59 protein-coding genes, 3 tRNA genes, 3 rRNA genes and 1 other RNA gene (2 of these 66 cut by a window edge) are annotated in these 57,671 nt (G+C 42.9%); 6 read left to right on the forward strand and 60 right to left on the reverse strand.

Features of this window, described 5'->3' with window-relative positions; all coding sequences use genetic code 11:
* The 30 genes from PU629_RS22065 to metG form a co-directional block, all read right to left on the reverse strand.
* Positions 1-56, reverse strand: partial view of a serine/threonine protein kinase gene (locus PU629_RS22065; protein ID WP_275282147.1) — the beginning only. It extends 997 nt beyond the left edge of the window; 56 of the gene's 1,053 nt are visible here — the first part of the coding sequence; its start codon is at positions 54-56; the stop codon falls past the left edge of the window.
* The gene (locus PU629_RS22070; RefSeq protein ID WP_275282148.1) at positions 22-756 is read right to left on the reverse strand and encodes a VWA domain-containing protein; all 735 of its coding nucleotides are present in this window, start codon (positions 754-756) and stop codon (positions 22-24) included. Before PU629_RS22070 ends, PU629_RS22065 begins: the two co-directional genes overlap by 35 nt.
* Before the next feature lie 60 nt (positions 757-816).
* Positions 817-3,312 (reverse strand): stage II sporulation protein E, encoded by a 2,496-nt coding sequence (spoIIE, locus tag PU629_RS22075; protein WP_275282149.1) that lies wholly within the window; start codon positions 3,310-3,312, stop codon positions 817-819.
* 385 nt (positions 3,313-3,697) lie between these two features.
* Positions 3,698-4,123 carry a S1 domain-containing RNA-binding protein gene (locus PU629_RS22080; protein ID WP_275282150.1) on the reverse strand — a complete coding sequence of 142 codons (426 nt, stop codon included), beginning with the start codon at positions 4,121-4,123 and terminating at the stop codon, positions 3,698-3,700.
* A gap of 69 nt (positions 4,124-4,192) precedes the next feature.
* Complete coding sequence (locus PU629_RS22085; RefSeq protein WP_275282151.1) at positions 4,193-4,570, reverse strand: FtsB family cell division protein; 378 nt, start codon at positions 4,568-4,570, stop codon at positions 4,193-4,195.
* Positions 4,571-4,576: 6 nt separating this feature from the next.
* On the reverse strand, positions 4,577-5,146 hold the full coding sequence (yabQ, locus tag PU629_RS22090; protein WP_275282152.1) for a spore cortex biosynthesis protein YabQ: 570 nt from the start codon (positions 5,144-5,146) through the stop codon (positions 4,577-4,579).
* The gene (gene yabP / locus PU629_RS22095; RefSeq protein WP_275282153.1) at positions 5,143-5,451 is read right to left on the reverse strand and encodes a sporulation protein YabP; all 309 of its coding nucleotides are present in this window, start codon (positions 5,449-5,451) and stop codon (positions 5,143-5,145) included. Before yabP ends, yabQ begins: the two co-directional genes overlap by 4 nt.
* A 61-nt stretch (positions 5,452-5,512) precedes the next feature.
* On the reverse strand, positions 5,513-5,713 hold the full coding sequence (locus PU629_RS22100) for a hypothetical protein (protein ID WP_275282154.1): 201 nt from the start codon (positions 5,711-5,713) through the stop codon (positions 5,513-5,515).
* Between the two features lie 732 nt (positions 5,714-6,445).
* Positions 6,446-6,715: an RNA-binding S4 domain-containing protein gene (locus PU629_RS22105; RefSeq protein ID WP_275282155.1), complete on the reverse strand. Its 270-nt coding sequence runs from the start codon at positions 6,713-6,715 to the stop codon at positions 6,446-6,448.
* A gap of 2 nt (positions 6,716-6,717) precedes the next feature.
* On the reverse strand, positions 6,718-6,990 hold the full coding sequence (locus PU629_RS22110; protein ID WP_275282156.1) for an HU family DNA-binding protein: 273 nt from the start codon (positions 6,988-6,990) through the stop codon (positions 6,718-6,720).
* A 99-nt stretch (positions 6,991-7,089) separates the two neighbouring features.
* Entirely contained in the window at positions 7,090-8,556 is a 1,467-nt protein-coding gene (yabN, locus tag PU629_RS22115) for a bifunctional methyltransferase/pyrophosphohydrolase YabN (RefSeq protein WP_275282157.1), read from the reverse strand.
* 149 nt (positions 8,557-8,705) lie between these two features.
* Entirely contained in the window at positions 8,706-9,242 is a 537-nt protein-coding gene (gene spoVT / locus PU629_RS22120; RefSeq protein WP_275282158.1) for a stage V sporulation protein T, read from the reverse strand.
* A 161-nt stretch (positions 9,243-9,403) separates the two neighbouring features.
* On the reverse strand, positions 9,404-12,943 hold the full coding sequence (mfd, locus tag PU629_RS22125; protein WP_275282159.1) for a transcription-repair coupling factor: 3,540 nt from the start codon (positions 12,941-12,943) through the stop codon (positions 9,404-9,406).
* Positions 12,944-12,991: 48 nt separating this feature from the next.
* Entirely contained in the window at positions 12,992-13,225 is a 234-nt protein-coding gene (gene fin / locus PU629_RS22130; RefSeq protein ID WP_275282160.1) for an anti-sigma-F factor Fin, read from the reverse strand.
* A 58-nt stretch (positions 13,226-13,283) separates the two neighbouring features.
* Positions 13,284-13,844, reverse strand: coding sequence for an aminoacyl-tRNA hydrolase (gene pth / locus PU629_RS22135; RefSeq protein ID WP_275282161.1), 561 nt, complete (start codon positions 13,842-13,844; stop codon positions 13,284-13,286).
* A gap of 266 nt (positions 13,845-14,110) precedes the next feature.
* Positions 14,111-14,758 carry a 50S ribosomal protein L25/general stress protein Ctc gene (locus tag PU629_RS22140; RefSeq protein ID WP_275282162.1) on the reverse strand — a complete coding sequence of 216 codons (648 nt, stop codon included), beginning with the start codon at positions 14,756-14,758 and terminating at the stop codon, positions 14,111-14,113.
* A 119-nt stretch (positions 14,759-14,877) separates the two neighbouring features.
* Positions 14,878-15,828 carry a ribose-phosphate diphosphokinase gene (locus tag PU629_RS22145; RefSeq protein WP_275282163.1) on the reverse strand — a complete coding sequence of 317 codons (951 nt, stop codon included), beginning with the start codon at positions 15,826-15,828 and terminating at the stop codon, positions 14,878-14,880.
* A gap of 15 nt (positions 15,829-15,843) precedes the next feature.
* A complete protein-coding gene (glmU, locus tag PU629_RS22150; RefSeq protein ID WP_275282164.1) occupies positions 15,844-17,220 on the reverse strand; it encodes a bifunctional UDP-N-acetylglucosamine diphosphorylase/glucosamine-1-phosphate N-acetyltransferase GlmU in 1,377 nt (458 codons plus the stop codon).
* Between the two features lie 201 nt (positions 17,221-17,421).
* On the reverse strand, positions 17,422-17,712 hold the full coding sequence (spoVG, locus tag PU629_RS22155) for a septation regulator SpoVG (protein ID WP_275282166.1): 291 nt from the start codon (positions 17,710-17,712) through the stop codon (positions 17,422-17,424).
* A gap of 205 nt (positions 17,713-17,917) precedes the next feature.
* Positions 17,918-18,295, reverse strand: a complete 378-nt coding sequence (locus PU629_RS22160) for a RidA family protein (RefSeq protein ID WP_275282167.1) — start codon at positions 18,293-18,295, stop codon at positions 17,918-17,920.
* On the reverse strand, positions 18,296-19,126 hold the full coding sequence (purR, locus tag PU629_RS22165) for a pur operon repressor (RefSeq protein ID WP_275282168.1): 831 nt from the start codon (positions 19,124-19,126) through the stop codon (positions 18,296-18,298). It abuts the gene before it with no gap.
* Between the two features lie 55 nt (positions 19,127-19,181).
* Positions 19,182-20,054: a 4-(cytidine 5'-diphospho)-2-C-methyl-D-erythritol kinase gene (ispE, locus tag PU629_RS22170; protein ID WP_275282169.1), complete on the reverse strand. Its 873-nt coding sequence runs from the start codon at positions 20,052-20,054 to the stop codon at positions 19,182-19,184.
* Positions 20,055-20,244: 190 nt separating this feature from the next.
* The gene (locus tag PU629_RS22175) at positions 20,245-20,427 is read right to left on the reverse strand and encodes a small, acid-soluble spore protein, alpha/beta type (RefSeq protein ID WP_275282170.1); all 183 of its coding nucleotides are present in this window, start codon (positions 20,425-20,427) and stop codon (positions 20,245-20,247) included.
* Between the two features lie 160 nt (positions 20,428-20,587).
* A complete protein-coding gene (gene veg, locus PU629_RS22180; protein WP_275282171.1) occupies positions 20,588-20,845 on the reverse strand; it encodes a biofilm formation stimulator Veg in 258 nt (85 codons plus the stop codon).
* A gap of 175 nt (positions 20,846-21,020) precedes the next feature.
* On the reverse strand, positions 21,021-21,887 hold the full coding sequence (gene yabG, locus PU629_RS22185; RefSeq protein ID WP_275282172.1) for a sporulation peptidase YabG: 867 nt from the start codon (positions 21,885-21,887) through the stop codon (positions 21,021-21,023).
* 102 nt (positions 21,888-21,989) lie between these two features.
* Complete coding sequence (rsmA, locus tag PU629_RS22190) at positions 21,990-22,856, reverse strand: 16S rRNA (adenine(1518)-N(6)/adenine(1519)-N(6))-dimethyltransferase RsmA (protein WP_275282173.1); 867 nt, start codon at positions 22,854-22,856, stop codon at positions 21,990-21,992.
* On the reverse strand, positions 22,849-23,409 hold the full coding sequence (gene rnmV / locus PU629_RS22195) for a ribonuclease M5 (protein WP_275282174.1): 561 nt from the start codon (positions 23,407-23,409) through the stop codon (positions 22,849-22,851). The genes rsmA and rnmV overlap by 8 nt, the downstream gene beginning before the upstream one ends.
* A gap of 195 nt (positions 23,410-23,604) precedes the next feature.
* Positions 23,605-24,789 (reverse strand): resuscitation-promoting factor, encoded by a 1,185-nt coding sequence (locus PU629_RS22200; RefSeq protein WP_275282175.1) that lies wholly within the window; start codon positions 24,787-24,789, stop codon positions 23,605-23,607.
* Between the two features lie 61 nt (positions 24,790-24,850).
* The gene (locus tag PU629_RS22205; protein WP_275282176.1) at positions 24,851-25,615 is read right to left on the reverse strand and encodes a TatD family hydrolase; all 765 of its coding nucleotides are present in this window, start codon (positions 25,613-25,615) and stop codon (positions 24,851-24,853) included.
* A 350-nt stretch (positions 25,616-25,965) separates the two neighbouring features.
* Entirely contained in the window at positions 25,966-27,933 is a 1,968-nt protein-coding gene (metG, locus tag PU629_RS22210) for a methionine--tRNA ligase (RefSeq protein ID WP_275282177.1), read from the reverse strand.
* A 378-nt stretch (positions 27,934-28,311) separates the two neighbouring features.
* Between metG and PU629_RS22215 the strand changes: the two genes are divergently transcribed.
* Complete coding sequence (locus tag PU629_RS22215) at positions 28,312-28,593, forward strand: transition state genes transcriptional regulator AbrB (RefSeq protein WP_275282178.1); 282 nt, start codon at positions 28,312-28,314, stop codon at positions 28,591-28,593.
* 79 nt (positions 28,594-28,672) lie between these two features.
* Here PU629_RS22215 and rsmI read toward each other — a convergent pair whose 3' ends face one another.
* The 26 genes from rsmI to sspK form a co-directional block, all read right to left on the reverse strand.
* Complete coding sequence (gene rsmI / locus PU629_RS22220; protein WP_275282179.1) at positions 28,673-29,542, reverse strand: 16S rRNA (cytidine(1402)-2'-O)-methyltransferase; 870 nt, start codon at positions 29,540-29,542, stop codon at positions 28,673-28,675.
* The gene (locus PU629_RS22225; RefSeq protein WP_275282180.1) at positions 29,517-29,798 is read right to left on the reverse strand and encodes a GIY-YIG nuclease family protein; all 282 of its coding nucleotides are present in this window, start codon (positions 29,796-29,798) and stop codon (positions 29,517-29,519) included. Before PU629_RS22225 ends, rsmI begins: the two co-directional genes overlap by 26 nt.
* Positions 29,795-30,529 carry a tRNA1(Val) (adenine(37)-N6)-methyltransferase gene (locus PU629_RS22230; protein ID WP_275282181.1) on the reverse strand — a complete coding sequence of 245 codons (735 nt, stop codon included), beginning with the start codon at positions 30,527-30,529 and terminating at the stop codon, positions 29,795-29,797. The genes PU629_RS22225 and PU629_RS22230 overlap by 4 nt, the downstream gene beginning before the upstream one ends.
* 84 nt (positions 30,530-30,613) lie before the next feature.
* Positions 30,614-30,973, reverse strand: coding sequence for a DNA replication initiation control protein YabA (gene yabA, locus PU629_RS22235; RefSeq protein ID WP_275282182.1), 360 nt, complete (start codon positions 30,971-30,973; stop codon positions 30,614-30,616).
* Positions 30,974-30,989: 16 nt separating this feature from the next.
* Positions 30,990-31,814, reverse strand: a complete 825-nt coding sequence (locus PU629_RS22240) for a PSP1 domain-containing protein (RefSeq protein ID WP_275282183.1) — start codon at positions 31,812-31,814, stop codon at positions 30,990-30,992.
* A gap of 5 nt (positions 31,815-31,819) precedes the next feature.
* Entirely contained in the window at positions 31,820-32,896 is a 1,077-nt protein-coding gene (gene holB, locus PU629_RS22245) for a DNA polymerase III subunit delta' (RefSeq protein ID WP_275282185.1), read from the reverse strand.
* Between the two features lie 92 nt (positions 32,897-32,988).
* Positions 32,989-33,318 (reverse strand): cyclic-di-AMP receptor, encoded by a 330-nt coding sequence (locus PU629_RS22250; RefSeq protein WP_275282186.1) that lies wholly within the window; start codon positions 33,316-33,318, stop codon positions 32,989-32,991.
* Between the two features lie 26 nt (positions 33,319-33,344).
* Positions 33,345-33,998, reverse strand: a complete 654-nt coding sequence (gene tmk, locus PU629_RS22255; RefSeq protein WP_275282187.1) for a dTMP kinase — start codon at positions 33,996-33,998, stop codon at positions 33,345-33,347.
* Between the two features lie 101 nt (positions 33,999-34,099).
* On the reverse strand, positions 34,100-35,515 hold the full coding sequence (locus PU629_RS22260) for an aminotransferase class I/II-fold pyridoxal phosphate-dependent enzyme (RefSeq protein WP_275282188.1): 1,416 nt from the start codon (positions 35,513-35,515) through the stop codon (positions 34,100-34,102).
* A gap of 133 nt (positions 35,516-35,648) precedes the next feature.
* Positions 35,649-35,873, reverse strand: a complete 225-nt coding sequence (locus tag PU629_RS22265; RefSeq protein WP_275282189.1) for a sigma factor G inhibitor Gin — start codon at positions 35,871-35,873, stop codon at positions 35,649-35,651.
* A gap of 650 nt (positions 35,874-36,523) precedes the next feature.
* Positions 36,524-36,639 (reverse strand): 5S ribosomal RNA (rrf, locus tag PU629_RS22270).
* Between the two features lie 64 nt (positions 36,640-36,703).
* Positions 36,704-39,620: ribosomal RNA gene (locus tag PU629_RS22275) — 23S ribosomal RNA — on the reverse strand.
* 124 nt (positions 39,621-39,744) lie between these two features.
* Positions 39,745-41,305 (reverse strand): 16S ribosomal RNA (locus PU629_RS22280).
* Together the 16S, 23S and 5S rRNA genes form the textbook arrangement of a ribosomal RNA operon.
* A gap of 408 nt (positions 41,306-41,713) precedes the next feature.
* Positions 41,714-41,980 carry a pro-sigmaK processing inhibitor BofA family protein gene (locus tag PU629_RS22285; RefSeq protein WP_275282190.1) on the reverse strand — a complete coding sequence of 89 codons (267 nt, stop codon included), beginning with the start codon at positions 41,978-41,980 and terminating at the stop codon, positions 41,714-41,716.
* Positions 41,981-42,119: 139 nt separating this feature from the next.
* On the reverse strand, positions 42,120-42,335 hold the full coding sequence (locus PU629_RS22290) for a YaaL family protein (protein ID WP_275282191.1): 216 nt from the start codon (positions 42,333-42,335) through the stop codon (positions 42,120-42,122).
* A gap of 21 nt (positions 42,336-42,356) precedes the next feature.
* Complete coding sequence (gene recR, locus PU629_RS22295) at positions 42,357-42,953, reverse strand: recombination mediator RecR (RefSeq protein ID WP_275282192.1); 597 nt, start codon at positions 42,951-42,953, stop codon at positions 42,357-42,359.
* 21 nt (positions 42,954-42,974) lie between these two features.
* A complete protein-coding gene (locus tag PU629_RS22300) occupies positions 42,975-43,286 on the reverse strand; it encodes a YbaB/EbfC family nucleoid-associated protein (RefSeq protein WP_275282193.1) in 312 nt (103 codons plus the stop codon).
* A gap of 18 nt (positions 43,287-43,304) precedes the next feature.
* Positions 43,305-45,038 carry a DNA polymerase III subunit gamma/tau gene (gene dnaX / locus PU629_RS22305; protein WP_275282194.1) on the reverse strand — a complete coding sequence of 578 codons (1,734 nt, stop codon included), beginning with the start codon at positions 45,036-45,038 and terminating at the stop codon, positions 43,305-43,307.
* Positions 45,039-45,297: 259 nt separating this feature from the next.
* Positions 45,298-45,563: signal recognition particle sRNA large type (gene ffs, locus PU629_RS22310), an RNA gene on the reverse strand.
* 40 nt (positions 45,564-45,603) lie between these two features.
* Positions 45,604-45,696: transfer RNA gene (locus tag PU629_RS22315), tRNA-Ser, on the reverse strand.
* 101 nt (positions 45,697-45,797) lie between these two features.
* Positions 45,798-46,298 carry a tRNA adenosine(34) deaminase TadA gene (tadA, locus tag PU629_RS22320; protein WP_275284517.1) on the reverse strand — a complete coding sequence of 167 codons (501 nt, stop codon included), beginning with the start codon at positions 46,296-46,298 and terminating at the stop codon, positions 45,798-45,800.
* A 587-nt stretch (positions 46,299-46,885) separates the two neighbouring features.
* Positions 46,886-48,301 (reverse strand): amino acid permease, encoded by a 1,416-nt coding sequence (locus tag PU629_RS22325; protein ID WP_275282195.1) that lies wholly within the window; start codon positions 48,299-48,301, stop codon positions 46,886-46,888.
* 377 nt (positions 48,302-48,678) lie between these two features.
* A complete protein-coding gene (uraA, locus tag PU629_RS22330; protein WP_275282196.1) occupies positions 48,679-49,962 on the reverse strand; it encodes a uracil permease in 1,284 nt (427 codons plus the stop codon).
* Positions 49,963-50,120: 158 nt separating this feature from the next.
* Positions 50,121-50,762, reverse strand: coding sequence for a Bax inhibitor-1/YccA family protein (locus PU629_RS22335; protein WP_275282197.1), 642 nt, complete (start codon positions 50,760-50,762; stop codon positions 50,121-50,123).
* 155 nt (positions 50,763-50,917) lie between these two features.
* A complete protein-coding gene (locus PU629_RS22340) occupies positions 50,918-51,082 on the reverse strand; it encodes a YpzG family protein (RefSeq protein ID WP_275282198.1) in 165 nt (54 codons plus the stop codon).
* 13 nt (positions 51,083-51,095) lie between these two features.
* The gene (gene sspK, locus PU629_RS22345; protein ID WP_275284518.1) at positions 51,096-51,257 is read right to left on the reverse strand and encodes a small acid-soluble spore protein K; all 162 of its coding nucleotides are present in this window, start codon (positions 51,255-51,257) and stop codon (positions 51,096-51,098) included.
* Positions 51,258-51,384: 127 nt separating this feature from the next.
* Between sspK and PU629_RS22350 the strand changes: the two genes are divergently transcribed.
* Positions 51,385-51,669 carry a YfhJ family protein gene (locus tag PU629_RS22350; protein ID WP_275282199.1) on the forward strand — a complete coding sequence of 95 codons (285 nt, stop codon included), beginning with the start codon at positions 51,385-51,387 and terminating at the stop codon, positions 51,667-51,669.
* Positions 51,670-51,717: 48 nt separating this feature from the next.
* Here PU629_RS22350 and PU629_RS22355 read toward each other — a convergent pair whose 3' ends face one another.
* On the reverse strand, positions 51,718-53,634 hold the full coding sequence (locus tag PU629_RS22355) for a heavy metal translocating P-type ATPase (RefSeq protein ID WP_275282200.1): 1,917 nt from the start codon (positions 53,632-53,634) through the stop codon (positions 51,718-51,720).
* Between the two features lie 263 nt (positions 53,635-53,897).
* Between PU629_RS22355 and PU629_RS22360 the strand changes: the two genes are divergently transcribed.
* Entirely contained in the window at positions 53,898-54,044 is a 147-nt protein-coding gene (locus PU629_RS22360) for a DUF4021 domain-containing protein (protein WP_275282201.1), read from the forward strand.
* 308 nt (positions 54,045-54,352) lie between these two features.
* Here PU629_RS22360 and PU629_RS22365 read toward each other — a convergent pair.
* Both PU629_RS22365 and PU629_RS22370 read right to left on the reverse strand, forming a co-directional pair.
* Positions 54,353-54,428 (reverse strand) — tRNA-Arg (locus PU629_RS22365).
* Between the two features lie 284 nt (positions 54,429-54,712).
* Complete coding sequence (locus tag PU629_RS22370; protein ID WP_275282202.1) at positions 54,713-55,531, reverse strand: AAC(3) family N-acetyltransferase; 819 nt, start codon at positions 55,529-55,531, stop codon at positions 54,713-54,715.
* 165 nt (positions 55,532-55,696) lie between these two features.
* Here PU629_RS22370 and PU629_RS22375 point away from each other — a divergent pair.
* The 3 genes from PU629_RS22375 (at position 55,697) to cspD (ending at position 56,975) form a co-directional block, all read left to right on the forward strand.
* Positions 55,697-55,789: transfer RNA gene (locus tag PU629_RS22375), tRNA-Ser, on the forward strand.
* Positions 55,790-56,001: 212 nt separating this feature from the next.
* Positions 56,002-56,556, forward strand: a complete 555-nt coding sequence (locus tag PU629_RS22380) for an HD domain-containing protein (RefSeq protein WP_275282203.1) — start codon at positions 56,002-56,004, stop codon at positions 56,554-56,556.
* Between the two features lie 218 nt (positions 56,557-56,774).
* Positions 56,775-56,975, forward strand: a complete 201-nt coding sequence (cspD, locus tag PU629_RS22385) for a cold-shock protein CspD (RefSeq protein ID WP_275282204.1) — start codon at positions 56,775-56,777, stop codon at positions 56,973-56,975.
* Positions 56,976-57,021: 46 nt separating this feature from the next.
* On the opposite strand, the gene serS is transcribed toward cspD, so the two are convergent.
* A protein-coding gene (gene serS, locus PU629_RS22390; protein ID WP_275282205.1) for a serine--tRNA ligase crosses the window boundary here: on the reverse strand, positions 57,022-57,671 show its 3' portion. The gene runs 640 nt beyond the window's last position; the window shows 650 of its 1,290 coding nt (coding positions 641-1,290); its start codon lies off the right edge, out of view; the stop codon is at positions 57,022-57,024.

Genomic DNA, 57,671 nt, shown 5'->3' on the forward strand with positions numbered 1-57,671 from the left:
ATGACTGTTCCAGGAGATATATTAATAGTCGGTCTCTTCGTATGCTGTTTCTCCATACTCAAGCATTCCTCTTCTCGTTCGTTTATTAAATGCGTTCAATGCCTCTTTTATAGCAGGACCAGTTGGGGTAATACCCCCTGATGCCAGTTTTGAAAACACTCTGCTTATGGATTCTATCTTCGGTGTCCATGACATAAGCTTATCTATTGGTTTCCGTTTCCCGGGAAATGTGTATAGGCAGAATTGGTTGCTTCCCATACGCGAGTTGAGACTTACTGATAAATCCAAGAGTGCCTCATGAACAGTTGGCAATTTCTTTTCCATACTGGCACTTGTATCTATTAGAATACAAACCTCTAAGTCAATTGTCTCTCCTAAATCATCCACCACTTCCATGACTTGTCCTCTTTTCTCTGGAGGAAGATCTTCCATGGATTCATTTTCGCCAAGAATACTTTGTAATTCCTGGTTAATCACACCTTTAATGGTTTCGGTCATAGCCTGACGCGTGACCATTTGGACAGTCTGGGAAAGTTGTTTGGTTTGGACGATCTGACTGATGCCGCCTCCAGCAAGAGCAATGTCTTCGATTTCTCTCAAGCCGCCGTCTGAGGTTTCATCATTATTGAGGACACCTATCACATTCACCGTGATGCCCTGCTCTTTGGCCAGTGCGGCCATCGCTGCCGGGTCCTCTCCTTGATTAGAACAACCATCTGTAATCAACAGAATTTGTTTTAAATGCCCCTTGCTCATTTAAAGCCCCTCCTTTGTCTCGCTACCATCATCGACAAAAGAGACTCTTTTTATACCATTCTACTGTGCTTTCCGAATGTTTTGCTTCTTTCCAGAATAAGCAGCAGGTATGGCTGCCCACTTAGGAATATGGTGTTCTATTTTTGAAACGACAACGGTCATATCATCCCGTATTTCACCATTACTTGTCCGAATGACCTCTTCTAATATTAAATCGGCAATGTCCTGCGGATGGCTCGTTTTCATCTCTCGAATCTTTCTTTTCAGCCAAACCTCTTGATTTTCAACACTTTTCGGTGATTCGAATATACCGTCACTCATCATAATCAACAGATCTCCTGCCTTCAGTTGGTAGCCCACCACATCTACATCAACGTCCTGAATAATACCCATTGGTAGATTACCAGCCTCAATCATCATGACTTGATCTCCTCGTTTAACAAAACTTGGATTAGAGCCTATTTTTAAGAACTTACAATTGGCATCCTTCAAGTCTACTAAGGCCAGGTCAAGCGTTGAAAAAATTTCATCTGTTGTTCGAAGCGACAAAATAGAGTTAATGGATTTGATTGCAATGGTTTCATCGATCCCTGATTTTAACACTTTTGATAGAAGCTTGAGCGTCTCCATACTTTCCCTGTGAGCCCTTTCGCCATTTCCCATTCCATCACTAATAGCAATGGCATATTTTCCGGCTCCAAGCTCAAACATGCTGTAATTATCCCCTGAGATCCAATCGCCATTTTTGGCTGTGTGAGCAACACCTGATTCAATGACGTAGGCCTTTGCTGAGCCAAATGTCACTTGGCCATAACCATTTGGGATAACGGGCTCAATGTAATTTTTGACCACAATATTTTCATTGAGTATGTCCGAAAGAATGGGGGCAATAATCTTCTCACACTCCCCGTGATAATCCCCAGGAATAGACATATCAATATCAACAGCCCCTTCCTCTAGATTATAGATTTCCAAATTATCTATATCTAAACCAATTTCCTGGAGCCTAGATAAAATTTGTTCTTCATGGTAGTGATGCGTTTCCCGTTCTCTCTGGATTTCTTTTGCAAAATTACCCATGACTTCGGAGACCCCGAGAAGCTGGTCGGCAACTAGGCGACGGCTCTCTCTTACTTTTTTCTTAAGCTTCAGCTCCTCATAAAAGTGTTGTTGTTCTTCATAAATCGTATTAACGACCTGATCTGGTTTAATGCAATGCCGTCTAAAATCCCGGTTTAGCCGAGTAGACGTAATTGAAGGTCGATCATTCGTCTCTGACATGATTTCTGTCATAAGTCCATACGTCTCATCAAAGTGTTTAGCCCAACAGTAATCCTTTTTAAAACAAGTTTGGCAAGTTCGTTCAGTTACACGACTAAGAAACACATCTTGCTCATGAATCAAGTCATCCTCCTCCGTTTGCACCGGATCACTCGAAAAACTGGTTGAAAGTGCCTGGAAGAGACTTGAAAATTGTTCAACACGACTAGCCGTTACATCTCTTAGCTTCTTGAGATACTGTTGCTGCTCTTGATTATATTGTTTGGTTCCAGGGACATAAGCCTCCAATTTTTTAAATATCTTATGTGGAGTCAGGAAAAATAAAACAATTGCTCCGAGCGACTCGGCCGTTGTCCCGAGTAAGTGCTGATACCCATTCCCATAGAGCCCTATTAACAATGTTCCAATAATGAGTCCAAGACTGACTCCAATTTTCCTTCCTTCTTTTAAAAGACCGCCAAGCAGCCCTGAAAAAGCTAATAAGCTCATCTCATACAAACTGGTCACATTAGCTAGGGAAACAATTAATCCGATAACAACCCCAACAGTGGACCCAATCGCGGCACCACCTGCATAAGCAAAAACAAGAACAAAGTAGCGGGATAAAATATGTTCAACCGACAAGGTTTTAACTTCCCATCCCATAGAGCCAGTTAGAACAGAAGCTAAAAGGATGATGAGACAAACGATCTCTTCATTCCTAAGCGTTCTTTTTCGAATGCCCGGAGTAAACAAAGGGAGACTTTGGAGGAAAATGAGAGTGAGGAGGAATCCCAATCCGGCTTCAACAGCACTCATCATGTCATCAGAAAGCGTTAAGGTTCCCTGCTGAATAAAATCAAAGCCTAAGCGCGTTATAAGTCCACCGCCAAAGACTAGATAAGGCAGCCATTTCCCCTCCTCTTGTTTAATGAAACGGATCGCAATCGCTCTAAGGACAACAAAAAGACCAATGGAGACCACCAAATAACTTGCTTGAAGAATTGACTGGGTTAATCCCCCGGCTACAAGACTAAGCAAGGCCAATAATTTACGTTTCGGCTTTACAAATAAAGCTGTCGCAAAGAAGGCTAGTCCAAAAGGCGACATGTCAGCAAGAATAACAGCTCGTCCAAGTAAAAACCCTATAAACAAGCAGGCCATTTCCCAGTTGAATAGACTTGATATAATAGTGGCTTTTAACTTCTTATTAGCCCATTTGGACCCAAGTCCCGATCCTTGGGTTTTGGAGGCTTCCACCGGACGATTTACGGAATGAACATGTACGTTCTGCAAGACCTTCACCACCCCTAAAAGATTATTGTATGTATCATTTAATCACAGTAGACCTTCATTTTTTGTCAAAACAAAGCGGGAATTTCCTAAAAACGTTCGACGCCATTCGTTACAAAAAGTCATTTTTTAACCCTCGAAAAGGGATGCTATGTTCGCCTAATCCTGTCCCCTTATAACTCTCTTTATAAAGGGGAAGGGCGTTCATCTCAAAATGCGTCGAAAAATAGGGACACTCGACAAGGGCTTTTATTTTTAGCTGAAAAAAAACAGGTTCATTTTTCTATGAACCCCATAAACGTAAAAAAGCAACCAATCTAATATTGGTTGCTTAATATCTATTCTTAGTAATCATTTATATTTTATAAACTATTTAATGACTAGTGGATTAACCTCTTCTAGCACCCCGGCCTCCGCGTTTTGACTCGGTTTGGCGTTTGAGTGTCGAAAGGCGATCTTCACTGTCTTTTAAAAAGCGACTGATTTTATCTTCAAAAGTAAGATCTTTTCTACCACCGCCGCCGCCTCCCCGCTTCCCGCCATTATGACTAGGGCGGGCTGGACGAGCTGGTCTTGGATTATCGACAGCTTTGCGAATGGAAAGGCCAATCTTCCCATCGGACTCAACTTGAAGTACCTTGACCGTCACTTCATCTCCTACAGTTAATACCTCGTTAATATCTTTTACATAACGATCTGCTACTTCACTAATATGAACCAGACCAGTCTGGCCTCCTGGAAGTTCTACGAAAGCACCGAAATGGGTAATACCCGATACCTTCCCTTGTAGTTTGCTGCCAACTTCGATTGACATAAAAAAAATGCTCCTCCTAAAAAAGTCTTATATAGTTTATTTTATTATACCTAGACAAAATTGAGCATGTCAATGTTCAGACGTTTTTGGCGAAGCAAATATAATTTCACCTTTTTTTGACATGAAGTATTTTTGACGGGCAAGATCGCCGATGTACTCATCATTATGCAGGAGACTTACTTGATGACTTAGGCTTTGTTGTTCACTCGTCACCTTGGCCAATTCTCTTTTTGCCGCACTCTTTTGCTGCCGCAATGTTTGAATCTTCTGTTGCTGGGAGAAAACAACCGAATAGAGACTCCCGACCATAAGCGAAAGCAAGATAAAAAAGGCCATCAGGCGGCGGATCAACCCGCGGCGTCTTTTGCTGCGAATCTTCTCTGAAAGTTCCTTAGATGATACATAATCGGTGTGTATAACGGATACGCCTTGGCCTCCTGACCTCATTAATACCTACCTCCACTTTTTAAAAAGCTTACTCAAAATGGTTTTCATTTTAGTAAGAAAAGCAACCCCCTTCTGAATCCAGGTCTTCGGAATGATTAATCCAAAGAGCCATTTGAGAGGGGTATAAATAACAGTCCCAATAAATAACAGGATTGCTAATAGCATCCTACTTATCATCTTAACCAAAGAGAATAGAAGCTTCAATAGAAAAAGCAAAGGTTGTACCAAAAAAAGTTTGACCATTTTTCTCAAAAAACGAGCCGTCCCGACTATAAAATGTATGAGTGTATCTAAAATTTTGTAATAAGTTGTCTCAAAGAGTCCCTTATAGGCGGAAAAACCAATAAGAAGGGCTATAAATAAATAAAAGCGCAGTACCCCTTGATTAACAAGTAACAGTACATAAAAGATAATTAAACCTTGGAGGCACCAGAAAAGAAGATCGGTTACAAAAAGAAGCCATTGCCAAACTTTCCTTTGGGGAAAAAACCGGTGATAGGTGGTTAAACTCGCGCCTAGCCATATGCCCATACCGCACATGGCAAGCATCGAATAGAACTGTTCAGTGAGTGTCATTTAAACAGCTTACTGAAAAAGCCTTTGCCATGGTCACCCGAGTGGTCCTCGATATAGCTTAAATCAAAGATATGCCCCTCAATTACCACGACACCCTGTTCAACATTTAAATTTTGCATTTTCAAATGACTGCCTCTTATAGCCAAAAACCCCATCACGGTTTCGAGCAGGAATTCTTCATGGTCAAAGCTCTCCACATGTTTAACCCCAGTTATTTCAACTTTTTTCCGACCCTTCATAATAATGTCATGATTAGGCTCTGATCGATTTTTATTTAATGATCCGTTTGGATAAATGTTTTCCATACTGGTCGTCCCTCCTCTTCGTTTAATAGATATGAGGACGGACATGATTTTAGAACCAAGCCTACTGCTTGAAGTGCCCTCTTGAATTTACAACCTCGTAATAAGCTCTGCGCTGGCTTGTCCCGAAGAAGCCTGCATCAAAGCATTGGCTTGCAAGACGCATGGATGAACGCCAAAATGAGCAAGGATGGCGGCCGGAGGGGCGGTCATCAAGGCGATGAACGCCAAAATGAGCGAGGATGGTGGCCGGAGGGGCGTTCATCGAGGCGATGAACGCCAAAATGAGCAAGGATGGCAGCCGGAGGGGCGGTCATCAAGGCAATGAACGCTAAAATGAGCAAGGATGGCGGCCGGAGGGGCGTTCATCGAGGGGATGAACGCCAAAATGTGCGGATGAGGCGGCCGGAGGGGCGTTCATCAAGGGGATGAACGCTAAAATGTGCGGATGAGGCAGCCGGAGGGGCGTTCATCGAGGCGATGAACGCCAAAATGAGCAAGGATGGTGGCCGGAGGGGCGGTCATCAAGGCGATGAACGCCAAAATGTGCGGATGAGGCGGCCGGAGGGGCGGTCATCAAGGCGATGAACGCCAAAATGTGCGGATGAGGCAGCCGGAGGGGCGGTCATCGAGGCGATGAACGCCAAAATGTGCGGATGAGGCGGCCGGAGGGGCGGTCATCAAGGGGATGAACGCTAAAATGAGCAAGGATGGCGGCCGGAGGGGCGTTCATCGAGGGGATGAACGCTAAAATGAGCAAGGATGGCGGCCGGAGGGGCGTTCATCGAGGGGATGAACGCTAAAATGATCGGGGTAGACGTTCCACTATTCCTTGTTATCACACTCTTTTTCCTCGTCATTTTGGCAATCCCACTTCCGTTTTCAAGGCCGGAGAGTTTCAATCTGAGTTAAATTCCAATAAAAAAAGGGCCTCCCTTCCGGCCGCATTCAAAAGCAATGCTGGTCACGATGGAGTTACCCTTTTAAAATGTTTGGACTAGTCCTCTGATCTTGGATGAGCCGTTTCACTCAATACCTTGTAGAGGGATTCTGCCTCTTCCTTTTTGACCGTCTCTTTCAAGTCTGCTACCTCAACCACAACGGTCTTTTGACCAAATCGGATCGACAGCTTATCCCCAACTTTAACGGTAGAACCTGCTTTGGCTACCGAATCATTAATTAAAATTCTACCTTGATCAGCTAATTCTTTAGCGACCGTTCTTCTTTTAATTAACCGGGAAACTTTGAGAAACTTGTCAATGCGCATAATTACTTAACAGCTTCTTTGAGCTTGTTGCCAGCACGGAAAGCTGGAACAGTAGAAGCAGCAATTTCAATTGTTTCACCAGTTTGGGGATTGCGGCCTGTACGGCTAGAACGCTCTCTAGTTTCAAAAGTTCCAAAGCCTACAAATTGAACTTTATCTTTATTTTGGAGTGCAGAAGTGATTTCATCAAAGAGTCCGTTTACTACTGCTTCCACATCTTTTTTTGTAAGACCTGTTTTACCTGCAATGTTATCAATAATTTGGTTCTTGTTCATAGTTTTGTTTCCTCCTTAAAATCCTGCTAGAAATATGTACAATTTCAAGCTCTTACTATTTTACCAAAACTCATTCTCTATTAAACATCAAAAACACCTTTATTTCAAATTTTCCTTAGCTTGTATCCAAATTTTGTCCATTTCCTCTAAAGTTAACTCCATAAGATCCCTACCTTCATCCCTTGCTGCCTCCTCAATGTTTTCGAATCGCTTCTTGAATTTAAGGATGGTTGAAAGTAAGGCAATGGAAGGGTCGATCCGATGCTTTCTTGCCAAGTTAACAATTGAAAACAATACGTCCCCAATCTCGGATTCTAGCTTCTTCCGATCCCCTGATTGTTCCTCTTCCCGACATTCTTCTAATTCTTCATAGATTTTGGCCCAAACCTCTTCTATTTCTGGCCAATCAAACCCAACCTTTGCTGCTTCCTTTTGAAGTTCCGTGGCCTGCATCAATGGAGGCAATCCCTTTCCTACCTTTTCCAAAAGGGAGACAGCTGGATCTTGTTCGTCTTTCTCTTTTGCTTTGATTGCTTCCCAATTCACCACAACTTCATTGGAGGACTGAACATTTACGTCCCCAAACACATGTGGATGACGACGGATCATTTTATCGGAAAGGGCCTTGATAACATCATAAATGTTAAAATAGCCTTCATCTTCCCCAATTTGGGCGTGCAGCATGACTTGAAGAAGCACATCTCCCAATTCTTCAGCAAGATGCTCATCATCCTGCTCGTCAATGGCTTCAATGACCTCATAAACCTCTTCAATTAAGTATTTCTTAAGTGATTCATGAGTCTGTTCCCGGTCCCATGGACAACCTTCAGGTGAACGGAGTGTCTGAATGATCTTCCTTAATCTTGGAAAACTATGATTGGTTAATTGGGCATTCTCAATTGGCGGTACATAGAGACTTGTTCGATTATCCAGCGTCCAGTCATAATCAAGCTCAGAAAGCGCGACCTTCTTTATAATCTGATCTTGATCGCCTGCTGCCTGCACCAAGGTCACCTCATAATCTGGCGGATACTGTTCCAGCAAAGTTAATTTCACTTCTGATGCGACATACCCGTCATAGATTTGACAGATAACCAAATGATTGTGAAAGGCTAACAAATCTGCATCTAGCGATAAAGCATCAACGAACTGCAGACCTTCAATGGGATCAATTTGCAAAGCCGTAAAGAGGGGATCTAAAAAGCTTTGGCCTCCCGCTACATCAACCTCAATTCCCACTTCAGGCCCTTTTTCTAAAAGAAGCTGGACTGTTTTCTCTGCGACCATAGGGTGTCCTGGAACCGCATAGACAATATCCGTTTCATTTGCTGCATGAATTAGCCTATCGACAATTTCCTCATACACTTTCTCGAAAGTATCATGCTGTATGTAGACCTCATCAAAAGTAAAAAAGGCGAATCCCTCTTCTCGTAAATCCTGGACAATCGGATGATCTTCTGTTCTTATGTACAGAGCTTTGGCCTTCTTTAACAACTTATATATTCCAAGGGACAGTTGATCGATCTCTCCGCTTCCTAAGCCAACCACCGTAATTCTTCCCGACATGGTTTTCCTCCTCTATTAAAATTGGGTCACTCCCCCACATCTGAATGTCTATGAGGACCATGACCCAATATTGTTTAAAAAAAATTAAGTATGAATGTTCTAAAAAAGACAACTTGGATACCCTTAAAGATGGACACGTGGATCCTTTTTTATTGTTCCATTTGCCGTGCTAAGAAACCGGCTGCTGTTTCGGCTAACTTCTGCTCAACGGTTCCAACTTCTTCTTGGGCCTTCCCGACCAAAATAACGGCTCCAATGGGGTCGCCTCCTGCAATGACAGGGGCAATGACAGTGCCACCGAATTCCTCCATCGTTTGGCCATCGAGAACATCTTTTCCATCCTTTTCAGTTAACGTCGAACGTGAATCCATGGCTTTTTCCACCATTGCTCCAATTGTTTTATCTAAATAGTCCTTTTTAGGGCCTCCAGAAACGCTAATTATAGCATCACGGTCAGCTATGAGCACAAGGCACCCTGAATTTTCAGCCAATGATTCCGCATATTCTTGAGAAAAATCGCCTAGTTCGTTTATCGGTGAGTACTTTTTCAAAATGACCTCACCATCGCGATCCACGAAAATCTCTAGAGGATCGCCCTCACGAATGCGCAGGGTGCGTCTAATTTCTTTGGGTATGACCACACGTCCCAAATCATCGATACGACGTACGATTCCTGTTGCTTTCATCTTAGATGCCCTCACTTTCATGAAATTGTACTATCCAACGAGTGGATGTAAGATGATTCCAAGTATCCATTTATATTATTGGGAGGACCTTCCGTTTCTATGCATGCTATTTTAGGAAGAAAGCAAGCCGTCATGTGGTTCATACCGCAAACAATCTCTATTTAGCTGACCTTTACTTCCTCATATTGATTTTTATAGATTTTTTCAAGCATCTTAGACAGTTCATTGAGTCTCATGCTAACCGACTGACTCTTAGGTTTTAAGGTTAATTTAATTCGATCTCCCTCAGCTCCTATGCCCGCTTCTTTGCCAATCAATGACACCGTTTCAAAAAGCCGCGGGCGATTGATCTGTTCGGTTCCTTGCTTGCTGAATAAGATGACAAAACGAGCAGGCTCTTGATCAATCGATTCAATGCCTAACCGGGTGGCCATTCCTTTTAATTTGCCTACTGTTAAAAGATCCTCGACTTCTTTTGGATAGTCGCCAAAGCGATCCACTAATTCCTCTCGCAGTTCTTCAAGATCCTCAAGAGAAGTGACAGAACGGAACTTTTTATAAAGGTCGATTTTCTGCAGAGAGTCCGACACATAAGTATCCGGAATGTAGGCATCGACCTCCACATTAATTGACACTTCTACTGGACGCTCTTTCTGTACAGTCCCTTTTCGTTCTTCGATGGCATCTCTAAGCATTTTAGAATACAGGTCAAATCCGACAGAATCAATAAAGCCGTGCTGTTGGGCACCAAGGAGATTTCCAGCCCCGCGAATAGACAGATCCCGCATCGCAATTTTAAAACCGCTGCCTAATTCTGTAAACTCGCGAATCGCTTGCAGGCGCTTTTCAGCTACTTCGTTTATGACTTTATCTTTTTGGTAAGTGAAATAAGCATAAGCAACCCGGTTTGATCGACCAACCCGTCCTCTTAATTGATACAGCTGCGAAAGCCCCATTCTATCGGCATCATAAACAATCAATGTATTAACATTTGGAATGTCTACACCCGTTTCAATAATGGTTGTACTCACCAATACATCAGACTGTCCTTCTAGAAAATCTAACATGACGCTTTCAAGTTCATTCTCTTTCATTTGGCCATGGGCAAATACGACCCGAGCTTCTGGAACAAGTGCAGAAATTTGTTCAGCCATTCTCTGAATCGATTCTACCCTGTTATATAAAAAGTAGACCTGACCGCCGCGTGCAAGCTCTCTCTCGATGGCTTCTCCTATTAAAGCGCCGCTGTACTCCGTCACATAAGTCTGAACCGGGAATCGGTTTTCCGGAGGTGTTTCAATTACAGAAAGGTCTCGGACACCCAGCATTGACATATGCAAGGTCCGTGGAATAGGTGTGGCAGTAAGAGTTAAGACATCCACATTGGCTTTCATCTGTTTAATCTTTTCTTTATGTGTAACTCCAAAACGCTGCTCTTCATCGACGATTAGAAGACCGAGGCTTTTAAATTGAACATCTTTGGACAAAAGACGATGGGTCCCAATGATGATATCAACCGTTCCCCGTTTCAAGCCGTTTAGTGTTTCTTGTTGCTCTTTTCGACTTCTGAAGCGACTTAATACACCGACACTGATTCCAAACTCCTCAAAGCGCTCTCTGGCCGTCTCATAGTGCTGTTGTGCCAAAATAGTAGTCGGAACAAGGAGAGCCACTTGTTTGCCTTCCATGATCGCTTTAAACGCAGCTCGAAGCGCAACCTCTGTTTTTCCGTAGCCAACGTCCCCGCAAAGGAGCCGATCCATTGGTCTTGGGCGTTCCATGTCCTCTTTAATTTCTTTAATGGCTCGAAGCTGGTCTTCCGTCTCTTGGTATGGAAAGGCATCTTCAAATGCCTTCTGTTCAGGTCCATCTGGCTGAAAGGCATGACCAACGCTCGCTTCACGTTCAGCATAGAGTTTGATTAAGTCATCCGCAATATCTTGGACGGAGGAACTGGCCTTTTTCTTAACCCGTTTCCATTCACTTCCTCCAAGCGCATAGAGCTTAGGCTCCTTCCCTTCAGAGCCCACATATTTTTGGACAAGATCAATCTTCTCAACAGGCACATACAGCTTGTCATTTCCCTTATAAAGGATGTGAAGATAATCCTTATGTGTCCCATTTACTTCTAAAGTCTCAATGCCAATGTACCGACCGATCCCATGGTCGATATGAACCACATAATCGCCGACTTTCAATTCATTATAGTTCTTTAATCGTTCAGCATTTGAGATTTTCTTATTGGTACGCTGCTTTCGAACCGATTTATTGGCAAAAATTTCTTTATCCGTTACAACCACGATTTTCTGCTGCGGGAGCTCAAAACCGTTGGATACCGATCCTACCATTATCTGGAGTTCCCCAGGCTTAGGATACGTTTTTTCATCCACAAAATCAGCTTTGATCCCATAATCGGCCAATACACTTTCGACTCGTTTGGCCCGATCAACTGTTTCGGCTAAGAAAACAACCGCGTAATGTCCTTTCTGCCAGCGTGTACACTCATTCTTCAAGACCGGAATTTGACCGTGGAAGCTCTGCATCGTACGCGAAGACACGCTTAAAATATTCTGCGGTTGAATATTAGGATGATGACGTAAAAACAAAGATAAATATAAACAAGGATGATGGGCAAAGGTTTCCACCTCTTCCCAAGACAAAGATAAAGAAAGATCGGCAACGGCCTCCCCTTTTTCAATGAGCGTTGTCACCCATTCTGCTTCTTCCTGATCAAGCTGTTCTGCCATTTCATGAATCCGGCTAATTTCGTCTACGACCACAACAGCTTTCGATCCAATATAGTTTAATAGAGTTGATGGTGATTCATAAAATAATGACGCGTACTTTGCCATACCGGGGAATGACATGCCTTCTTTAAGCCGACTGATTTCTTGTCCAACACCTTCTACGAGTGCTTCCTTGACCGCCTGCTTTTTCACCACTTTCAAAGTTGCGGCAAGCTTCGTTTCAAGCGCAACAGAAGCATTTTCATAATGCTCTGGGTACAGAAGCAATTCCTTAGCTGGACCAATGGTAATCGACTGGAGCTTTTCTATTGATCTTTGGGTATCACTATCAAAATAGCGAAGTGAATCCACTTCATCGTCAAAAAATTCAATGCGAATAGGGTGGGCCTCTGTCAACGGATAAATGTCCACAATGCCCCCCCGAATACTATATTCACCTGGACTTCCAACCATATCCTCTCGGTCGTATCCCATCGCAATGAGTTGTCTGTTAAGTTCATCAATATCTCTTGTCTGTCCCATTTCAAAACTTAAAAGACTTTTTGCCCAAAGCTTTGGCGGTGATAAGAATCGTTTTAAGCCTGCTATTGGAACAACAATAATTCCTTTGTTCCCCCTTGAGAAATGATTCAGAACCTCTAAGCGACTTGCCAGTAGTTCAGGGCTCGATATCGACATCTCCGCCGCGATTAAATCATTTGCCGGGTATAAGAACACTTCTTTCTCTCCATGGATTTCAACCAAGTCTTCATACAGTTTTTGCGCTTGAAACAAATTATTAGAAACCACAACAACGGTTTCCTGCTGCGACTGGTACAAAGAATGGATCCATAAAGATTTGGCGCTTCCAACTAAGCCGTAAACAACTTGTTGTTTCATCCCAGCGCTTAATCCTTCACTTACTGCTTTTAAATCATTTAAGTGATCTGAAAAATAACGTTTTAAGCCTTGCACTTGCCTTGCCCCCTTAAGGAAAATTGCCTCGGTATTTAACTAAAGCAATTATTGGATCCAAGTATCTAATTCATGATAATGAGGGTTTCTTTCAAGGGCTTCTTGGCAATCCTCACAGATCGTTGATACGTTCATCGCGTTGGCAGCGTCATCATAGGTTACAAATTGAGTGCGTTCTTCACTATTAAGTGAATCGAGCCCTAATCTCTCCGTATGAAAGACATCACTGCTAATGGTTCCCACCTGTTTACCGCAATGACGACAATTATAACGAACTTCCATGTTCCTACCTCCCAGCATTTAGCTAGGATTAGTATGCACCAAGATTCCCATCTATTATTCACCCATTAAACGCATTCATTACTTGAAGAAAAGGTTGAGTCAACCACGCTTCACACGCTTTTTGTGCTTCTTCTACAGATCTTTCCACGACGGGTTGATCTTCTTTAGAAAATCGCTTTAATACAAAATCGACAACTGGCTCTCGTCCATTTGGTCGGCCAATTCCAATTCGAATTCTCTTAAACTCTTGAGTCCCTAAATGCTGAATTAAGGATTTAATCCCGTTATGTCCGCCTGCGCTTCCTTTTTCCCGCAAACGAATTTTTCCTAGTGGCAGATCCATATCATCATATACCACTAAAATATCCTCAACCGGAATTTGATAAAATTTCATCAATGGCGCGACTGCTTCTCCAGATAAGTTCATATAAGTTAATGGCTTTACCAAAACGAGATCTTCGCCATTGATTTTTCCTTTGCCAAATTGGGCATTAAACTTTAATTTATCTAACGGAAAGTGATGGGTATCACTAATAGCATCGACTACCTCAAAACCTATATTATGTCGAGTCTTTGCAAATTCAGAACCGGGATTTCCTAATCCAATAATCAATTTCATGTTAAGAGTCACCTCTCCTTCCCCAAAACAACCCTCTATTTTACCTATTTCCTAATTGCTTTTAATCCTAATAAACCCCTATTATCTTATGAATAAATGCTTTGGAAGGGTTCACTCGCTTATCACCCTTCACAACAAAGAGCTCCTAACGCTGACATTCACTCCATTATATGTTTAAGCTAAGCCTTAGGTCCTAAATGATAGTGAAGAGAGGCGTAACCCCTTTTGGTTACGCCTTGTTTCCTTAACTTTCATTCGCTTATGGATCACTCTTGTTCAGTTTCCTGAGCTTTCTCTTCGTCAGTCCCAGATTCAGCCTCATTTCCCTCTTCTTCTGTGACCGGTTCATCAGCGGCTAATTGAGGATGGTTAATCGTCACCAAAACGACGTCTTCATCGTTCTGAATCTCGTAGTCCTGACTTGCCGCTTGTTTGAGATTCTCGACCTTGATAGAATCTCCTACTTGCAGTTCTGTCACATCAAGGTCAATATGGCTTGGAATGTGTCCCGGTAAGGCTCGGACATGCAATTCGTTTAAATGAAGTTGAACCACACCGTCCCGCTTTTCAACCGCGTCCTCTCCGACAACATGAAGCGGAACAGCGACTTCGACCTCTTCATTCATATTGACTTCTTTAAAGTCAACATGAACCAAATGTCTTTTAATAGGGTCCCTTTGAAGCTCTTGTGTCATGACAGAGGTAGTTTGCTGACCATCCACTTGAAGCTGGATGACTTCGTTTCGACCGACATCATAAAACAACTTAATAAGTGCCCCTTCATCGATCGCTACATTCTGGTTACCAACGGTTTTTCCATATACGGCGGCAGGAACCTTTCCTGCTTTCCTCAACTGATTTGTTACTGATTTTTTCGTGGACTCACGAATCTCTGCCTTTAGTTCAACAACCATAAAGACACTCCTTTCCTACTATTACTTTGTCCGAAAAAAGGAGTGCTTAAACCGTGAACTAAACAGATTTTTAAAATCGTTCTATAAACAACCGCTGTTCATTAATAAGCAAGCTGTTTTTAATCAAATAACGTGCTGACTGAAAGCTTCTCATGTACCCGAATAATAGCTTCACCCATCAACTCAGCAACTGATAATTGGGTTACTTTTTCAATTTTCTTCTCTTGAGGAAGAGGAATGGTATTAAGAACAACTAATTCTTCAATACTTGAATTCTCGATCCTCTCGATGGCTGGACCTGATAAAACAGGGTGTGTACAGCAAGCAAACACACGCTTGGCACCACTTCCCATTAACGCATTGGCAGCAAGAGTAATGGTTCCGGCTGTGTCAATGATGTCATCAATAATAATACATGTCTTACCTTCAATGTTTCCGATAATGTTCATCACTTCAGAAACATTTGGACGCGGACGTCTTTTATCAATAATGGCAATCGGCGCTTTCAAGCGATCGGCCATTTTTCTTGCTCGAACAACTCCTCCGTGATCCGGAGATACAATAACAACTTCTTCAAGTTCCTTTGATTTGAAGTAATCAGCTAAAATAGGGACCCCTAAAAGCTGATCGACTGGAATATCAAAAAAGCCTTGTATTTGAGGAGCGTGGAGATCTACTGCGAGTATCCGTGTTGCCCCGGCAACTTCCAGTAAGTTAGCCACAAGCTTAGCTGTGATAGGCTCACGAGAACGTGCCTTCCGATCCTGCCTTGCGTATCCATAATAAGGCATAACAACATTAATAGATCTTGCCGACGCTCTCTTCAGAGCATCAATCATGATCAATAGTTCCATTATATGCTGATTAACAGGGGCGGAGGTTGACTGAATGACGTATACATCACAGCCTCGAATACTCTCTTCAATATTGATCTGAATCTCACCATCACTGAATGTCGTGACAGAACTGTGTCCAAGGTTAACACCTATATGATCTGCAATTTCTTTAGATAAGTCTGGGTTTGAATTTAATGAAAACACCTTGAGATTGGGGTCCATATAGCTGGGCATTACTTGGTCCCTCCATTATTTTTTCTTTGGCTTAAGCTTCTTTGCATAGTTCGGTTTGTTCGTTTGTCTTTCTCTGGCAATGGCTAATGCTTCTTGATCGACATCATCTGTGATGGTAGAACCTGCTGCAACGAAAGCACCATCGCCTATCGTTACAGGGGCTATTAAGTTAACATTGCAGCCGATGAAAGAACCGTCTCCAATTTTGGTTAAGTGCTTATTTGTCCCATCATAATTGACTGTAATCGATCCGCATCCTAAGTTCACATCTCGTCCGACTTCTGCATCTCCCACATAACTTAAGTGAGACGCCTTACTGCCTTCTCCCATCGTTGATTTCTTTATCTCAACGAAATTGCCTATTTTTGCATGATTGCCAATATGAGATAAAGGCCTTATATGGGCAAAAGGTCCAATGTTGACTTGTTCGCCAACCGTGCTGTCATGGACAACGGACATCTTGATATTAGAAGCTTTACCAATCTGACTATCTTTTATCTCCGTATTAGGACCAATCACACAATCTTCTTCTATGGACACCTGGCCCTTGAGTATTGTCCCTGGATAGATCACGACATCACGTGCTATTTTAACATCTGCATCAATATAGGTTGTAGATGGATCAAGGATGGTCACGCCTTCTTGCATATGCTTGCGGTTCAAACGGTTTCGCATGTATGCTTCCGCCTGACTGAGGGCCAACCGATCATTGACTCCAAGTGTTTCATCAAAGGAATCTGCTGGAACGGCGTGAATCGTTTCTCCATCACCCTGGAGAATTTCAATCACATCCGGTAAATAAAACTCCCCTTGCGCATTGTCATTATTAATGCGCTTCAAGGCAGCAAATAGCTTCTCGTTATCAAAACAGAATAATCCTGTACTGACCTCTTTAATAGAACGCTCCGCATCATTGGCGTCTTTTTCCTCAACAATGCGTTCGACGTTCCCTTCCGCATTTCGGATAATTCGTCCATACCCCGTCGGATTATCAGTAATCGCTGTTAAGATGGTCGCAGCATCCTGATGATTCTTGTGGGACTGAATTAATTTTGCCAATGTTTCCTTGGAAATTAAAGGGGTGTCTCCGCACAAAATGACAGTGGTTCCAGAGGAATGACCCAAAATGACTTCTGCCTGCATGACAGCATGCCCTGTACCAAGCTGTTCCTCTTGAAGGCAAAACTCGACACGATCCCCAAGTTTTTCTTTTACCTTTTCAGCGCCATGGCCAATAACCGTGACGATCTTATCAAGATTCAATGCTTCAACTTGATCAACAATATGCTCGACCATCGGTTTTCCGCAAACCGGATGGAGCACTTTATATAACTTCGATTTCATTCTTGTGCCAAGACCTGCAGCCAGAATAATCGCATATGTGTTTATCATGGGAACCCTCCATATTCGTTCGTTCCATCTATGACTATAGCCTAAAAAAAAGGCCTTTTCAACAATACAATCATGTCCTCCTCGCTAAATCCTTTGAAAATCAACGAGCTTGTGAAGGAAGCTTATGAAAAGTTCATCAAATCCTCACATTCTAAAAGAAAGAGACCTAATCAAAAGGCGATTAGGTCTCTTTCAAATAAATTATGATGCGCCAGCTTCCTCAAAAGACGTCTCGACTTGTCCAACGCGAGTATATTCTTCTAATACTGCGTTTTGGATCTTTTCTCGAGTGCTTGAAGTAATAGGGTGGGCTATATCACGGAATTCCCCATCAGGTGTTCTTTTGCTCGGCATAGCGACAAACATACCATTATTACCATCAATGACACGAATATCATGAATGACAAATTCATGGTCAATGGTGATAGAGGCGATCGCACGCATGCGGCCATCCGTATTAACTCGACGCAATCTTACATCTGTTACTTCCATTTAATGAGACACCACCTTATACCGAGATAGAAAGACTATTACAAACATTCAACACAAAACACCAAAATCCTTCAAAGATTCATAAAAAAATCAAAATTTATTAAAAAAATTTAAAAAACCTGCCGAGTTACAGGTGATAGTAAATTTTTACCAACTAAACACCTCTTACTCGACAGGAATCTGGCACTAGTTATTAAATTGGTTACTACTCTCTTACCAGTGCAATAACTTCCATTTCTACTTTTACATCTTTTGGCAATCTCGCAACCTCGACACAGGAGCGAGCGGGTAAATGATCCGTAAAGTAAGTTCCATAGATTGAATTGATGGCAGGAAAATCATTCATATCTTTGATGAAAAGAGTGGTTTTTATAACAGAGTTAAGCGATGCCCCAGAACTTGCTAATACAGCTTTAATATTTGAAAACACTTGATGGACCTGTTCTTCAATTCCGCCTTCAACTAGTTGACCTTCTGGGGTTAATGGGATTTGCCCAGAACTGTAAAAAATATTATTAACGATCACGCCTTGTGAATACGGTCCGATCGCCGCTGGGGCTTTATCTGTAAGGATTGTCCTCATTCAAAACTCCTCCTTATAAAAATCTAAAAAGTTACCAGACTCTATCTGAAGATCGCGATCTTCATTCCAATCATTTAATCTTAATAAAGCTAAATAATTGTCTACTAATTTGGGAGTGGCTTCTTTTGTTTCAACCAGAACTGCCATTCCTGCTAAGTTAGCTTCAAACTCACTAATGAGATTGGTCATACCAAGCATCGTCCCTCCTGCCTTCATGAAATCATCAATCACCAGGACATTTTCCCCAGCCTTTAGACTTCTTCTTGGCAGGACCATTGTTTGAATCCGTTTGGAAGAGCCCGATACATAATTGATGCTGACTGTCGATCCCTCTGTCACACGGCTGCTCTTTCTCACGATGACAACAGGAACCTGAAGCTGGGTGGCCGCCGCATAAGCAAGCGGAATGCCTTTTGTTTCAACCGTCATAACCGCATCGATTGACTTATCCCAAAATGGGGTGGCTATTATGCGTCCAATTTCGTTTATAACAGATGGATCACCTAGAATATCCGTCATGTAGAGATAGCCGCCAGGGAGAACCCTTCCCCGGTCTGACAAAATAGTTCCAAGTTGATTCAGAAATTCGGTCGTTGCTTGTTTCGAAGCAAAGGGGACAAAAGACACACCGCCTGAAGCACCATGAGTGGTCAGTAATTTTCCAATCCCTTGTGCTTCAAAGGTTTCTTTAATAATAACCAAATCCTCACTAATAGAAGACTTGGCGGATTGGAATTGCTCACCAAACACAGTTAATGGAATCGTTGTGTGAGGCTGTTTCAAAAGAATGTTGGTCATCGCTACTAAGCGGTGACTTCGTTTTAATTTCATAAAAATCCCCCAAAGGCCGAATAATGTTAGTATGATATTACACAATTATTCGGCTTTAATCAAGGCTATTGGGAGTCCCAAGTAAACGAACACCAAACACATTTGGGCAATACCCCTTTAAACTGTTATAAATTCGGTTAACACGCGACTCATATTGAGTCAAACCAAATACAGTTGGTCCGCTTCCACTCATTAGAACACCGTCTGCTCCCATTTGCTCCATATGTGTTTTTAATTGCTCCACTTCAGCAACCTTGGAAAGGGTCACTGACTCAAGGATATTCCCAAGCTTGCTGCACATCTCGTTATAATCACGATTCGCTATTGCCCTTACCATTTCACTCACATTCGGATGGGCGGCACCTTCCAAATTTAATGCTTTATATGTATCGGCTGTCGATACCGAAATAGATGGTTTGGCCAAAACCACCCAACACGGAGGAGGGGAAGAAAGCATTTCTAAGCGTTCCCCTCTTCCTGTCGCCAAAGCGGTCCCTCCAACAATACAGAATGGAACATCCGACCCTATCTTCTCCCCAATCTCCATCATCTCATCAAGTGTCATATTAAGTGACCAAAGCCGGTTAAGTGCACGAATAACGGCGGCAGCGTCACTGCTCCCTCCAGCGAGACCCGCTGCAACCGGAATATCCTTGGTTATATTAATTCTGACACCTGTCTTAACACCATATTTTTGCTTGATATGCTTGGCCGCCTGATAGGCCAGATTCCGTTCATCCTCAGGGACAAATGGAGCTGAAGAACGAATTAAAATCTGATCATAATCCCTTATTTCTTGCAATTCAAGACGGTCAGATAAATCAACGGTTGTCATCACCATTTCAACTTCATGATAGCCATCGGGCCTTTTATGTAAAACATCCAAAGAAAGATTAATCTTGGCTGGTGCTTTCTCTATTGTTTTCAATGTTCCACCTGCTCTTTTTGACAGTCTGAAGCTTGTCAGATCTTTTATATCTTATTATAACAACATAATAACATCTGAAAACACAGTTCCATTATCAAATTCTAATTTATAGCATAACATGTTGAAAGAAAACTACAAAAAAGACCGCCTGAGCATCCAGTGTAACGGAGTCAGGCAGCCATCAGAACTGTTATTTGACTGGTTTCTCAGCGAGTTGGGCTTGGGCGATTTCAATCGCTCTTTTTACCAAGTTACCGGCATCACGAGAGCGAATACCGCCCCATCCTTCTTTTTGGACGGTCTCATAAAACCCGAGCTCCTTTGCAATTTCTTCCTTTAGTTGATCAGACATGATGCCACGTCTTCTGCCCAAGGGAAGAACCTCCTTTGAAAAACACTCATTAGGTGAAGCCTTTTTAGTATGAGATGGTTAAGAAAGAATTATTCAAGATCAGCATTTATATAAATAAAAAGCGAAAACCAGTAAAGATGGCCTCCGCTTCTAGTACTATAAAACGCCCGATTGCGTTTCTCTATTGTCCGCTCGCTGCTGCTTCTTCCATAAAAGTAATTTCTACCGTTTCAGTTAAAACGTCGGTGTAGCTATAAGATACGCGTTCATAAGCATTTGAATCCTCATCAAGCTTTACAATGAACACGGATGGATAAGTCTCTTCTAAAACACCCACGCGTTGAATTGTTTTGCGTCTTCCTCCATTAGCCTTTAATGTAAGGCGTCTGCCAACTCGTTCGTCTAAGGCGATTTTAATGTCCTTAATTGTTTTTTCCATCAATCAACCCACCTCGCTTCACCCATATTATAACACGTTTCGAGTCCATCTGTCAAACTCCGAGGTAAAATTGTTATTATAGCAAGTTTACCGGAGTATTGTCAATTGATTTTTCTCGATCAGAATGTTGTTAGTATGGTTTGTTTTCGGGAAAATATGTACGGTTAATTGCAATTCATTCATTAGGGTAAAACGGCATCCCAGTACGTAAAATCCCTTTTGTTTCCACACCGCCAATTCCATCGCTTCCGGACAACGTATTGCGAAGAACATCCCACACATTCACTTGCTCGCTAAAAGGCGTAAAACTAATTTTTGAAACCAAATAGACGGGATCTAACGCATGGATATTAATACGGGTTGGTGAGCTTGCAAAGTTGGCACCTGAACGGATAAGCAATTCAAAATGAGACTGACAGGCACCCGCAAAAATAACGAGTTGATCAAGATGTGGAACTAAATAACGTACTTCCTTAACCGTTCGAACAAAATGAGCCGAATGACGATAGGCTTTTAATTCCGACTCATCCCCTTTACTTTTCATAAAAGCATCATGACCCGTTAAAACTAAAATATCCGGGCGAATATGACGAACCAAATTAGGAACCACATTAGGCATGTCTTCTTCCTTAACATGTTTACCTAGCACAGGGACTCCCAGCTTCTCATAAACATGCAGACATTTCTTTAAATAATAGGGATCCCCGTCAATGTGCAAAACACGCCCCGGCATTTCAAAATACGCTTGACGCTGTCGGAAACCATTCGTCGACGTATACTCCCGCTTTGCCCTCAATAGCTTATAGTCTTGTCGGAACAGACGATTGGATTCATCCTCTAGTTTCTTCTGCCGAACCTGATTTTGATCCCTTTCCGAATCGGATATTAACTTAAGGTCATCTATAGGCGCATCCGCATAAAGTCGTAGATCTTCTCCTGATAGCTCTACTAGTCCTGTCTCTTCATTGACCGCTACCACTCGAAAGATCACATCATAGCCATAAGATTTCCTAGCCACTATGTTTCCTTTATTAAATTTCAAGATGACCCCTCCCGGAAGCCTTAGACAAAAGTGCCTTACTATTAGCCTATGCAGGGGTCACCATCTCATGACATGTTTTTGAAAAGGGCTGTAAGAGAACGCCTATAGATGCAAAAGCGCTTCACTTAAAGCAGCGAATTCATCAATAGTTAAGGTTTCACCTCTGCGTCTTGGGTCTATCCCGATCTTATACAAAACAGCTAACAGTGCCTCTTTTTGATTCTTTTGAAGCAAGTTATTCATGAGGTTATTCTGTAAGGTCTTCCTTCTTTGGGCGAAGGCAGCCCGAACGACTTTGTAAAAAAAGTCTTCATCACTTAGATGGACTCGCGGCTCCTTCAATACCTCCATCTTTAGAACGGCTGAATCGACATTGGGTTGCGGGACAAAGACTGTCTTTGGAACCGTCATAACAATAGATGGGATAGCTTTATATTGAACAGCAATGGAAAGAGACCCATAACTTTTCTCACCAGGAGAAGCCTGAAGCCTCTCTGCGACCTCTTTTTGAATCATGACAACCAACCCTTTAATCGGGAGATCCTCGGTCAAAAAACGCATTAAAATCGGTGTGGTGATGTAATAAGGGAGATTCGCCACAACCATGATGTCTTCCCCTTGTTCAAAATGGTCCGCTATCAATTGGTGTAAATCTGCTTTTAGCACATCTTGATGAACGACTTCAACATTGGAATAGTCGCTAAGTGTCTTTTTTAAAATAGGGATGAGTCTCTGATCAATTTCCAAAGCTAATACTTTTTTGGCATCCTCCGCCAGATGACGGGTCAATGCTCCCACTCCTGGCCCCACCTCTATGACAGATGTATGTTTGTTCAATGAAGCGGCATCCACTATATTTCTTAAAACATTGTCATCGGTTAGAAAATTTTGCCCCAAGCTTTTTTTCGTGTGTAAATCATAGTGTTTCATAACCTCATGGGTCATCTTTGAAGTTGAGTCTTTAACCATGCTGTTCCTCCTGCAAAATGGCTTGATAGGCCGATTCAAAATCAGCCTGTGAAATTCGAAACATATTAAGGCGTTTGTACAGCTGCTTACCATTTGTATACCCTATTTTCAAGCGTTCTCCCAGTCTCTCACGTCTGGACTTCGCTTTTTCTCCGGCAATCAACCCATAATCCCTTAACTGACTCATGGAGATAAGCTCCTCTTGCTCATCGCTTTCCGTATAAACCTTCTCGAGTGCCGAACGGATGACTTCTGGGGACGCATGTTCAATGCCAAGGCTTCGTGTCTTTCCGCCAAATGCCTCCTGTCTAGTTAAAAAGGCATGTTTACAGCCTGGAACGTTTTGGCTCACAATTTTTCGGATACGTTCACCGGGGTTATCGGGATCCGTGAAAATGATCACGCCTTTTATATGCTGAGCATGCTGAATCATATCCAGTGTTTGCCGATTTATTGCCGAGCCGTTTGTCTCAATCGTATCGGCCTCTACCGCCCTTTGTATTGCTTGAGTATCACTCTTTCCTTCTACTACAATGATTTCTTTAATTTTCATCCATTATCCCCTCATATAAAAAAAGGTAGTTGTTTTAACCACGTTCTTTTTGCTTCAAAACACCATTATAACAATATTTTTAACAACCCTATGCTTTTTTGAAACATTTCTATTAGTATCTTCGTCTAATTTAATGTAAACCAAAAAAAAGAAGCGCAGCATACTTCCTCTGCACTTCTTTCGCATCCTCTTAGATTAATTTAATACACGAACTTGAACGCGTCGATAGCCCCAATTCTTCGCTTCAGAATGAGAACTAAAATAAATATCAATGCGATTACCTTTTATGGCTCCGCCCGTGTCTCCCGCAACCGCATAGCCGTAGCCTTCCACGTAGACTTTTGTTCCAAGCGGAATCACACGCGGGTCAACAGCAATCACCTTCGCTCCTGAATGGAGGCTCACACCTGATGCCGTATGCCCGGAGCATCCCTTACAATCCGAGCTATAGGCCGTGCTCACCATCTCAATTGTTTTCCCGCTGCTTGCAAGGCTTCGTGAAGTTGAAACAGCCCGCTGCACAACCTTCGTCCCATTTGCTACAATTTTGTTAGTAGGTGATTTAATCAACTCTGTTTTTATCAGATCTCTTTTGACTTCTTTTCCATTTTCATAAGTCACTTCGTAAGTCTTGGCCTGTTCGCCATTTTCTCCCTCGCGCAGAACCCTCGATTGCCCTTTCTTAAGAGAGGAATCATTCTTGTTGATGACTTTGTAATCAACCGATTTTTTTACGACCTTTTTCTTTGTCGTCACGCGCGTAACTAAGATGTGTGATCCTTCAACCACTATGGAATCCAGGCTTGGTTTTACCTTGTCTTTACTTCCTAGTGTAATGTTTTGCTGGTCAAGAAGCTCTTGAACGCTTTTGGAAGTAGTCCATACATCTTGGGCTTTACCACCGACATTAAGAGTCACTTGTATGCCTTTTTTCACTTGAATGATCAAATCTTCCGTTAGTGGTGTATCGGGTGAAGGTGAGACGGTATCGTGAGGCGCCACTGTCATGCCTTCTTGACTTAAAAAGTCCCCAACATTCTTTGCTGTCGTCCATAAATTCTCAGTTTTACCATAATGATTGACTTCTACTTGAATGGCCGGAAGCCACTTAATGCTTGTCCCATCCTTAGCTAATGAAGACAGGCTCGGTGTCACCGCATCATGCGGTTTAACCGTAATTCCATTTTCCTTTAGAACATCAGCAACGGTTTTCCCGTGTGTTGAAGCTTGAATCGTTTTACCATTTGCATCTATCGTAATGTTTTTCGTTGTAGCAGCATATGCTGTTAAACAAGATGCTGATATAATAATTATGAATAGGAGTCCCATGATGAGCTTTTTCCCGTGATGGGAGAGAAGGCTTTTCAATCTGGGTGTCATCCAATTCCCCCTTTTAAACAACAGACAATAATGTGACAATTACCCTGTATATATATTTTAGTTAAATTCTAAATAGCTGATTGGCGTTTCTCATGGTGATCTCCGCCAATTCTTCCAATGACAGTTGATGGAGTTCTGCTAATTGTTCAGCAACAAGTTTCACGCGCGCGGGTTCATTCCGCTTGCCTCGATAAGGATGTGGACTCAAGTATGGACAATCCGTTTCGATAAGCAGGCGATCAAGCGGCACGTTCTTCGCAACCTCTCTAGTCTCATTCGCATTCTTAAAGGTAACCGGTCCTCCAAATGACAGATAGAAACCTAAATCAAGAGTCCTTTTTGCTGCTTCCCAATCTGCGCTAAAGCAGTGCATAATCCCTCCTACATCACGAGCTCCTTCCTCTTCCAAAATCGCTAATACATCATTGGTTGCTTCGCGATTATGTATGATAATAGGAAGGTCTAGTTTACGGGCTAACTGAATTTGTTTTCTAAAAACAACTTTTTGAACTTCTGCAGGCGACTTGTCCCAGTGGTAATCCAAACCCATTTCTCCAAGAGCCACAACCTTTGGATGCTTCGTTAATGAGGCAATCCAATTCAAATCTCCCTCCGTCATGTCAATGGCATCAACTGGGTGCCAGCCTATCGAAGCGTAGATCTCTGGGTATTCTTCAATGATCTCCATGGCCCTTGTGATCGTAGGGCGATCAAAGCCAACAACCACCATCCTTGACACACCTTCTTGTTTGGCGCGTTCAATTACTTCTGCACAATCCGTTTCAAATTGGTCAGCATTTAAATGTGTGTGAGTATCAAATAACATAGAATCCCTCTACTTATCTATCAGTTTAGTCCTTAGATAGTGTACCATTGAAATCTATTAAACATACAACAGCGGGATGTCAGTCAGATTACAATTCCGTTACAAAACCGCGCCGCGACAGGTTTTTTGACGCTTTCCGACGTAAAAATGACCAAAACGACACCCTTCACCAATAAAGGAAACAACGTTCGCGCTAAGCCCATTGACGAAGGCTGGAGCCTAGTTGCCACTTTCACTTAGTTCCTAAAACCCCCCCCATAAGTCGATGGCTAAATTCTTAATCTAGAACAAAAAGAGGACCGTTCTTCGCATAAATGCAAGAACGATCCTCTCTTTTTCTTTTATAGCATTTATTTAATTTTTGCTCCATTTGGAAGAGAAGGATCAACCGTTATGACCTTAAGAACACCGTCTGCCTCACCTGACAGAATCATTCCCTCAGAACGTTCTCCTCTCAGCTTCACAGGTTTTAAATTACTTACAACAATCACCTTTTTACCCACTAATTCTTCTGGCGCATAAAACTTAGCAATTCCTGAAAGAACCTGGCGCTTTTCAGTCCCGAGATCAAGCTGGAATTTCAATAGTTTATCTGCTTTTTCGACTTTCTCACACTGCAAGACTTCTGCAACTCGAAGCTCAACCGCATTAAAATCATCAATAGTTATTTCATTTACCTGTTCAGCTTCTACTCGTTTAGAATCGGTTTTTGCCTCATCCTGTGCTGGCGTACCGCCTCTCATTTTACTTACAATATAAGCAATTTCCTCTTCAGGATCGCGGCGCGGGAAGATCGGCTCCCCTTTTTGCACGTTCCATGTTCCCTTGCTCATACCAAACGTTTTAAGACTGTCCCAAGATTGATCTGCTTTATCGGAAATACCAAGCTGCTCAACCATTTTCCCAGGTGCCGAAGTCAAAAATGGCTGGAGCATAATCGCAATCGCACGAAGGGATTCACTAAGATGGGTCATGACAGAAGCTAATGCCTCTTTCTTTGAATCATCTTTGGCAAGCACCCAAGGGGTTGTCTCATCAATATATTTATTCGTGCGCGATACGAGCTGCCAGAGCGCGCTTAAGGCAACTGAGAATTGCAGATTCTCCATTTCCGACTCTACTTTTTCAACCGTGTCTTGAACAAAGGTCTTTAAATCCTCATCGAACTGAGTAATAGACCCCTTATACGCCGGAATCTGGCCATCGAAATATTTATCTACCATGGCAACTGTCCGGTTTAACAAATTGCCAAGATCATTAGCAAGATCAAAGTTCAAACGTTGAACGAAGCCTTCAGGGGTAAAGACACCGTCCGAGCCGAATGGCACTTCTCGGAGTAGATAATAACGTAAGGCATCTAATCCATAGCGATCAATAATCGGTTCTGGATCCACAACATTCCCCTTTGATTTGGACATTTTTCCATCCTTCATCAAGAGCCAGCCATGGGCAAAGACCTTTTTAGGCAGTGGGAGATCCAACGCCATTAAGATGATTGGCCAATAAATGGTATGGAACCGCACAATTTCTTTTCCGACTAGATGAACGTCCGCCGGCCAAAATGTTTTAAATTTGGAATCGTTCTCTGTATCGTAACCAAGGGCTGTTATATAGTTACTTAACGCATCAATCCACACATAGATGACATGCTTTGGATTGCCCGGTACTTTAATTCCCCATTCAAAGGCCGTTCGAGAAACAGCCAAATCTTCAAGTCCTGGCTTAATAAAATTATTAATCATTTCGTTTTTCCGGGATTCAGGCTGAATAAAGGTTGGGTTTTCTTCATAATACTTGAGTAGCCGGTCCGCATACTTACTCATTTTAAAGAAGTAAGATTCTTCTTTAACTTTTTTGACCTCGCGACCGCAATCCGGACATTTCCCATCCACTAATTGCGTTTCTGTATAGAAAGACTCACATGGTGTACAATACCAGCCTTCATATTCCCCTAAGTAAATATCCCCTTGATCTAATAGCTGTTTAAAAATTTTTCCAACTACTTTTGTATGGCGAGGTTCGGTCGTCCTTATAAAATCATCATAGCTAATATCTAACTTATCCCACAGTGTACGAATGCCCGATACGATACCATCTACATATTCTTGAGGGGAAGTCCCTGCTTCCTGCGCTTTTTCCTCTATCTTTTGGCCATGTTCATCGGTCCCTGTTAAATACATCACGTCGAAACCTCGTAAACGCTTATAGCGCGTCATAGCATCACCTGCTACAGTCGTATAAGCATGTCCTATATGTAATCTTCCACTTGGGTAATAAATGGGGGTGGTTAAATAGAAGGTGTTCTTTTCATTTCCCATATCCCAGCATCCTCCTTTTTCAGATGAACCGATTCCTGAATTTTTGTTGTTTCTTTTTATTTTCTTAAGCATCTCATATATTTCAAACTAATTATAGTCGATTACCACTTATTAGACGCAGTGACTCTATTATAAAATGGATAAGATTGTATAATCAAATTTTTAATTAATTCCAAGTGAATCCCTTTGAAAAATATATACGACTTTTGGCCTATGTCCCATACAGCTAATCTTCTATTTTCCCCTTAATTAAAGGGAAATATCCAATAATTGCAACAAAATAAATTGACTGGTTTGGAAATCACTGGTATCATAAACTTATATATAGAGAAAAATGTCGAATTTTGTAGTTTATTATTTATTGGGAGGAGAATGTCTTTGAAATCTACTGGGATTGTAAGAAAAGTTGATGAGCTTGGCCGGGTGGTCATTCCGATTGAACTCCGTCGCACCCTGGGTATTAATGAAAAAGATTCCCTTGAAATTTATGTGGATGATGACCGCATCGTCCTAAAGAAGTATAAGGCCGGCATGACTTGCCAAATTACAGGTGAAATTTCCGATGAGAATCTTTCACTTGCTAATGGCAAACTAGTATTAAGCCGAGAAGGCGCTGAACTTGTCTTAAATGAAATCAAATCCTATTTAGAAAAAGCGTAAGTTAATTTCTAAATGGTGTTTTATGACCTTTTTCCCTAAAGAAGAAGGTCATTTTTTATGTACTATATAGCCCTCAACCTTAATCTTCCTGATGATACAGGTTATATACCTCTCGTTTCGGCAATCCCCGGTCTGCTGCAGTCATCTTAATGGCGTCTTTCTTATCCATTCCTTTTTTTATATAAAACTTAATATGATCCAGCGCACTCATCTCTTCCCAAAAAGGCTGCTCCTCTTCAACGATGGGAGCTTGATTCCCTTCGACAATTATACAACATTCTCCTTTTACCTCATGTGTTCTGAGCCAGTCATGAAGATCAGCAAACGCCCCTCTAACAAACGATTCATAACGCTTCGTTAATTCCCGAGCAAGAGCAACAGGTCGGCTTCCAAAAGTGCTCGCCATGGCTGAAATTGTTTCTTTAAGGCGATGCGGTGCTTCGTAAAATATTAGTGTGTAAGGCTGATTCTGAAGCTCTTCTAATGCTTTCTGCCTGTCTTTTTTCTGTCGAGGTAAAAACCCATAAAATAAGAAATGATCCGTTGAAAGGCCTGAGGCAATGAGGGCTGTCGTCGCCGCGCAGGCACCGGGAAGCGGTATGACCGGAACGCTTTCCTCTACACATAATTGTACTAAGTCTTGACCAGGGTCAGATATACCAGGCGTGCCGGCATCCGTCACAAGTCCCACCTTTTCCCCTGACTTCATTCTTTCAATGAGTTTTTCTCCACTCGTTCTTTTGTTATGTTCATGATAGCTTACTAACGGGGTTGCAATCTCAAAATGATTAAAAAGCTTTCTTGTTTGCCTTGTATCCTCGGCTGCCACGACATGAACTTCTTTTAAGAGACGTAAAGCTCTGAAAGTCAGATCCTCTAAATTCCCGATTGGGGTGGGAATTAAATAAAGGCATCCCTCTTCCTCATTCTGAAAGCTTTTCTGTTCCATTAGGATGGCTCCCTTCTCGAATAAGCTTCTCTTTCTCAGCTCTTGTGAATTTTTTTATAAATGCTTCCCGTTTCATGGCTTCTTCTTTCGTTGAATAGGTTTCTTGATGCCGAACAATAAATGGGCCTCGACCTCTTGTATATTTAGCTCCCCGACCCGTTTCGTGTGCTTTAATCCTCCTATCAAAATCGTTTGTATAACCTGTGTAATACGTCCCGTCCTTGCATTCCAATATATAGACCATATGTTCTTTCATGAGACGAATGCTGACAACTCCTTGGTATATTGCCCATCTTCACCGTAAACCAAAAGTGGTGGAAGCACTTTAAGGCCTGACTTACCATCTTTAATCCCTTCGACTAAAATGATGTTAGCATCGCGTCCCTTTTTCGGATAAACGTAGCAAAGACGTTTTGGCTCTAAACGATATTTACGCATGGCGAAAAGCAAATCCACTAATCGTTCTGGTCGGTGAACAAAGGCGGCCTTCCCTTTTTGTTTAAGCAGTTGACTCGATACTTGAACGACCTCATCTAATGTGATCTCAAGCTCATGCCGCGCCAAAGCCAAATGGGGATTCGGATTAATCCGCTCAGTCTGTGCTCGTGAGAAATAGGGTGGGTTGCATGTCACCACATCAAACCGACTAAAACCCAACTCACTCGGGCTATCCTTTGCATTCCCAAGCTTACAGGTCACCTGATGTTCAAGCTTATTAAGCTGCACGCTTCGAACGGCCATATCATGGAGTCTGGGCTGAAGCTCAATTTCAGTTATATGAGCTTTGCTCCGCTCCGTTAGCATAAGAGCGACGGCTCCGTTTCCCGAGCATAAATCAACCATTTCACCACCCTGTATGGGGACAGAGGCAAAATGGGCAAGAAGTACTGCATCAAGGGAAAAACTGAAAACCTCAGGGCTCTGTATAATTGTTAAGTCTGAATCAAAAAGCGTATCAATGCGTTCATTTTCTTGAAGTAGGACCATCTCGTTAACGCTCCTTTTATCATTCAAGCACACTTTATCTATTTTGTAAGAACAGAAAAAAGCCCTTCCCTTTTAGGAAGAGCCTTATTTTTTGTTTAGGAAAGACAGGCAGAAAAGACAATCCCCATCGACTCTCAGGCTCCCATAATGAACATTGCATATATGAAAACCTTCGTGATAAAGCCGGGCGAGGTTATCATAGCCTTCACCTACATCTAGAATAGGAGGGGTGCTTTCCTCTTCACCCTGACTCTTTTTTAAGTCCTTCTTTTTGGAATGAAATCGATCTAATCGGTTTCTAAGGTGACGATTTTCAGTCACGAGCTGTTGGTTTTCTTCTAAAACGGTAGCCAGCTCCTCTTTTAGATCCCCAAGCTCTCGGTACAATTCACCGATTCGCTCTTCCAATCGACTCACTTGTGAAAAAATATCCTTCTTGTCCACAATGACCACCTCTTATTTAGTGGCTCCGAGCCTGAACAGCACCTTCCTTGATCAATTCGTCGATAGTATATTCTACAACACGCTCCTGTTCAGCAAGCTCCACTTGAACAAGGCGTTCTAAGATGTTTAGTCCGACTACACGACCCTTACCATACTGAACAGTAATGGACTCACCAATATCAGGGAGCTCCTTCTTTGCCAATTCATAATGATCGTTCTCGTATTTCAAACAACACATTAACCGACCGCAGACTCCTGAAATTTTTGCAGGATTTAAAGAAAGATTTTGGTCTTTGGCCATTTTAATTGAGACGGGTTCAAAATCACCCAAAAAGGTTGAACAGCAGAGCATTCGTCCACAAGGACCAATTCCGCCCAACATTTTGGCCTCATCACGAACTCCAATCTGTCTCAATTCAATCCTTGTTCTGAAGATAGCCGCTAAATCTTTGACGAGATTCCGGAAGTCGACGCGTCCATCAGCAGTAAAATAGAAGATAATTTTATTTCGATCAAATGTGTACTCAACATCCACAAGCTTCATATCCAACTCGTGTTCATTGACCTTTTCTATGCAAATCTCTAATGCTTCCCTCGCCTCTTGACGATTGGTTTCGACCTGTATACGGTCCTCAGCCGTTGCCAACCGGAGGACTTTCTTCAAAGGCAAGACAACATCTGATTCTTCTACCATTTTACAGCCGATAACCGCTTTTCCATATTCGACGCCTCTCGTTGTTTCAACGATGACGTAGGAATCGGTTTCGATTTCCAGATCTCCTGGATCAAAATAATATATTTTACCCGCTTTCTTAAAACGGACACCTACTACTTGATACATGGGGCCTACAACCCTCCCTGAAGTCTATACAGAAGCTGCTCCAGAACACTTGTAAATTGAACATTCGAGCCCAAGCGTTTCGTGGCAGACATTACAAAAGTCATTTGCTCTGCTAGATTAGTAAGAGAACTCCTTAACGCTTGATCTTTTATGATTTCCTCTTGGTCTTTAAATACAATCTGTTCATCATGGCCTAAGTGCGCATTCATACAATCTCTTAGCCACAAAAGAATGAGACCTAAAGCCAATGGGGCCTGATCCTGCTCCTGAAAAAGGGGAATGACCTGATCATAAAGATAAATGAACGCCTGATCGGGGCGTGAGTGAGCCTCTTTCATTAAGTTTATCACGATCGAACAGGCTTTCGCAAACCAATCTTGCTGGCAAAGCAATTCTGCTTCATCAATATTCTGTGTTATGACACTTGATACTCTGGAAATGGTGAATCCATACCCCTTTTCTCGAAGTTGGTCTTCAAGATCCTTTGACAATAAAGGTGAGAAGGTTAACGTTTGGCAGCGTGACACAATGGTATCCAACAGTTGATGCTGGCTTTCGGTGATTAAGACAGCTATCGTCTCATTTTGCGGCTCTTCAATAAACTTTAATAAACTATTAGCAGCTTGGGTTGTCATGGATTCAGCACTTTCGATTATAAAGAATTTTTTAGAGGATTCCATGCCTTTATATGAAAATTCTTTTATGAGGCCAGTCACCTGTTCCTTTTTTATTGATTTTCCGTCTGGTTGGACAAGGACAAGGTCAGGGTGATTTCCTGAATCCACCCGCCTGCAATCTGGACAGATGTCACACGGGTTTTCCCCCTCTCGATGCGGGCAAAAAAAGCTTTTGGCGAGTAATCGGGCAGCCTGAAGCTTGCCTGTCCCTTTTTGTCCTATAAAAAGATAAGCATGCGATAGGGTCTCATTTCGAAGCCCTTTTATTAAAATACGTCCTACCGTTGCTTGGCGTTGCATTAATGAATGCCAGTCCATGATCGCTTCACTTTCCTTTATAAAATCTCTCCTGAGCCATTTCCAGAGGAATTTACAATGCCCGCTTTCCTTAAGGTGAGTTGACAACGAAGCCTCCTTTATTGGTGGAAATCAGTCCCTTCCTCCAATAAAAGAGGCTTCAGAAGGCTTTCTATCCATTTATAAAACAAGCCTCTTACCTAAAATTGTTTAAAATCTTCGACAGCTAATACGAAAACAGTAGCGCCTCCCACTTCGACTTCAACTGGATGGGGAACATAAGCATCAGCGTTCCCGCCCAGTGGGGAGATTGGAGCCACCATTTGCTCCCGGCTTTCACAATTTTCCCTGATTACATTCAGCAACTGATTCACTCTAGGGGTTTCTGTCCCAATAAGAAAGGTTGTGTTACCAGAGCGTAAAAATCCACCTGTACTTGCTAATTTTGTCGCCTTAAAGTTAGCCTTTACTAGTGCACTGGACAACCGATTACTATCCTTGTCTTGAACCACCGCCATAATCAGTTTCAACTTTTGATCGCCCCTTTTAATAGATTTTATTTCAAAAATTGATTTTGTCTTAATAACGCCTCAAGATCTTCCTTTATGACCTCAAAAAGCTCCTCTTGCTGCCTATTTCCATCAATGAGAACCATGCGCTCTTCATTTTCCTTATATATTCTATAAAACCCTTCACGAACCCTTTCATGGTAGCTGATTTGTTTCTGTTCAATTCGATCGAGCTCGGCACCACCAGGACTTACTCTTGCTTGAAGGCGCTGCTTTCCAACTTCGGGTGAAAGATCGATGAGATACGTCCGAGTCGGCTTGAGTCCGCCAGTAGCAAATTGATTGATTTTTTCTATTTCCTCAACAGGCATTTCTAATCCGTAGCCTTGATAAGCGATTGAAGCATCTACAAACCGATCGCAGAGCACCACCCATCCTTTGGCAAGCGCTGGTTTTATCTTTTCTTCCACATGCTGGGCACGAGAAGCGGCATAGAGTAAAATCTCTGTCGGAGAGGCCATTTCCTTGTGGTTGGGGTCTAATAACAATGCCCGTATTGCGTCACTAATTGGCGTTCCACCCGGCTCTCGCGTCACCACATGCGGGACAGCTAGTTCTTTGAGCCAATCAGCCAACTTTTTAACTTGTGTTGTTTTTCCTGCTCCATCTGGACCTTCTAGTGTAATAAATATACCCGCCACAAAAAATTCCCCTTTATCTATAAGCACTTATTTAAACTTACTTTTTTTGAAAAAAAACAACAAACCTCAAAATGTCATATATATTAAAATATTCATTTAGCTTATCTTTTGTTAATTTTGATCCACAGGTCCCCCTCTTTTTCAATTAAACCATGGATCACCACTTGATTCTGCTTCCATCCATAAATAGCTTGGATGGCTTCTTCAGTAATTTCCTCACCCTCTATCAGTACGGGGACACCTGGGGGGTAAGGGACAACATTCTCTGCCGTTCGTTTCCCATTAGCTGTTGTTAACCGTATGAGTTCCGTCTCCTCAGAAGCCATCCTAGTAAATGGAATGGCCTGTAACCTGAGAGGTAATGGGACAGTTGGTCTTTCAGGCTTCGAGGGTCGAATCTCCCATTCCATTTGAGACAAGCCATCTATAATATCATCAAATGGTGGATGCAGATCCCATCCTAATACAAGCAACAGATTAAATGAATCTGCCATCTCAGGGTATAACCCAACGGATTCAAACCGCCTTTTTAATTCATAACCTGTATAACCCTCTCTCTGGATCGCAAGCTTCAAAGGATCAGCCTGTCCTAATGGGGTTGGGTCAACTCTAAATCCCATTAAAGTCAACTGCTTCTTAAACCATTTAATGGACCCAAGGATTTGGGACACCCCGCTAGGTTCAAGCGTTGCCAGGAAAGAACGACCGATATCGAGAGAGGCCATAATGGGATAAGATGGACTTGATGTTTGCAGCATCTTTATTGTATTTAAAACCCTATCCTTCGAGACCCAATCAGAGTTCAGATGAAGATACGCCCCCATTGTCATCGAGGGGAGCAATTTGTGGGCCGAGTGGACAACCATATCGGCTCCGTATTCCAAACAACTGGATGGAAAGGGAAATCCCCATTTAAAATGAGGGCCATGCGCCTCATCTACCATCACACCTAAGCCCGCTTGTTTAGCTAAAAGAATCACTTTTTCTACCGGTAAAGTCTGCCCATAATAATTGGGATACGTTAGAACAAGCCCCTTTGCCTCAGGAAACTGTTGCAAAGCTTGCACAAGCGTCTCTTCCGTAAGGCCCACTCCCATTTTTGTAAAAGGGTCTCTAACGGGCTCCAGGAATACAGCCTTCACATTCGCCAATTTTAAAGCATTAAAAATAGACTGATGAGCGTTTCGCTGAACAAGGAGTGTATCTCCAGGGTGACAGCTAGAAAGAATCATCGTTAAATTACCGACTGTCGACCCATTCACTAAAAGAAAACTATGTTTCGTTTGATAATAATCACTTAATAAAAGTTCAGCCTCAAGCAGCGCACCGGCTGGAGCATATAAATCATCGAGTCCTTCTAACTCTGTCGCATCAATTCTTAAAATATCTTTGAAGTAAGCCTTTTTATGGTCGGGCCAGACTTTCCCCGATTTATGGCCAGGAACATGAAACGAATAAATTTCTCTCTGCTCATAAACCTGAAGGGCCTCCATAATTGGTGTCCGATTATGATCCATAATTGTCTTGTCCTTTTCTTATTATCTTATCAAAAGATACACCTTCCCACCACTTTTGCGAAATAGCATGGCCTAAAATAAGCGAATAGAAAGTTACCATTAACTCAGCCAACAAAAAAAAGAGCCCCTCTGCTTAAGAGTTGCTCTCCGTTAATGTTGAATGGACGGTTACCGATAATTTTTTTAACTGCTTCACTAGAAGTTCATAAGTTGCATCATCAACATCGGTTTCTACTATTTTCTTTTGACAAGAATGACAAATTAATTGATTACAAATATAAATGCCAGAATCCTTCTTCTCGTCACAGATTATACAAGTATCATTTACAGGGACATGATCCAAATTAATTGCTTCCACTTTAGGAACACCTCCAACTTATAATTAATAATAGGTTCCCCTAATCTATTAGATTCTATACACTATCAGAGAATTTTCCTATGAAAATGCTAAGGCGAATCCTTTCAACATAGTATGCACCTAAGCCCACATTAGGAAATTGTCCATCCCAGTTCTCCTTCTGCTGCCTTACAAAAACAATAAGCAGCAGACAGCACTGACTAGAGGACTCCGTTAGAACATGCGGGGACCGGTTATTTGAGTGTAACGGACACAATTACCGTGTAAGACCTTGACGGGTACCTGTTGCCTCGAGTGTAACGGACACTCAGTCCGTTACAGACACATTTTGCCTCTTACATGGGTTGATTTGCCCCTCTAATGGACTCAGTGTCCGTTAGAAACACAGCACTACCACCACCCTATAAACACAAAAAGGAGAACTGCTTAATCGCAATTCTCCTTTTTTCAGTTTCCCGGCGGCGTTCTACTCTTGGCAATCTATTCGCTTGGAATACTTCGTGGGTCCCCTTCTTCGATTGACACCTTGTTGATTTGCGCATGACCTCATTCTTTTAAACCAAGGTTAAGCGCAGGGGCCCGGCCACTATCAATAATTAATGATCCAATGTAAAAAAGGAATCGTCATTTAAACGATTCCTTTATCGATTGCCCGGCGGCGTTCTACTCTTGCAGGGGGAAGCCCCCAACTACCATCGACGCTGAAGAGCTTAACGGCCGTGTTCGGGATGGGAACGGGTGTGACCTCTTCGCCATAACCACCGGACAAAGTATTCAATTGAAGGATCGTACCTTCAAAACTAGATAGGAAGTCAAACAAACACTAATTTAAGGTTAAGCCCTCGATCGATTAGTATCCGTCAGCTCCATGCGTTGCCGCACTTCCACCTCGGACCTATCTACCTCATCATCTCTAAGGGATCTTACTGACTTAAAGTCATGGGAAATCTCATCTTGAGGGGGGCTTCATGCTTAGATGCTTTCAGCACTTATCCCGTCCACACATAGCTACCCAGCGGTGCTCCTGGCGGAACAACTGGGACACCAGCGGTGTGTCCATCCCGGTCCTCTCGTACTAAGGACAGCTCCTCTCAAATTTCCAACGCCCGCGACGGATAGGGACCGAACTGTCTCACGACGTTCTGAACCCAGCTCGCGTACCGCTTTAATGGGCGAACAGCCCAACCCTTGGGACCCACTTCAGCCCCAGGATGCGATGAGCCGACATCGAGGTGCCAAACCTCCCCGTCGATGTGGACTCTTGGGGGAGATAAGCCTGTTATCCCCAGGGTAGCTTTTATCCGTTGAGCGATGGCCCTTCCATGCGGCGCCACCGGATCACTAAGCCCGACTTTCGTCCCTGCTCGACTTGTAAGTCTCGCAGTCAAGCTCCCTTGTGCCTTTACACTCTGCGAATGATTTCCAACCATTCTGAGGGAACCTTTGGGCGCCTCCGTTACTCTTTAGGAGGCGACCGCCCCAGTCAAACTGCCCACCTGACACTGTCTCCGAACCGGATTACGGTCCCGGGTTAGAATGTCCATACCGAAAGGGTAGTATTCCACCGACGCCTCCACCGAACCTGGCGGTCCGGCTTCAAAGGCTCCTACCTATCCTATACAATCGATACAGACATCCAATATCAAGCTGCAGTAAAGCTCCATGGGGTCTTTCCGTCCTGTCGCGGGTAACCTGCATCTTCACAGGTACTATAATTTCACCGGGTCTCTCGTTGAGACAGTATCCAAGTCGTTGCACCTTTCGTGCGGGTCGGAACTTACCCGACAAGGAATTTCGCTACCTTAGGACCGTTATAGTTACGGCCGCCGTTTACTGGGGCTTCAATTCAGAGCTTCTCCTAAAAGGATAACCCCTCCTCTTAACCTTCCAGCACCGGGCAGGTGTCAGCCCCTATACATCACCTTTCGGTTTAGCAGAGACCTGTGTTTTTGCTAAACAGTCGCTTGGATCTTTTCACTGCGGCTCAGCAGGGCTATTCACCCCGCCAAGCACCCCTTCTCCCGAAGTTACGGGGTCATTTTGCCGAGTTCCTTAACGAGAGTTCTCCCGAGCGTCTTAGGATTCTCTCCTCGCCTACCTGTGTCGGTTTGGGGTACGGGCACCTTGAGACTCGCTAGAGGCTTTTCTTGGCAGTGTAAGCACGGGCACTTCGGTACTAAAATTCCCTCCCCATCACAGCTCAGCCTTACGAAGGCGGGATTTGCCTCACCTTCAGCCTTACTGCTTGGACGCGCATATCCATCAGCGCGCTTGCCTTGCCTTCCTGCGTCCCCCCATTGCTCAAACGTCTCCTGGTGGTACAGGAATATCAACCTGTTGTCCATCGCCTACGCCTTCCGGCCTCGGCTTAGGTCCCGACTAACCCTGAGCGGACGAACCTTCCTCAGGAACCCTTAGGCTTTCGACGGAGGGGATTCTCACCCCTCTTTTCGTTACTCATACCGGCATTCTCACTTCTAAGCGCTCCAGCAAACCTTCCAGTTTACCTTCTCTGCCCTTAGAACGCTCCCCTACCATCCCATTGGGATCCATAGCTTCGGTGATACGTTTAGCCCCGTTACATTTTCGGCGCAGCGCCACTCGACCAGTGAGCTATTACGCACTCTTTAAATGGTGGCTGCTTCTAAGCCAACATCCTGGTTGTCTGGGCAACGCCACATCCTTTGCCACTTAACGTATACTTGGGGACCTTAGCTGATGGTCTGGGCTGTTTCCCTCTCGACGACGGATCTTATCACTCGCCGTCTGACTCCCGAGGATGAGTCCTTGGCATTCGGAGTTTGACTGAACTCGGTAACCCTGTGGGGGCCCCTCACTCAATCAGTGCTCTACCTCCAAGTCTCTTCCCTCGAGGCTAGCCCTAAAGCTATTTCGGGGAGAACCAGCTATCTCCGAGTTCGATTGGCATTTCACCCCTACCCACACCTCATCCCCGCACTTTTCAACGTGCGTGGGTTCGGGCCTCCATTCAGTGTTACCTGAACTTCACCCTGGACATGGGTAGATCACACGGTTTCGGGTCTACAACCTTAAACTATCGCCCTATTCAGACTCGCTTTCGCTCTGGCTCCGTCTCTTCAACTTAACCTTGCTTAAGATCGTAACTCGCCGGTCCATTCTACAAAAGGTACGCCGTCATCCATAAAAGGACTTCGACTACTTGTAAGCACACGGTTTCAGGATCTCTTTCACTCCCCTTCCGGGGTGCTTTTCACCTTTCCCTCACGGTACTGGTTCACTATCGGTCACTAGGGAGTATTTAGCCTTGGGAGATGGTCCTCCCGGATTCCGACGGGGTTTCACGTGTCCCGCCGTACTCAGGATCCACTCAGGTTGGGGGTCTGTTTCGACTACAGGGCTGTTACCTTCTCTGGCCGGCCTTTCCAAACCGGTTCGTCTACAGCTCCCCTTCCGGGATGAGTGTCCTACAACCCCAAGAGGCAAGCCTCTTGGTTTGGGCTGTTCCCGTTTCGCTCGCCACTACTAAGGGAATCGCATTTGCTTTCTCTTCCTCTGGGTACTTAGATGTTTCAGTTCCCCAGGTCTGCCTTCCATACCCTATGTATTCAGGTAAGGATACTGCCCGTTCAGGGCAGTGGGTTTCCCCATTCGGAAATCTCCGGATCAAAGCCTACTTACAGCTCCCCGAAGCATATCGGTGTTCGTTCCGTCCTTCATCGGCTCCTAGTGCCAAGGCATCCACCGTGCGCTCTTATTCGCTTAACCTTGTTACAATTAATGTCTTGTTTGCACTTCATTATCCAGTTTTCAAGGGACGATTTCGAGTGTTCACACACTCAAAACCAAACAAATAACCAAAAGCACCTAACGCTAAGAATCGTTTCCTTAGAAAGGAGGTGATCCAGCCGCACCTTCCGATACGGCTACCTTGTTACGACTTCACCCCAATCATCTGTCCCACCTTCGGCGGCTGGTTCCTTACGGTTACCTCACCGACTTCGGGTGTTACAAACTCTCGTGGTGTGACGGGCGGTGTGTACAAGGCCCGGGAACGTATTCACCGCGGCATGCTGATCCGCGATTACTAGCAATTCCGGCTTCATGCAGGCGAGTTGCAGCCTGCAATCCGAACTGAGAGTGGCTTTATGGGATTCGCTCGACCTCGCGGTTTCGCTGCCCTTTGTACCACCCATTGTAGCACGTGTGTAGCCCAGGTCATAAGGGGCATGATGATTTGACGTCATCCCCACCTTCCTCCGGTTTGTCACCGGCAGTCACCTTAGAGTGCCCAACTGAATGCTGGCAACTAAGATCAAGGGTTGCGCTCGTTGCGGGACTTAACCCAACATCTCACGACACGAGCTGACGACAACCATGCACCACCTGTCACTCTGCCCCCCGAAGGGGAAAGCCCTATCTCTAGGGTGGTCAGAGGATGTCAAGACCTGGTAAGGTTCTTCGCGTTGCTTCGAATTAAACCACATGCTCCACTGCTTGTGCGGGCCCCCGTCAATTCCTTTGAGTTTCAGCCTTGCGGCCGTACTCCCCAGGCGGAGTGCTTAATGTGTTAACGTCAGCACTGAAGGGTGGCCCCTCCAACACCTAGCACTCATCGTTTACGGCGTGGACTACCAGGGTATCTAATCCTGTTTGCTCCCCACGCTTTCGCGCCTCAGCGTCAGTTACAGACCAGAGAGCCGCTTTCGCCACTGGTGTTCCTCCACATATCTACGCATTTCACCGCTACACGTGGAATTCCACTCTCCTCTTCTGCACTCAAGCTCCCCAGTTTCCAATGACCCTCCACGGTTGAGCCGTGGGCTTTCACATCAGACTTAAGAAGCCGCCTGCGCGCGCTTTACGCCCAATAATTCCGGACAACGCTTGCCCCCTACGTATTACCGCGGCTGCTGGCACGTAGTTAGCCGGGGCTTTCTGGTCAGATACCGTCAAGGCGATAGCATTTCCTCTATCACTTGTTCTTCTCTGACAACAGAGCTTTACGATCCGAAGACCTTCATCGCTCACGCGGCGTTGCTCGGTCAGACTTTCGTCCATTGCCGAAGATTCCCTACTGCTGCCTCCCGTAGGAGTCTGGGCCGTGTCTCAGTCCCAGTGTGGCCGATCACCCTCTCAGGTCGGCTACGCATCGTCGCCTTGGTAGGCTATTACCCCACCAACTAGCTAATGCGCCGCGGGCCCATCTGTAAGTGATGGCAGGACCATCTTTTACATTGACACCATGCAGTGTCAATGATTATCCGGTATTAGCTCCGGTTTCCCGAAGTTATCCCAGTCTTACAGGCAGGTTGCCCACGTGTTACTCACCCGTCCGCCGCTCGATCCACAACCATCACCCCGAAGGGATCTGGAAGTTTCACGCGCTCGACTTGCATGTATTAGGCACGCCGCCAGCGTTCGTCCTGAGCCAGGATCAAACTCTCAAAATAGTGCAGTCAAAGCACTGCTGGCTTTTGCCGAGAACAGATCTCTTCTAAATAAAAAGAGGTCTGTTCTCCTTAAAAAATATGTTCGTTTGATTCCTAGCGTTAAACTCAAAGTATGACTTTGACTGGCGCTTTTGGTTTTTGTTTAGTTTTCAATGTACGAAACAACCTATTAATCTTTCACTACTAATCGCCGTCTCTTGAAGACGACTTTAATATCTTACCACGCCAGCAAGTTGATGTCAACAAGTTTTTTTCACTGTTAAAATCACTCGTCAGAGGCGACGCTTATAAATATACTATAAGCAGCATTTTAAGTCAACGGTTTTATTTATTCCAAAATAATCCATTTCAAAAAAAGGAACAACCTCGTACATAAAGCTCTTCCATTCATCCATGAACAAGTCTCATTCAAACCATGAATAGTTTGATGACAACCAATGCAGCAAGGCCTGGTAATCCAAGGATACCGGTAATTACCGTTGTAATAGCGTTAATAGGAATATGCAACCCGATGCTTGTCCCCAAAATATTTAAAAAGAATAAAAGCAGACCGCCGATTAGAAGCTTCACAACTAAACTACCAATGAACCGAAACGGCTTTAGCGCTGTTCCAAACAAAAGAAATAAAACAATGATCCCTACGGCTATTGAGATCAGAACGATTGGCTGTTGCAAATGAAAAGCCCCCCCTTATAAGATATAAGCGCCTTTCTTTTAACTCTCATTTCAGAGAACAGGATGAATGATTTAAGAAACCATTCAATCCCTAAATAAAGAAAAGGGCCTATATTTATATATGGAGGGCTTGGACAAGTTAGAACTTATAAGTCATATTTTTATACCGGGCTTCTTTTAATAAAAAAAAGTATTTGGCTTCAGCAATCTTTAATTGATAGATAACTTCAGGTGAAGGTTCGATGCTCATTTCCACAATTCGTTTCTGTTTCAGCCATTCATTTTTCATTCTTTCTAACAACTCGGTAAAAGAGCCATTCATCTCTCTTCTCAAGCGACCTTTTCTCCCAAACATACCTTCGAAACTCTCCCCCCGTTATATTTCTCTTCTACCTTCAAGGGCTTTGGATAAAGTGACTTCATCCGCATATTCCAAGTCTCCGCCAACTGGTAAGCCGTGAGCGATACGGGAGGTTTTGACGCCAATTGGCTTGATCAATCTTGATAAATACATAGCGGTTGCTTCGCCTTCAATAGTTGGGTTTGTGGCCAGAATAATTTCTTTTACTTCCTCATCTTCTAAACGTCGAATGAGCTCGGTCACTTTAATATCTTCAGGACCTATACCGTCAACGGGAGAAATCGCTCCATGAAGCACATGGTATAAACCGCGATAGTCTCTCATTTTCTCCATCGCCACAACATCCTTTGGCTCTTGTACAACACATATAAGTGAGCGATCTCGAGAGGAATCATCACATATATAACAAGGATCATGGTCACTAATGTTTTGGCATATCGAACAGTGAATAAGCTTTCTCTTAGCATTGACAAGCGCCCGTGCAAATTCCATTACGTCGTCTTCTCTCATATTAATGACAAAAAAAGCCAGACGAACCGCTGTTTTCGGCCCGATACCTGGCAGTTTCATAAAACTGTCAATTAGTTTTGCTATCGGTTCTGGATACTGCACGTATGTTGTTCCCCCTAAAAATTAGAAACCAGGGATGTTGAGTCCTTTAGTAAATTGACCCATGCGACTGTTGGCAAGCTCATCCGCTTTTTTCAATGCTTCATTCACTGCTGCTAACACTAGATCTTGAAGCATTTCAACATCATCTGGATCAACGGCTTCTTCTTTAATTTGCACTTCTAACACATCTTTATGCCCGTTACATTTTACCGTAACAACACCACCACCAGCGGTTCCTTCAACCACTTCATCCTTTAATTTTTCTTGAGCTTCCATCATTTGCTTTTGCATTTTCTGCATTTGCTTCATCATGTTATTCATATTTCCACGCATTTTTAAAAGCGCCTCCTTTTAATCTCTAATTTCTAATAGATCAGGGCCAACTAATTTTTCGGCCTCTGTGATTAGCGGGTCTTTTTCTTCTGCTGCGGGGTGGTCATCATCCGAACTTCCTCCACCATCCATGTGCTGAATAAAATCTCTTCTTAACGCTTCCCACTCGGAATGCGGAATCGGATAAAGGTGTTTAGACCTTCCTGTGACCTCTTTTTGAATTTGCTCGACCATATTTAAAACATTGTTTTTATTTTCTAATACCATTTGGCAATGAAAATCGTATTTGAATGAAAGCAGGAAGGCCGACTCAGAGCTTGCTACCGGCTTACTTTCAAGAAGCCAAGCATGTGCTGCAACGTGAGTACTCCTCACCTTTTCCATAATATCAGCCCATGAGCCGCGCAAGGAATTAAGTTCTTGTTTGGAGGCTTGTTTTAAGACATGACGCATTTCATTAAGCGGCAAGGATAATCCTTTTCCTCCAGTCGCTCTCTTTTGGGCTGGCCTTGATCGCTTTTGTTCAGTCGATGTGCTGCTGTTGGACGTAGCGGACTGAGTTCTTTCTAGAGAGGCAAGCTTTGTTTCAAGACTCTCAATTCGATTTAAAAGGCCACTAATCTCTTGCTCATTGGCGGCAGGAATCGCTGGCTTACGTTCGACTAATTGATTCCCATGGCACAGCTTTACCATCGTTACTTCTAGTAAAATCCTTGGTTGACTAGACCAGCGCATCGCTTGCTGGGCTTCATTTAAGCTTTGTATGGCTGAATAAATGGCCTCAATTTCAAGGGTATCAGCTGTTTCAGTGAATCTTTCGTCTACCTGGACCCATTCAAGCTGATTTCCTAGTTCTTTTGAAGTCTTATACAATAAGATATCTCGATAATAATGCATGAGATCCTCGGTGAACTTTTCGGGGTCTTTGCCTCGATCTATCAAATCATTTACCGCTCTGACTGCTTCAGAAGCGTTTTGTTCGGTTACTTCATGGACCACTTTAGAGATTAGGTTCTGCGAGACTAAGCCCGTAACCTCTAGGACATCATTTACTGTAACCTCACCTGCTGCAAAAGCCACCACTTGGTCCAAAATGCTAAGTGCATCACGCATTCCACCATCACTGGCTTTGGCAATAAGAGTCAGTGATTCAACAGAAGCATTGATTCCCTGCTCATTTGCAATATACACCATTCGGTCCACAATTGATTTTAAAGGAATTCGTTTAAAATCAAACCTCTGACATCTTGAAATGATCGTCAAGGGGATTTTGTGAGGTTCTGTTGTTGCCAAAATAAAAATGACATGTTCAGGCGGTTCTTCTAATGTTTTAAGTAAAGCATTAAAGGCCCCTTGTGATAGCATATGGACTTCATCGATTATATAAACTTTATAGCGTGCTGAGCTTGGCGCATATTTTACATTTTCTCGAATTTCTCGAATTTCATCGACACCATTGTTAGAGGCCGCATCAATTTCGATAACATCCGGAAGCCGACCTTCTGAAATCGCGATGCAAGATGGGCATTCATTACAAGGCTCTGAGGTTGGGGCATGTTCACAGTTAATCGCCTTGGCAACAATTTTGGCCGCACTTGTCTTCCCAGTCCCACGAGGACCATTAAATAAGTAAGCATGTGAAAATTGTTCTTTGGCCAATGCGTTTTGCAAGGTTTGAGTGATATGCTCTTGACCGGCCATATCTTCAAACCGCTGCGGACGCCACACTCTATATAGGGCTTGATAGACCATCTTTTTCACCTAATTCCGCGAAGATTCCTTTTCATTATACCTTTAAAAATCAGCGAATACAAAAGGAAAACTCCCTTTTTTATAACCGATTTTTTATGCCTGGTTATTTTATAAATAAGGATTGAAAGCTTCATCCCAGCACGGTCTCTAACTGAATGTCACAAACAAACCGTTTTTAATTTTGTCCTAGAAAAAAATTAAAAACCGCAGCATTTATTCAACTAAACGCTGCGGTTCACTTCATGTATTTTTTAATATGCCGTGCACCTTTTGTCGATTTTATATCCATGAGCGCTTCTCAAGCAGTTAGCTCGATCCAGGCAGCCCTGCGGCACACGGAAGGTCTCACTTACTGCTGCTTCCTTCCGGACCTGACAGGGTTCATGAGTTTCCGTTGCGCAGGACCCAGATGTCAACACCACTTACTTGAGGCGGACCCCACAGATATAAAACCTCGAAAAGGAATTCAGCCTCGCTACAGCGGATTGCGAGTACAGGGCACCGCTACCTCCCCGCCTAGCACGGCAATGTTGATAACAAAGTTAGTTGTGTCACAAAAATTAAATGGCGGAGGCGAGAGGATTTGAACCCCCGCGACGCCGATTGACGCCCTAGCTGATTTCGAGTCAGCCCCCTTCAGCCTCTTGGGTACGCCTCCGAATTGCGACGTAACCAACTATAACACATTTTATAAAACCTTGCAATGATTCCAGAGTGCTGAACATCTTATTACTCATTATATCTCTAACCATTGTATGTTTATTCTTTTTGATTTAAATGAGCTTGTTTTGCTTTTTTTCGGTTTTCTCTAATCATTTTAAAAAAATCACTTAAAATAGCCCCGCATGCCTCTTCTTTAACCCCTCGAATGACTTCTGTTTCATGATTAAAACGTCCGTCCTGTAAAAGGTTCATAAGCGTTCCGGCACAGCCCGCTTTTGGGTCCTGTGCCCCGTAAATGACCTTTGAAAGACGAGCTTGCAGAATCGCCCCTGCGCACATTGGACAAGGCTCGAGGGTAACGTATAGATTACAATCGGTTAGTCGCCAGGACCCCAATCGTTCACTTGCCTTTTTGATTGCCAAACACTCAGCATGTGCCAGTGGATCCTGATTGGTCTCTCTTAGATTATAAGCTGAAGCCACATACTTTCCATCTTTTACAATAACAGCCCCGATTGGCACTTCCCCTAACGCTTTTGCTTTTTCCGCTTCCTCAAGGGCTAGAGTCATCCACTTTTCATGTTGACAACTATTCATTCCGTCCATAACCAACCTCTTAAGTTTTATATTAAGTGCACCTTTCATCTATTATATCAATTTTCAATAGGCGCAAGCTAGAAAGCTCTAAACAGGCTTTGATATTGCCCCCCTAAAAGTAAGAAGTTCCGTTTCGGTGGAGAAACCAGCCAAATCGTATGCTAAATGGCAGACAAGCCAAGGTTTTTTAATCCTCAATTAGTCAGTAAAACGCCACCAAAAAAATTCCTGACCATTGTTGGTGTCAACGCGCTAATGATTAGGTTGTTAATTTTTTTACTAAAGCAGGTAATGGCGTACCAGAAATAAACGGAGGAATTCCGGTTAAACAACAGAATCGAGCTCAGATGCGGGAATATAAGAGGAGGTTTTCCGGTTAAGCAAGGCAAAAGGGCTCCGATCCACGCTTTCTGGAGTCAATAGCCGGAATTTATCCGTCTATTTAAGCTGTTTTCAGTGCGAATTCCTAAATAAGAGAAATTTTTCCGCTTATTTACGGTAAGTTTAAAGAAAAAAGCTTGGGAAAAACCCCAAGCTTTAGTCTCCACGTTTTCGGAACTGCTTACCCTATAAAGTGCCTTATTAGATTATGCTGCCTTTTTCTTGTTCGAGGCCTTACTCTTATTCAAGAACATGAACGGATATAAAACGATCCCGATCCCAACGAAGAAAATTCCCCATAAAAAGGTTTTAATATCGGAAGTCCCTGCAATGACCACGTATATCGAATAAATAGCAGCTAATATGCCGATGATTAATTCTCTCCAGTTTATTCCTTTATTATCCAAGCGATCTTCAAATACCACTCGTATTTGGAAGAGGGCTGAAACAAGATAAGGCAAGAGATACGATAGTGTCGCTATTGTACAGACAAAGGAAAAAGCCTGATCAATTGAATTTAGAACAGTCGAAAATATAAGGACCTGTGTTGCAAGATTGGTTATAAGGAGCGATTTCGTCGGTGCTCCCTTTTTACTTTCCTGAGCAAAAACTTTCAAGAAAATACCTTGTTTAGCCGATTGATAGGGAACCTCTGCGCTTAATAAAATCCAGCCAATAGCCGATCCAAATAGGCTGATAACCGCAAGTCCTGCAAGCAAGTATCCGCCACCGCTGCCAATAGCAGAGGATAGGGCGTCAACAAGGGGCTTCTTAGAATTAACCAAGACAGATTGCTTAAGCGAACCCATCACCAACAAAGAAATGGCTATATAGATCGCCGTCGCAATTAATAGACCAAAGATGGTTGCTCTTTTTACATCTTTACCGCTTTTGGCACGGGAAGAAAAGACAACTGCTGATTCCACACCGACAAAAGCCCACAAGGTTGCCAAAGCCGCATGTTTAAGTTGTCCAAACAGGCTAATAGCAGGTCCGCTTCCATTGTCAACTGGTGCAACAAACGGAATAAGATGACTCATTTGAAAAGCGAACAAAGTCGCAATGATAAATAAGAAAAAGCCAATGACTTTTGTAGCAGTCGCAATTAAATTAACCTTTCCTGCTCCTTCAATCCCATTCAGAATAAGGAAGTGGACCCCCCATAGAAGAATGGAACAAACAATAAAGGTAAGAATATGCCCGACTTGAGTATGAATGCCTAAAATTGTTATCGGGGCCTCACTAACTAGGATTGGAAAGAATGTAGAAAGATAACCAGCAAAAGTTGTAATCATGGCGACATTTCCAGCAAAATTGGCAACCCAATACCCCCATGAAACGAAATATCCAGACAAATGGGAAGCACGCGATCCCTTTTTAAAGAGCCCCGCTGCAAAGACTTGCGGGCCTCCGGTCATATTTGGACGCCTGAGTGCTAAATTACCAAAAACGAAGGCAAGAAATAATACCCCAACCCCCGTGAAAACCCATGCGAGCAAAACGCCTCCTGGACTTGCGACAGAAGCAAGGTCCCTAGGCAACATGAAAATACCCGAACCTACCATATTACCAACAACAAGTGCGGTTAAAACCCAGACACTTAATTTGCCCTTTGATGACATAAATATGTTCCCCTTTCGGATGACTTAACACGATGTATTTGAACAAAGAACTTATTTGTTTTATCTCATTAGCGAGTTAAAGTATACAGGGGTTTTTCCTTATTTTCAATGGATTAGGTTAAAATCTTTTTTTTCTAAAAAGGGGCTGTTTTTTTACTTTTATTTCTTTGTGTCCCCTTTAAATCGCTTTCTTGACAAGCTTTTTTTAAAACTCTTTCTTAAAGGCGGTTGTCGTAAATAGTGTTTAACTCCCTTTCCACCGACAACCGTACTTAGCCTTCCTTCGTGTTTTAAATTAGATATAAAAAGGACGATCGACTCATCCGTTTTTTTAGGATTTGCCGATCGCCCTGAGGCTTTAATTAGGCTGTTTTTGTTTATTTCGATTCGTCTAGATCGTTTGCGATCTTCGTAATATTAAGGAGTTTGAAGAAGAGGCTAAGTACTATTCCCACTACTGTTGCGAGTCCCATACCGGATAAAGCCACTTGTCCAATGTTAATGGCAGCCCCGCTTAGTCCCACAACTAAGACAACACAGGTTAAGATCATGTTCTGTGATCTGGAATAATCTACCTTAGATTCCACGAGAATTCGAATCCCTGAAGCGGCAATGACCCCATAAAGCAATAGAGATATTCCGCCAATTACTGGCGATGGAATTGCTTGAATCAAAGCAGACAACTTGCCAACAAAGGAGAGAATCATCGCAATAATAGCAGCCCCGCCAATTACCCATGTTGAATAGACTCGAGTTATAGCCAACACGCCAATGTTTTCCCCATATGTGGTATTCGGCGTTGAACCAACTAGACCAGAAATAATCGTGGATAAACCATTTCCAAATACAGAGCGGCTAAGACCTGGATCCTTCTGCAAATCACGTCCGACGATTTTACTTGTCACGAGCAAGTGGCCAATATGCTCGGCAATAACAACAAGAGCAGCTGGAGCAATTATGGCAATGCTCTTCCAACTAAAATGAGGGGCATAAAACGTTGGAACCGAAAACCAAGCCGCTGACTCTACATGAGAGAAGTCCACAATCCCAGCAATCGCAGCAATCACATACCCTGCAACAATCCCAAAAAGAATCGGGATAATTTTCATAAAGCCTCTAAACATGACCCAGCCGACAACCGTAATAATAAGTGTTAATAAAGAAACGGTTACAGACGTTGCATCAGGACTCCAATGAGCACCGGCATTGGCAGGGGCAATTAAACCAGCATTTTGGGCTGCACTCGGCACAAGCTGTAAACCAATAACGGCAACAATAGCACCCATTGAGGCAGGAGGAAATACCACATCAATCCAGTTTGTTCCTGCAAACCGAATAATAATTGAGATAACGATAAAGATAATCCCACATACGATAAAACCGCCAAGAGCATCCGCGTAACCGCCGCTCTTGATAACAGCCGAAACGGGGGCAATAAAAGCAAAGCTTGATCCTAAGTAAGCTGGAATCTTCCCTTTTGTGATTAACAGGTATAACAGCGTTCCAAACCCGTTTAGCAAAAGAATGGTTGCCGGGTCAACCCCAAATAAAAGTGGTACAAGAACAGTAGACCCAAACATAGCAAATAAGTGCTGTAAACTTAATGGCAAACTCTGAGAAAATGGTGGCCGTTCATCGACCTGAATCACGCGCTGTGACATAGGCTGTTGTAAACCCTCCTAAATATTTTATTAAATCGATTCATTATACCTTGTTCAATTCTTTTTTCAAATTATTTTGTGACAAATTTCGCGAAAAATTTTAGAAAAAAAGGCCTCCTATTTAAGGCAGCCTTTTTAGTTACTATTAGTTTTTACCATTAATCCCGATTTGACACCCCTAAAAATTGGAGGATATAAAGGAAAAGGTTCACAAAATCTAAGTAAATAGCGATCACGATGAAAGGAATCTCGCTATCCGTAAAGCCGTAACGTGTAATTCGGCTGAAATCATAAAGGGTATAGCCAACGAAAACCAAAATCCCGAAACCTGACAGGATCAGTTGTGCCGTTCCGTTAGCTGGAATAAACATGTTTAAAATTTGAAGTCCAATAAGAGCTATAACTGAAACAAACAAAAAACCCCCGAGAAAGGAAAAATCTCGTTTCGTAACCGTTGTAAAGATGGCCATTGCCCCAAAGGAAATGGTTGTTATTGCAAAGGCTCTAAAAACGACATCGGCACCAAGCATACTTACATAATAGCTAATCGCTGGATATAAAGTTGCCCCAGAAATCAGCATAAATACATACATTAAAGGATAGCCGATTGCCTTTTGTTTTCTAGCAAAAACCATCATGGTAATCATAATAATTTCAACGATCGCTAACGGTAAAAAGAGGCCTCTTGGAATGCTTTGTCCAATAAATAACCCGGCCGTTGCCACTAACAATCCTGAAAATAAAGCAGCGTAAAACTTGGCGAAGGGACTCCCTTTGCGCGTTTGGATAACCGTATCCATTCCTAACACCCTTTCTATTCTTACTTGTCTATCATTAATCTTCACTTTTACCATTTTTCCATTGGTTTAACCGTTAATATGTACTACGAATTAAAACGCAGAGAGGTTTCATTATCTAGATATGTAAAAAGAGGGGGAAACATGCCCCCCTCTTTTTACCATCTTCCATTTTTACGCTTGTTGACGAGCGTAATAATGTCATGCTGCCTCATCTGTGTTTCCCCATTGACTTGGTGAGAAGCGTGTTTCGGACTAGAACGTGGTGATTGAAAGACATCTGAATATTGCGGCAGTCCATCTGCTCGTTGTCTACTGTTCAATGCGATATCCCCCTTAGAAATCTCCTTCTTCACGCTGGTTCGATTTTAGCATCCGCTCTGCAGGATGATCGTTTGTCGAGCCATCGGCACGTTTAGAAGCATATTCAGCTTTTGCTCTCGGCTGTATGGAGTTTTCGTTTTGAACGGAGTATCTCTTTTCACCGCGATCGACCAATCCCAAAACCACCCTTCTTTATGGGGTACTGTTAGTATGAACGTTGCTTGAAGGAAATATGCTTTACCGAAAATTTTATGGTTGTTAAACTATAGGTATGTAATTTTCAAAAATGGAGATGACCTTTATGACTGAAGAGATGAGAATGGAATGGATTCCTCAGTGGTTGACCAACCTTTTGTTGGAAGTCAATGATCAGCTAACAGAAGACCAGGCAAGAACTTGGGTGGAGGCGATCTGGGAGGATATCGATGCCACCCGTGCCAAAGGCGGTTTTAAATACAGAGGTAAAGAACAGACAGCCAAGCAAGTCGAACAATGGATTCGCTCTCACGGTAAACACATCCATCATCTTTCGGACGACCCAAAATCCTACATTTTAAACAAAAGAAAAGGCCCTGTCTCTCAATAAGAGACAGGTGCCTACATTAATGGGCCTCTCATTGATTTAAGCCCCTATTTATTTTAAAAGTCGTAAACCGTTTAGAATAACTAAGATCGTACTTCCTTCATGACCAACCACCCCGAAAGGCAAGTTAATGGCCTGGAAGAAGTTAGAGATGATCAGGAGGACGATTACAGCAATGGCAAAGAACACGTTTTGCTTCACAATGCGATTCATTTTTTTAGAAAGCTCTATAGACTGGCTGATTTTCCCTAAATCATTCTTCATGAGGACAACATCAGCTGTTTCAAGGGCAACATCTGTTCCAGCCCCCATCGCTATCCCGACGTCAGCCATGGCAAGTGCGGGTGCATCATTAATCCCATCCCCCACCATCGCTGTCAGTCCATATTTTTGTTGAAATTCTCTAATATGGTTGAGCTTTTCTTCTGGTAGGCATTCCGCAACAAACTCATCTACGCCGGCTTCTTCAGCAATCGCTTTTGCTGTTACGCTATTATCACCCGTTAACAGAATGGTCTTAATTCCAATGGACTTAAGAAACTGAATGGTTTTTTTCGTTTCTTCTCTTATCGTATCCTTCAAAGCAATAATGCCTAGAACTTCTCTATTGCAACTAATATAAACAACGGTTTTGCCTGCATTTTTGAAGACCATACTCTCTTTGTTCGCTTCCTCATCACCGGTTTGATTAGCGAAATCCTTCGTCCCCACACGCCATTCATCACCATCAAACCGTGCCAAAATGCCTGAGCCTGTTACATCCTCAATGGTTTCCACATCAAGCAGCGGCCGATCACTTTGGAGATTGTAATGACGAACAATAGCGGTCGCAAGCGGGTGATTCGAGAAATGCTCCATAGAAGCCACTTTTCTAAGGAGGTCAGCCTCGTTCACCCCTTCTTTAACATACACATCTGTGACAACGGGCGTCCCTTTGGTCAATGTTCCCGTCTTATCAAAAGCTATGGCTTTTAACTGACTAAGACGTTCCAAATGGACACCGCCTTTAAATAAAATTCCTTTTTTGGCACTGTTGGAAATGGCCGAAAGAGTGGCAGGCATAATAGACGCCACCAAGGCACATGGTGAGGCTACAACCAACAAGACCATAGCCCGATAAAGGGTTTCCGTCCAATTCCACCCAATAAGGTAATGGGGAATAACCATCATTAAAAGAACGATTAAGAGGACGAGTTTAACATACGTATCTTCAAAGCGTTCGATAAAAAGCTGTGAAGGTGATTTTTCACTTTGAGCAGTCTGAACAAGATCAATGATTTTCTGAAAAAGGGTTTCCGTGCTCTTTTTCGTTATCTCAACCACAATTGACCCGTTAATATTTATAGTCCCTGCAAATATGTTATCCTTCAAGCCTTTTCGTACTGGTAAGGATTCTCCTGTAATAGCCGCTTCATCAATGGTTGTTTCCCCTTTTATGATCTCACCATCTGCTGGAATCCGTTCACCCGGTTTGACAATAATTCGGTCCCCAATCTCAAGTTCACCGACTGAAACCACTTTTTCCATTCCATCTACCAAAAGCGTAGCCGTTTCAGGCTGGAGGTCAAACAAAGCCGAGATTTCTTTCTTACTTTTATTATTTGTATAGGTTTCAAGCGCCCCGCTTAGTGAGAAGATAAAAATCAAAATGCCGCCTTCCCACCAATAGCCAATCAGAGCTGACCCAATTGCTGCCAAAAACATCAAGAGCTCCACATTCAAAGATTTTTCTTTAAAGGTTTCCTCTATTCCCTCTTTTGCCTTGGCATAGCCTCCAATTATAAATGAAGCAATAAAAATAATAGTGGATAGCACGACTGATTGTGACTGTAAGAGCCACCCGACTAACAAAAGAACACCGCTGGCTAAAGAAGCTATAAGTTCCCCATGTTCTTGTAAGATGGATGCCCTTTTCACTTTTTTCTCTCTAGGGTCATGGTTTAATACGATTGAATGAGCCTTATCCATGGTTAGCCTCCTGTCACTAAATGAGAATGAATATCAAGTTAATTATAATTATTTTAATTAGGAATGACGCTAAACCCATTATATTACACATCTTGGCTAATGTGAATTGATTTGTTTATAATAATTATAATTTGTTATTAATAATGATTATCATTAATAATTAGGTGTAGTCATCTGATTGGATTAAATAAGAATAAGGATTAAATGATGTTGGATGGAATGATTAGAGGGGTTTGTCGCACTCTAATAGTGGAGGTGATGATATGGATCAACGTAAAGAAATCAAAGGGCCATCCCAACCATCTAAACAAGTTAAACAGGATGCGAGCATTGGCATTGATCAAGAGGAACAAGTCATGAATGGCAACTATGGTATGGCGGAAACAAAGGAAGAGGACGAAGCCCATTAATTTATTAAGAGACAGAACCCTTCAAATCATTTTGGATTGAAGGGTTTTATTGACTATTTTTCATATGACTTCTCAGGTCAGGATGGATGATTATAGAGTATTATCCATTCCTAATGACGTGAGTGGGAATCCTGAATCAGGCTATTAACAGAAGAAGAACTCGGCATAAACCGCGTTTTTCTTATTTAAACCTGCCGAAAAGCTATAAAAAAGCCCCTGGACCATAATCGGCCAAGAGACTTGTTTTAAGTAAAAGTTAAGATAGGCTGTCTAGTATAAGAATTTGAAATCTATGTCTAATGATTAAATGGCGGCCCCGAGAGGATTCGAACCTCCGACGCACGGTTTAGGAAACCGACGCTCTATCCCCTGAGCTACGGGGCCATACCTTTTTAGACGCTTTATCATTATACAAGAAATCTCCTCTTAATAAAAGGGTCTTTTAATTCTGCTTGCCTTTTATCTTTTAGGCTCTTTTCTAAAAGATTGTTGCTAGTTGATAAAAATAGGTGGAAATAGGCGAGACTCCTGCGGGAATAGCAATCCAGGTGAGACCCCGCAGGCGTATTTGGCCGAGGAGGCTCACGGATTGCCCGCGGAAAGCGAGCTTATTGGAGCCTAAAAAAACAACAAAGTTTACGGAAACAGACATCTTTTAACAACACTCATTACGACTTTATCTCATTAACATGCTGAATTAACCAATCCTTTGCATAATCCACAATTAGTCGTTGCTCCATCAATCGGCAAAAGGCATTTCCGACAAAACCTGTACTTATTGGATTTTCTTTTTCGAATTGACTGCCCAATTCTTCAAACGGATCAGAATCATAACGTGTTTCTTCATAGGTCACCCACTGGCGTTCACCGTTTATCAGAACTGCGGCACCCTTTTTATCTTTTTCTCGACCCGGAATAAAATGTTCCGCTAAATGAAGGGACGTATTACTATCATGCGTCACTCCAATTAATAGAACATACCCGTTTCTCTCATAAATTTTTTCTAATGGGGATCCGTGACCGAACGCTTCTTCAAGTGTTTGATCTGACAAAATCGCATCCGCTTCTTTTCCCCATGCAGCAAACGATAAGGCAGGATGCTTGCTTCGCTTCACTCCAGGGAAAGTGCGAAAGACTTCGACGATTTGTCCCATTCCCCTTGTTGGCGTATATTGAGGATCGTACGCGGGCCATGTCTCTCTAATGAGTTTCCACCAAGACTCTGGTACGGGTGGATTCTCCCAATCAGATGGATCTGAGTTATCGGCTGATTGCGTCGGCATCACAATGGTACCCATCTCACCAACTGCGTCCATTAAAGCTTGTACAACCGCTACCGCTCCGCCCGATACCCAACCTAATGATTTTAAAGAAGAATGGACAATAACTGTCATCCCTTCTTGAATACCCAATAAGCGAAATTGGCTTCTCATACTTTCTCTTGTGTTCGGTTCTTTTGTCATTTTAATCAACTCATTTTCTGACATAGACTTCTCTCCCTCACAAGAAATAGAATTATTCCCCAAACTTTATACTTGTTTATATAATAAACCAATAGGTCTATCCATGGTCAAAAAGCAGCAGATTTTTTTATTTCATTTTGGACTTGCATTCATTATTTTAATATGTTAAGATAGTTTTTGTCAGTCAATGGAGGAGTACCCAAGTCCGGCTGAAGGGATCGGTCTTGAAAACCGACAGGGGCTTCACGGCTCGCGGGGGTTCGAATCCCTCCTCCTCCGCCATTACTTATAAAATCAACCATCCTAGCTCTTAGGATGGTTTTTTATATAATACAGAAAGCATAAGCGCAACTTGGCGCAACCTTTGTTTTTTTATAAGCCAAAATCAACCAGAGATATTAAGACATTTACCTTTAAAAACGCGCATTTCGCGCGTTTTTTCTTATTTAAAGATATGATAAACTTTAACTTGAAAAAGGAAAGGAGCTTTCCCTATGGGCGGATTAACATTAATTGACGAAGCGATTGCCTTTGCAGCACGTGCTCATCGTAAGCAGGTTAGAAAAGCGACTGATACCCCCTATATCACTCATCCCTTTAGTGTTGCGATGCTACTAGAACAAACAGGATGCGAAGAAGAACTGGTCATAGCCGGTCTTCTCCATGATACGCTAGAGGATACTGAAACGACTGAAGAGATGATTCAGGAACAATTCGGAGAAGACATTTTAGAAATGGTTAAGGGATGCAGTGAACCCAATAAGAGCTTGCCTTGGGAAGAGCGAAAAAAACAGACCATTGATTCTTTAAAAACAGCTCCTAAGTCGGTCTGTATCGTCACCTGTGCCGATAAACTGCACAATTTAAGAAGCCTGCAAACAGATATTAAAACTCATGGAGAGTCTGTCTGGGAACGTTTTTCACGTGGAAAGGACCAACAAAGATGGTATTATACATCTATTTTAACGGCTTTACAGATGCGTATTCCTGATCATGCTCTTTTTGATTCTTATAAACGAATTGTTCATGAACTTTTTCACCATTATTGACAAATTCAAAATCGTGTGATAAATTAAAATTAACCATTTTACTAACTCTATAAGCATGGAAGTAAGAATGAAGGACCTTCGGCTTTGAAGTGTGGACGTTTTTACCTCCACCGCTTTAGTCGGGGGTTTTTGGTTTCATACGTGTACTTATATGATTGTGGTAAATGGTTAGATCTTACGAAAGCGCAACAATGCGCCAGGTTTTAGGAGGATTTTACATGCAAAACGGTAAAGTAAAATGGTTTAACGCAGAAAAAGGCTACGGATTTATCGAAGTTGACGGCGGAAATGATGTATTTGTCCACTATTCCGCTATCCAAGAAGAGGGCTTCAAAACATTAGAAGAGGGCCAAGAAGTCAGTTTTGAAATCGTTGAAGGAAGCCGTGGACCACAAGCTTCTAATGTAACTAAACTCTAATAACTAAACTGATAAAGCAGCCCCTAATTGGGACTGCTTTTTTATTTTAGATCCATTTTGAAATGACAGTCTTTCCACCCATATAGGGCTGTAACGCTTCTGGGATCTTGACACTTCCATCTGCTTGCTGATAATTTTCTAAAATAGCCGCAACCGTTCTGCCAATGGCTAAGCCTGACCCATTCAATGTGTGAACAAATTCTGGCTTTTGTTTTGATTTTGGATCGCGTCTAAAACGAATATTAGCACGGCGAGCCTGGAAATCCTCAAAGTTACTGCAAGAAGAAATTTCTCTATAGGTCTCGTAGCTCGGAATCCATACTTCTAAATCGTACTTTTTCGCTGCTGTAAACCCGAGATCAGCGGTACACATACTCAAGACTCGATAGGGCAATCCCAATAATTGAAGAACATGTTCAGCATGCCCTGTCAGCTTTTCTAATTGGTCATAGGAATCCTCTGGTTTCACTAACCTTACAAGCTCGACTTTGTTAAATTGATGCTGGCGGATTAATCCCCTTGTATCTCGCCCTGCAGAGCCTGCCTCAGAACGGAAGTTAGCACTGTAAGCCGTAAACGCAAGCGGTAATTGATCACCGTCTAAGATCTCATCACGGTGATAGTTGGTCACAGGGACTTCTGCTGTCGGTATTAGGAAATAATCCTCCTCGCGAATCTTGAAAGCATCCTCTTCAA

The sequence above is a fragment of the Pullulanibacillus sp. KACC 23026 genome, from assembly GCF_029094525.1.
Taxonomy (GTDB): Bacteria; Bacillota; Bacilli; order Bacillales; family Sporolactobacillaceae; genus KACC-23026.

Coding starts and splice junctions, on each gene's coding strand:
- PU629_RS22070 (WP_275282148.1), bottom strand. CDS start 756: ATGAGCAAGGGGCATTTAAAACAAATTCTGTTGATTACAGATGGTTGT.
- PU629_RS22080 (WP_275282150.1), bottom strand. CDS start 4,123: ATGTCAATCGAAGTTGGCAGCAAACTACAAGGGAAGGTATCGGGTATT.
- PU629_RS22085 (WP_275282151.1), bottom strand. CDS start 4,570: ATGAGGTCAGGAGGCCAAGGCGTATCCGTTATACACACCGATTATGTA.
- yabQ (WP_275282152.1), bottom strand. CDS start 5,146: ATGACACTCACTGAACAGTTCTATTCGATGCTTGCCATGTGCGGTATG.
- yabP (WP_275282153.1), bottom strand. CDS start 5,451: ATGGAAAACATTTATCCAAACGGATCATTAAATAAAAATCGATCAGAG.
- PU629_RS22100 (WP_275282154.1), bottom strand. CDS start 5,713: ATGAACGCCCCTCCGGCCACCATCCTCGCTCATTTTGGCGTTCATCGC.
- PU629_RS22105 (WP_275282155.1), bottom strand. CDS start 6,715: ATGCGCATTGACAAGTTTCTCAAAGTTTCCCGGTTAATTAAAAGAAGA.
- PU629_RS22110 (WP_275282156.1), bottom strand. CDS start 6,990: ATGAACAAGAACCAAATTATTGATAACATTGCAGGTAAAACAGGTCTT.
- yabN (WP_275282157.1), bottom strand. CDS start 8,556: ATGTCGGGAAGAATTACGGTGGTTGGCTTAGGAAGCGGAGAGATCGAT.
- spoVT (WP_275282158.1), bottom strand. CDS start 9,242: ATGAAAGCAACAGGAATCGTACGTCGTATCGATGATTTGGGACGTGTG.
- fin (WP_275282160.1), bottom strand. CDS start 13,225: ATGGAAGTTCGTTATAATTGTCGTCATTGCGGTAAACAGGTGGGAACC.
- pth (WP_275282161.1), bottom strand. CDS start 13,844: ATGAAATTGATTATTGGATTAGGAAATCCCGGTTCTGAATTTGCAAAG.
- PU629_RS22140 (WP_275282162.1), bottom strand. CDS start 14,758: ATGGTTGTTGAACTAAAGGCAGAGATTCGTGAGTCCACGAAAAAATCA.
- PU629_RS22145 (WP_275282163.1), bottom strand. CDS start 15,828: ATGCCCAGCTATATGGACCCCAATCTCAAGGTGTTTTCATTAAATTCA.
- glmU (WP_275282164.1), bottom strand. CDS start 17,220: ATGATAAACACATATGCGATTATTCTGGCTGCAGGTCTTGGCACAAGA.
- spoVG (WP_275282166.1), bottom strand. CDS start 17,712: ATGGAAGTAACAGATGTAAGATTGCGTCGAGTTAATACGGATGGCCGC.
- PU629_RS22160 (WP_275282167.1), bottom strand. CDS start 18,295: ATGAGGACAATCCTTACAGATAAAGCCCCAGCGGCGATCGGACCGTAT.
- purR (WP_275282168.1), bottom strand. CDS start 19,126: ATGAAATTAAAACGAAGTCACCGCTTAGTAGCGATGACCAACATTCTT.
- veg (WP_275282171.1), bottom strand. CDS start 20,845: ATGGAAAAAACAATTAAGGACATTAAAATCGCCTTAGACGAACGAGTT.
- rsmA (WP_275282173.1), bottom strand. CDS start 22,856: ATGGTTAAAGACTCAACTTCAAAGATGACCCATGAGGTTATGAAACAC.
- rnmV (WP_275282174.1), bottom strand. CDS start 23,409: ATGAAAATTAAAGAAATCATTGTAGTAGAAGGAAAGAGTGATACTCAA.
- PU629_RS22200 (WP_275282175.1), bottom strand. CDS start 24,789: ATGACACCCAGATTGAAAAGCCTTCTCTCCCATCACGGGAAAAAGCTC.
- PU629_RS22205 (WP_275282176.1), bottom strand. CDS start 25,615: ATGTTATTTGATACTCACACACATTTAAATGCTGACCAATTTGAAACG.
- metG (WP_275282177.1), bottom strand. CDS start 27,933: ATGGGAAATGAAAAGAACACCTTCTATTTAACCACCCCCATTTATTAC.
- rsmI (WP_275282179.1), bottom strand. CDS start 29,542: ATGGAACAGAAAAGCTTTCAGAATGAGGAAGAGGGATGCCTTTATTTA.
- PU629_RS22225 (WP_275282180.1), bottom strand. CDS start 29,798: ATGAAAGAACATATGGTCTATATATTGGAATGCAAGGACGGGACGTAT.
- PU629_RS22230 (WP_275282181.1), bottom strand. CDS start 30,529: ATGGTCCTACTTCAAGAAAATGAACGCATTGATACGCTTTTTGATTCA.
- PU629_RS22240 (WP_275282183.1), bottom strand. CDS start 31,814: ATGTATCAAGTAGTAGGTGTCCGTTTTAAGAAAGCGGGTAAAATATAT.
- PU629_RS22260 (WP_275282188.1), bottom strand. CDS start 35,515: ATGGATCATAATCGGACACCAATTATGGAGGCCCTTCAGGTTTATGAG.
- PU629_RS22290 (WP_275282191.1), bottom strand. CDS start 42,335: ATGTTTGGGAGAAAAGGTCGCTTGAGAAGAGAGATGAATGGCTCTTTT.
- PU629_RS22300 (WP_275282193.1), bottom strand. CDS start 43,286: ATGCGTGGAAATATGAATAACATGATGAAGCAAATGCAGAAAATGCAA.
- dnaX (WP_275282194.1), bottom strand. CDS start 45,038: ATGGTCTATCAAGCCCTATATAGAGTGTGGCGTCCGCAGCGGTTTGAA.
- tadA (WP_275284517.1), bottom strand. CDS start 46,298: ATGAATAGTTGTCAACATGAAAAGTGGATGACTCTAGCCCTTGAGGAA.
- PU629_RS22325 (WP_275282195.1), bottom strand. CDS start 48,301: ATGTCATCAAAGGGCAAATTAAGTGTCTGGGTTTTAACCGCACTTGTT.
- uraA (WP_275282196.1), bottom strand. CDS start 49,962: ATGTCACAGCGCGTGATTCAGGTCGATGAACGGCCACCATTTTCTCAG.
- PU629_RS22335 (WP_275282197.1), bottom strand. CDS start 50,762: ATGGATACGGTTATCCAAACGCGCAAAGGGAGTCCCTTCGCCAAGTTT.
- PU629_RS22350 (WP_275282199.1), top strand. CDS start 51,385: ATGACTGAAGAGATGAGAATGGAATGGATTCCTCAGTGGTTGACCAAC.
- PU629_RS22355 (WP_275282200.1), bottom strand. CDS start 53,634: ATGGATAAGGCTCATTCAATCGTATTAAACCATGACCCTAGAGAGAAA.
- PU629_RS22360 (WP_275282201.1), top strand. CDS start 53,898: ATGGATCAACGTAAAGAAATCAAAGGGCCATCCCAACCATCTAAACAA.
- PU629_RS22370 (WP_275282202.1), bottom strand. CDS start 55,531: ATGTCAGAAAATGAGTTGATTAAAATGACAAAAGAACCGAACACAAGA.
- PU629_RS22380 (WP_275282203.1), top strand. CDS start 56,002: ATGGGCGGATTAACATTAATTGACGAAGCGATTGCCTTTGCAGCACGT.
- cspD (WP_275282204.1), top strand. CDS start 56,775: ATGCAAAACGGTAAAGTAAAATGGTTTAACGCAGAAAAAGGCTACGGA.